Source organism: Corynebacterium drakensteinense (assembly GCF_041224285.1).
Lineage (GTDB): Bacteria > Actinomycetota > Actinomycetes > Mycobacteriales > Mycobacteriaceae > Corynebacterium.
The window spans coordinates 1-57,671 of record NZ_JAXOFP010000012.1 but is presented as its reverse complement, the minus strand read 5'-3'; the positions used below and the strand labels follow the sequence as shown (position 1 = coordinate 57,671).

Genomic DNA, 57,671 nt, shown 5'->3' with positions numbered 1-57,671 from the left:
CATCGGTTTCTTCACCGATGCGCTTGGTCAGTTCCTCGGTGACTTCCGCGAAGGCTTGCGGGCTGGCCAAGATGTGTCGAGTGATGGCCGCGGAGTTGCCGAGCAGGGAAGTATCCGTATTGATCAGGATGTTTTTGGCATCCAGGCTTTGGCGCAACGTGTAACCATCGGTGGGCACGTCGGTAAGTACCGCACCGAGCTCGACGACGAGGTCGGCGTCGGCAAGCAATTCGGTGGCCGCATCGTTGCGACCGTAGCCGAGCCAGCCGGCATTCGCGGGCGAGGAAAACGCGATGCGATCGCTAGCGCGCCAATCGTGTACCACCGGGATCTGCTGTTGCTCGGCGAATTTTTGTACGGCTGCGGAGGTATTCGGGCTCCAATGGGCGCCGCCGGCGAAGATGAGTGGCTTTTCTGCTGCGCGAAGTTCGTCGGCCAGGAAATCCAGGTCAGCGTCGCTGAATGCCCCATGGCTGGAAGGTAGCGGCGGGCAGAGATCGCCGGTGAATTCTTGGTGCAGCACGTCTTCCGGCAGGCCGATGACCACTGGGCCGGGGCGACCCTGGGTTGCCAGGTGGAAGGCTTCGGCGACCACGCGGCTGGCGCGGGAGGCGTCGTCAAGCACATAGACGCGCTTGGCTTGAGTGCCGAACCACGCTTTGATGTCGAATTCCTGGAATGATTCGCGGTCGCGGTCGCTGATGGGAACCAGGCCGACGAACAGCACCAGGGGAGTGGCGTCCTGCCAGGCGGTATGAATGCCGACGAAGGCATTGGCTGCACCTGGCCCGCGGGTGACCATGGCGACGCCAGGTTGGCCGGTGGCTTTGCCGTGGGCTTCGGCCATGTAGCAGGCCCCGCCCTCTTGCCGGCACACGATGGTGTCAATGGAGGATTCGTACAGGCCGTCGAGCACCGGCAGGAAGCTTTCGCCTGGTACTTCGAAGATCCGTGGGACGTCGTGGAGTTCAAGACTGCGGGCGATTGCTGTGCCCACGTGGCCTACGCTCATGCTGTTACCTCGTGATGTAGCTGGAATGTTGTTCAACGATCATTCTCGTGATCTGAATCATACTAACATCTGAGATGAAATACTATGGATCTGTTAAGTATTTCCTAGTTATTGTGCGCTTGCGTCGGCCTGGAGAGGCCGACATTACCTATTGGGGGCACCTAATGTGGCTCCAAATGTAACGTGCGGGCGTCGCATATCGTAATGACGGCTGTGGCGTCAGTACGCTGATGGGCGGCTAACGGTAGCTGATAGTTTCGTAAAAATTCTTTGCCAATCCTGGCAGGTTAGGAGTATTTCATGACAGATAGTGCACGTAATTTTAGTCCGCGCAGCCCGCATAATTCGCCCTCGAGCAGGCGTCGTGGTGTACAGGTCATCGCAGCACTCGGGGCAAGTGCTATTGCCCTGGCGGGATGTTCACAGGCTGATGACGCCGCTGATTCAGCACACAACGCGGCCGACGGTGCTAGCGAAGCAGTAGAAAGCGCCACCGAATCCGCCTCGGCTAAGCAGGAAGAAAAGCTGACCTTTGAAAAACAGCAGGTTACCGAGCTCGATGTGGCGGCAAACCCAGTGCCTGCGGCTGCAGCGAAACTCCCAGAAGGCTTTGACTTGCAGTCGCACCGCTTTGGTCGCGGTGAATGGATTGAATCTTCCCGCGAAGGCCTAGAAAATTCGCTAGAAATGGGCGTGTCTACCTTGGAATTCGATATCGTGCTTTCCTCTGATGGCGTCCCGGTGGTGTGGCACGATACCGAAATTGATGCGGAAAAATGCCAGGACACTGAACCTGCCACGGACGATGATCCCAAGTTCTCATACGTCGGCAAGCTGGTTCACGAGCTGACTTTTGAGCAGATTTCTACGCTGAATTGCAACAAGAACCTGGAAGATTTCCCAGATGCAGCGCCACAGGATGATAATCGCTTGTTGCAGCTCTCGGAAGTTTTTGCGGCTGCTGCGGATTACCCGGATGTGCACTTCAATATTGAGACCAAATTAGAGCCGGAAGCCCGCGAGGACACAGCTTCTCCGCAAGAATTCGTCGATGCGATCATGGATGAAGTCGATGAGGCCGGGGTCGCGGACCGAACCATGATCCAGTCCTTCGACTGGGCATCGTTGCCGCTGGTGCGTGAGCGAGACCCAGAGATGCCGCTGGTGATGTTGTGGGATGAGACCACCTGGAAGTCCGGCTCGACATGGATTGGCGATGTTGATTATGATGCCGTCGACGGTGACATCGTAGAAGCCGCACAACAGTTGGGCGTGCAGGTGCTTTCCCCAGGCCATGCGGTTCCTTATGGCCAAAGCCCGCGTGACGACGACTACAACCCGGTTGCAACGCCAGAGCTCATTTCCAAAGCGCATAAGGCTGGTATGGCGGTGGTGCCATGGACCGTCAATGATGAGGACACAATGCGTGAACAGATCGCCGCGGGCGTCGACGGCTTCATCACGGATTATCCAAGCGCAGGCCAGGCGGTGTTAAAGGAGAAATAGCGTATTAGCGCGGCGGGTCTCACATTTGAGTGGACTAATTGTGCGATCTACTAGGCGATAGAGTCTAATATTCCGTATGCCCGAAGTAGATCCACTCATTGAATCCCTCTACCGTTGGTCCGATGTCAGCGGTGTGCTGCTGATGGGAATTATTGGCGGCACTATCGCCCGGAAAAGCGGGTATGACATCATCGGGTTTTTCTTCATCGCGATGTTCTCTTCGCTGGGCGGCGGAATGGTGCGCGACGTGCTTATCAACCGTGGCACCGTCGCCGCCATGAGCGAACCGGAATACCTGTATTTGGCTTTCACTGGCGCACTCATCGCACGCTTCGTCTACTTCAAAGGAAAAACCTGGGATTATATCCAGGCGCATGGCGACGCCGTGGTCTCTGGTCTGTGGGCAGGTACCGGGGCGGTAAAAGCGATTACTTTTGGTCTGCCGCTGATCCCGTGCATCATGATGGGTGTATTTACCGCGACTGGTGGCTCCATGATCCGCGATATTTCGATGGGGCGTGAGCCTGCGGTTTTTGGTAATAACCAGCCCACGGTAATTCCTGCCATCGCTTGTGCGAGCATTGTTCTCATTGGCAATCATTTCGGGATGCTGGCTGTCGGCATGGTCGTCGGTCCAATGGTGTCAATCTTCCTCGCGTTACTGGGCATTTGGGCCGGCTGGAGGGTTCCTGCCCACCAGGATTGGGCGCCGATCAACGATACCGCGGCGCAGGTCAAGGTGCTGGCGAAAAAGGCTGAGCATAAAAGCCGCGCGGTGGGGCGCAAGCTGGAACCGCACCGCGTGCGTTCTTGGCGCCACCGGCAAATGGAAGCAGCGCTACAGCGTCGTATGGAAAAAGAAGCACGTTCCGGGAAACGCCAGAAGATGACAGCCGCAGAGGTTAGCGAGTTCATGGAATCCTTTGACTCCGACGTAGATCAACTCAGTGCGGCACCACCAGAGAGCGCCGATACAGATTTCGGGGTTGATTTCACGGGTGATTCCTATGACGATGAACAGCCTGCATCGACGGAAGAGTCGCAGCGTTTGCTCGATGCCATTTTGGCGGATGACAAGCTCACCGATGAGCTCATTGAGCGCCTAATGAACCGCTATAACGCACGGGATTAGTAGCGCACACTAACCAGGAGCGTGGGAATTTTCGCCTGCGGCTAGGGGGTAAGCACTGAGCTGAAGATCATTCTGCGCGCCCCCGCTCTTCCAACGATTATTCGGGGCTCCCGTTATATACACCTGTTAAGGTGATCTAAGGCATAATTTTGCAGATTATATAGTTAAAGATCACTGAAGGGTTCAACTGCATGGCTTCATCGCAGAATCACTCCGTGCCCACCGGCGCGGTACACGACCATCAGGTGCGCAATAAAGACGTTCGCAAAATCGCGTTGTCGGCATTCGTCGGCACGGCACTGGAGTGGTACGACTTTTTCCTGTTCGGAACCGCTTCCGCACTCGTTTTCAACCATCTTTATTTCGCTACTGAAGACCCAGTCACCGCCACCTTGGCATCCTTTGCGACGTTTGGCGTCGGTTTCCTCGCCCGTCCATTGGGGGCGATTCTTTTCGGCAAAATGGGCGATAAATATGGCCGTAAGCCGGCATTGTTGCTGAGCATCGTCGTCATTGGCGTTGCCACCGGCGTTATCGGTTTCTTGCCGGATTATCATGCCATTGGCATGGCCGCGCCGATTCTGTTGACGGTGTTGCGCTTGCTCCAAGGTATCGCTGTCGGCGGTGAATGGGGCGGTGCGACCACGATTGCCATCGAGCACGCACCGCCAGAAAAGCGCGGGCGCTATGCCGCAATGGTGCAATTGGGATCGCCAGTCGGAACGTTGCTCTCCTCGGGAGCTTTTGCTTTGGTGGTTATGCTTCCGGATGAAACCGTCGATTCTTGGGGTTGGCGTTTGCCGTTTCTCGCTGCATTCCCATTCCTCGGTGTCGCGTTGTGGATCCGTCTCAAAGTCGAAGAATCGCCGGTCTACCAGCAGCTGGCTGAAGAATCCGAAAACAAGCCAACAGGTTCACTCAAAGAACTCTTCGCTGGTTACCCCAAACAAACTCTCTATGCGACTTTCGCTGCAATCACTGGTATCGGGGGATTTTTCATCTTCACGACCTACGCGTTGTCTTATGGCACGCAGGTACTTGAGTTTGAGCGGCAAGTCGTCGTCAATGCCACTCTGTTCGCCGCAGCGGGACAGCTTGTTTTCCTGCCGTTCTACGGCCGCCTCGGTGAGCGTTTTGGTGCGGGCAAAGTTATGGGAATCGGCGGCATAGCTGCAGCGGTCCTGGCAGTTCCGTTGTGGATGCTGATCGATAGCCAAAACACTGTGCTGATGACTCTCGCCATTTGCATTGGTATCTGGACTATTTCTGCACCATACGGTGTGGTCGGTGTGCTGTTGGGGGAAATGTTCCCAGCGCATATTCGCTACACGGGCATGGCGATCACCTCGAATATCGCCGGAGCGATCTCTGGATTGCTGCCATTCCTTGCCACCTACATCAATTCTTTTTTCGAGGAGCAATCCTCGGTTTCAGCAATGCTGTTGCTGATTGTCATTTCCCTGTTAACGGCTTTGGGCGGCATCATGGGCGCACAATATAAGCACGAAGAACAATAAACACGAAAGGACCCCAACCATCATGGCTTTACTCGATACCCTTATTACTAACGCCCGCATCTGGACCGGCGATCGGGAAAACCCGTCGGCAAGCGCAGTCGGCATCGTCGGCGACCGCTTCTTCATTCTCGACGAGGCCCAGGCCCACCAGCTAGGTGCGCGGCGCCGCTTTGACGCCGGCAACGCTTTCATCGCGCCGGGCTTTAACGACGCACACTGCCACTCGGTGTGGTTTGGCCTGACGCTGGCGGAAATCAATCTGAGCGATTGCCACAGTGCACAGGATGTTTACGACACCCTTGCCCAGGCTGACAAGGACCGCCCGGACCAGGATTGGTTGATCGCCTCGAACTTCCGACCGTCGAAAATGGGCGGCGAAGAACTCGACATCGCCGAGCTCGACCGCGCGACGAACAACCGAAAGCTCGCCATCAAACACAATTCTGGCCACAGCATGACGGTCAACACCGCGGGCCTGAAAGCTGGAGGCATCAACATCGATGACCCCGAGCAGCCAGAAGGCGGCCAGGTGGTGCTTGACGACGACGGCAAGCCCACTGGATTGCTGGAAGAAAACGCGATGCGCGCGATTAATGATCAACTCAGCCCAGAATCCGTTGAAGAGCTGGCGTACGCGCTGCAACTGGCGCACCGTCGTTATGTAGAGGAAGGGCTGACCTCCGTCACCGATGCGGGTATCGCCGGTGGATGGATCGGTCACAGTCCGCGGGAGATGGCGGCGTATCAGAAAGCCGCAGCCGCCGGCGATTTGCTGGCGCGCACCCAAGCGATGATCACCAGCGACGTGTTGCATCCGCTCGACGGGCATGCGGATGATCCGGCAGGCCACGGCTTGGATGCGGGGATCCGCACGGGGCTTGGCGACGAACGCCTGCAGATCGGGCCGGTGAAGCTGTTCACCGACGGCTCCTTGTTGGGTACCACTGCGGCGATGACAGAAGCCTATTGTGGCTGTTCGCACCGCAAGGGCTACTTGCAGGGGGACCCGGAAGATATGCGTGACCAAGCCATCAAGGCTGCTGGAAACGGTTGGTCATTGGCTTTGCATGCGATTGGCGATGCCGCGATCGACTTGGCACTCGACATTATTGAGGAAGCCACCGAAAAATACGGCGCACCAGAAATGCCGCACCGCATCGAACACGGCGGGGTAGTGCGTACCGATCAGATCGAGCGCCTAGCGAAAAACAACATCGTCGTTGCCCCGCAGCCGCGCTTCATCCCAGAATTCGGCGGCATCATGGCAGGCATGCTCGGCGAAGACCGCACTAAGCTGGCCTACCCTGCCAAGCGATTGCTGGAGGCGGGAATGATTCTTCCGGGAAGTTCGGATCGTCCCGTCGCCGATGGCGAACCACTCAAAGTGATCCAGGCATTCGTGCAGCGGAAAACCGAAAACGGCGAAGAATTCGGCCCGGAAGAAATCATCACCGTCGACGACGCGCTTTACGCTTATACTGTCGGCTCGGCCGCCGCGACAGGCTGGGCTGGCCGCAAGGGGCAGATCGCGCCGGGCCAGTTAGCGGACTTGGTCGTGCTTGCCGACGATCCCCGTGAGGTCGACCCGGACGTAATCAGTGACATCGAGGTTGTGGCGACGATGGTGGGAGGCGAGTTTGTCCACGGTGGTTTGCAGGAAGTGTAGTCTGCCGGCGCTTGCTGCCTGACGAGCTTTAGCGCGGCGTCAGGCCGGTCTAAACCAGCTTGTTGAAGGCGCGCACGATTGCCTGCAAGCCTTCGCGCAGCAGGGCTTCCGGGATCACCAACGCGGGCAGGAATCGAATCACGTTGCCGTCTTGCCCGCAGCTCAGCGCCAGCACGCCCTCGGACTGAACCGCCTGCACGATGGCACCGGTCAGTTCTTTGTCCGGGTTGCCCTCGGCATCAACGAACTCGACTGCCACCATGGCCCCGCGCCCACGAATTTCGGCCACCCGCGGGTGCTCGGTGATCTCGGCGAGTTCCTCGCGAATGATCTTGCCAATTTCCGTGGCACGTTCGCCGAGTTTTTCTGCTTCCATTTCTTCCAACGTCGCCAGTGCAGCAGCGCAGGCGACTGGGTTGCCGCCGTAGGTTCCGCCGATACCGCCTGGCTGCGGCGCGTTCATGATTTCCGCGCGTCCAGTGACCGCAGAAATTGGCATACCGTTGCCAATGCCTTTGGCCATCGTGACCAGGTCCGGCACGATCCCTTCGTGTTCGCTGGCGAACCACGTGCCCGTGCGCATGATGCCGGCCTGGATTTCATCGGCGATAAACACCACGTCATTTGCGCGGCACCAGTCGACGATGCGTGGTAAGAATCCCTCGGCTGGAACAATGAAGCCACCTTCGCCCTGGAGTGGCTCGATGACCACACACGCCAAGTTCTCGGCGCCGACTTTTTCCAATTCGGCGATCGCACGCTCGGCGGCTTTGGCGCCAGCCAAGCCATCGCGCAACGGGTAGGACATCGGCACGCGGTGCACGTCACCCGCGAACGGGCCAAACCCGGCCTTGTACGGGTTTTCCTTCGCGGTCATGGCCATGGTCAAGTTGGTGCGGCCGTGGAAGGCGTAATCGAACACGGCCACGCCTGTCTTCTTGGTGTAGTGGCGTGCGATCTTTACCGCGTTTTCGACGGCTTCGGCGCCGCTGTTCATCAACACGGTGCGCTTGTCGTGATCGCCCGGGGTGAGTTTGTTGAGTTTTTCCGCCAGTTCTACATACGACTCGTACGGCGAGATCATGAATGCCGAGTGCGTGAACCGAGCCGCGGCGTCCTGGACGGCCTTGACGACGCGGGGGTTGGAGGCACCGGCGGAGGTCACCGCGATTCCGGAGGCCAGGTCGCAGAATTGGTTGCCGTCGGCGTCGACAAGAATGCCTCCGTCGCCGTCCACGACGAATCCCGGCAGCACGGCGCTCACCGAAGTTGGCAGGGCAGCATTGCGGCGTTCCAAAAGCTTTGCGCTATTCGGACCGGGGAGTTCGGTGCTAATGGAGATTTTCTGTTCGATGCGGTAGTTGAGGTCCTGCATGGTGATCACATCCTGTTCTGCGAATTGGGTGGCGTGCGGAGTGCTGTCCACTCATTATCTGTAGTTTCGGTCACAAAATCTAGGTACAATGTGGCGAATTTTTAGCTTTGATTTCGCTATTGTGTATAACCATGGCGGATTTGACGTTTCGGTGGCTGTTTCAGCAAAGCGAGCTTGGGCTGCACCCGTTGACGGGAAATAACCCGTTGGCGGGAAATAACGCTGAGCAGTGTACGTTCACTACCGTGCACGTCAGCGAACTGCGGAATCCGGCCGAATTTACGTTGCCGGGCGCGATCATCATGCTGGTGGGGCTGGATTTCGTCGACAAGCCCGGCGAATTTGCTACCTATGCCCGGGTGCTTGCCGACGCCGGGGTGGCCGGGATTGGGTTTGGCACCGGGATTGCATTTGCTGATGTGCCAGACGAGCTTGTCGACGCCGCGGCGCAGCATGGCCTGGTGCTTTTTGAAGTACCGCGGCCCGTACCGTTCCTCTCGGTAACCTCTGCTGTCAGCCGCGAACAGAGCCGGCGGGAACAGCAGCGGCAAACCACATTGCGCAAACAGCAGGAAAAACTTAGTGCTGCCGCCTGGCGTGGTGGGCTGGATGATTTGTGTCAGGTTGGTGCCCGGGAGTTGGCTGCCACGGTGGCTATCGTTAGTGAATCCGGTGCGCTGTGGGCCCAGGCCGGTGGTGAACCTGGATCTCAACGGGCGCGAATGCAGCAGAAAATTGAATTACCCGGCAGTTCTCATGCCATGTTGGTGGTGGAAGCGGCTGGGAAATTTGATGCTTATGCCCGAGCGCTGATCAAACATTTGGCTGGCCTGGCCGGGTTGTTGGTGCATCGTCGTGGGCAGGACCACGCCGGGCCCGCCGAAGCACTTGGGGCATTGGTCTTGTCGACGCTGCTGGCAGACGAGGTTGGTGGTACGCGCGAGATGGCTGGTGATCGAGTAGAAGCCGGGCCTGCTGGCCCCACTGCGGTGTCTCGCCAGCGTGGCCTTCTGGCGGATGCCATGGATGTGGTGGCTAGCCGCGGTGAGGTGGTGTTCGCCGGTATCGTCGCTGAGCAACCGGATGAGCTTGCCGCCGCGGTGACGGAGTATGTGCAGGGTGCGGGTGCAGGAGCTCGCCGAAGCGAAGCTAGTTTTGGGGGCGGAGCCCGTTATGCGCTGCGGCTTTCTGATACCCAGGCGTTGCTTGCTGTGCACCCAGATGATGTGTTGCCGTCGCCGAAAGAGTTGGCGCAGGAGGGGCCGGAAAGCGCGACCGTCCGAATGGCACTGCAGCGCAGACCGTGGCGGGGGTTCGGGCGGCTAGAGTGTGATCGGTTGCTGGTGCACGCTAGTTCGCTTGCACCGGGCAATGTTGCGGAATGGAGCGAGACCACGCCTGCGTGGATGCGTGTGCCAGGGGTGGATGCGGCGTTGCGGCGGCGTCGGCAAGAGTTGTTGGCTGGGGTGTATGCGCAGGGGCTTGCTGGTGAGCAGGCCGAGCAGTTGGTTATGACGCTGCGGGTGTATTTGCTGAATTCCTGCAATTTGGGTGCGACGGCCGATGTGTTGGGGGTGCATCGGCACACTGTGCGTTCGCGGATTGCGAGGGTCCAGCAGTTGGCTGGGGTTGATCTGGATGACCCTCTGAGCCGTGCTGAGCTGGTGTTGGTGCTGGCGGGTTAAGAGATTCTCTTGATCAGAACTTCGACCGTTATTGAATTGTTATCGATATACGACATTTAGGTCCATGAAACCAGTAATGTAGCTCATATGATTTACAGCACATATAGACATAGGGGGTGTCATGAGTAACAATGAACCCGCAGCGGCGACTTCTGCCGATGATAGGGAGGCTTACCAGCTTGCTAATGCAGGGCCGATGATTTCGATAAAGAGTGTGGAGAAATACTTCGGTGATTTTCACGCTTTGAAAAATATCAACGTGGAGGTCGCCCGCGGCGAAGTCGTCGTCGTACTGGGGCCATCAGGATCCGGAAAGTCCACCCTGTGCCGCACAATCAATCGTCTGGAAACCATCGAAGAAGGTGAGATCCACATTGATGGTACGCGGTTGGCCGAAGAAGGCTCGGAACTGGCTAAACTGCGCGCAGACGTCGGCATGGTGTTCCAGCAATTCAATCTGTTCCCACACCTATCAATCAAGGAAAACGTCACCCTAGGGCCACGCAAGGTGCGCAAGCAGTCGAAGTCTGAAGCTAACCAGACCGCAATGGAACTGCTGGAACGTGTCGGTATCGCCAACCAGGCAGATAAATACCCATCACAACTTTCCGGTGGCCAGCAGCAGCGCGTCGCCATTGCTCGCGCGCTGGCTATGAAGCCTAAGGTCATTCTTTTCGACGAACCAACCTCTGCGCTGGACCTCGAGATGGTTAGCGAAGTGTTGGAAGTCATGACTGACCTCGCCAAAGAGGGTATGACGATGGTGGTCGTTACCCACGAGATGGGGTTTGCCCGCAAGGCAGCCGACCGCGTGTTGTTTATGGCTGACGGGGAAGTACTCGAAGATGCTACCCCTGAAGAATTTTTCACCAACCCGCAAACCAGCCGGGCGCAAGATTTCCTGGGCAAAATCCTGTCACATTAACGCTTTCAACGATCCCCACGTTAACCATTCCATCCCGTATCCATCCATTTCTACTATCTCGCTCTTAAACTTCTCAGCCAGAAAGGCATACTCATGCAAATCTCACATAACTCCCGCCTAGCCGTCGCAGCCTCCACCGTCACCATCACAGGTCTGGTGCTTACAGCCTGTGGCGGCTCCGACGACGGTACCGATGCCGCTGGCGAAGGCCTACTCAGCCAGATCGAATCCGGGCACGTGACCATTGGAACTAAGTATGACCAGGTAGGGCTCGGCCTGCGCGAGGCCTCCGGTGAGGTCGTGGGCTTTGATGTGGATGTCGCCACGTTCATCGTCGAAAAGATTGCTGAAACCAACGGCTGGGAAACCCCAGAAATTGAATGGCGTGAAACCCCATCGGCGCAGCGTGAGACACTGATCGGAAACGGTGAAGTCGATATGATTGCTGCGACGTATTCCATCAACCCAAGCCGCTCTGAATCCGTGAACTTCGGTGGCCCGTACTTGCTTACGCACCAGGCATTATTGGTCTCTGACGACGATAAAGACATCAAAGGCATGGAAGACCTGGACGGCAAAATTTTGTGTTCGGTGACTGGTTCCACCCCAGCGCAAACGGTGAAAGAGGAAATTCCTGGTGTGCAGTTACAGGAATTCGACACCTATTCTTCCTGTGTTGAAGCACTACGACAGGGCACCATTGATGCCATCACCACTGATGCGACGATTCTGAATGGCTACTCTGCACAATCCCCGGGTGATTTCCGTGTTGTAGAAATGAAAAAAGACGGCAAAGATTTCACCGATGAGTACTACGGAATCGGCCTGGCCAAGGGAGATGACGAAGGCACCGCGGCGATCAACGAAGCCCTTGAAGCCCTGTATGAAGAAGGCAAGTTCCAAGAATTCTTGGATGCAAACTTAGATGGTGGTTCAGGAGTCACCGAAGCCACCCCGGGTGATCTGTCGTTCCTGGAATCCTAATCCCGCGGACATTTGACAGACCACGTTAAAAGACCTGGACATTGAAAAGAAGGGCACACCGACACATATGGAAGCGATGTGGAACCAACTCGGGCCAGGCCTTTGGCCCGCGTTTTGGTTGACAATCCAGCTGACGTTTTATTCCGCAGTTGGAGCAATGATCGTCGGCTCGATTCTCACCGCGATGCGTGTCTCGCCAGTGGCAATGCTGCGTGGCATGGCGACGGCGTACATCAGCACAGTGCGTAATACCCCGCTGACGCTGGTCATACTGTTTTGTTCCTTCGGGCTGTACCAAAACCTGGGGTTAGCCTTGGCAAGCCGGGAATCATCATCATTTTTGGTGGATAATAATTTCCGCTTAGCCATCCTCGGATTCGTCATTTATACCTCGGCGTTCGTGGCGGAGTCATTACGTTCGGGTATTAATACCGTCGATTTTGGGCAGGCAGAAGCGGCCCGTTCCTTGGGGCTGAGCTTCCGGAATATCTTCAGCATTATTGTGTTCCCGCAGGCAATCCGCGCGGCCATCGTGCCGTTAGGAAACACCCTAATTGCGCTGACGAAAAATACCACCATCGCTTCCGTTATCGGGGTCGCAGAGGCTTCATTGTTAATGAAGTCGGTTATCGAGATGCACGCGAATCAATTGTTCGTTATCTTTGGCGTCTTCGTTGTGGGGTTCATGATCTTGACCCTGCCCATGGGGTTGTGTCTCGGAAAACTTTCTGATCGTCTGGCGGTGAAGAAATAATGAGTACTCGCGCTACCGTTTTATACGACGCGCCGGGCCCGAAGGGTAGGCGCAATAACCTCATCTTGACCATAGTCACGACCCTCATATTTCTTGCCGTGGTGGCCTGGATACTCTCGGTATTGCATGCCAATGGTCAGCTGGAAGCTGCAAAATGGAAACCGTTTATTCAGCAAAACACGTGGTCGACGTATATCCTGCCCGGTTTGCAGGGCACCGTGTTTGCTGCGGTGACCTCCATTGTCCTGGCGTGCTTGATTGGTGGATTGCTTGGCTTGGGCCGCTTGGCGACGATTACGTGGGTCCGATGGATTTGCGGCGTGATTGTGGAAATTTTCCGCGCCATTCCGGTGCTGTTATTGATGATCTTCGCTTATCAGTTGTTCGCCGTCTATGACGTGGTGCCGTCGAGCCAGCTAGCATTTGCTGCCGTGGTTTTTGGTTTGACTATGTATAACGGCTCCGTGATCGCGGAAATCCTGCGCTCTGGCATTAAATCTTTGCCGAAAGGCCAGATGGAAGCAGCACGCGCACTGGGGTTGTCACACAATCAGGCCATGGTGCGGGTGCTGTTGCCGCAGGCCATCGCCGCGATGCTGCCTGCACTGGTAGCACAAATGGTGATTGCGCTGAAAGACTCTGCACTCGGCTACCAAATTGGTTACGTGGAAGTGGTTCGCTCTGGTATTCAGGCAGCGTCGTTCAACCAGAACTTCTTGGCATCGCTGGCGGTGGTTGGCATCATTATGATTCTGATCAACTACGCGTTGACTGCGCTGGCAGGGTTCGTCGAAAAGCGGCTGCGTGCTGGGCGTTCTCGCAAGAATCCGTTCAGGCAGACTTTCCAGCGCCAGACCGCAGGGCAGAAGATGGCAGGAAAAATCCCGCAAGAAAAAATCCAATAAGTGCCAATCCCCAGATGATGGCGGCTGTGGTGCCGTCGACCAGGAACGGGAAATTCCAGAGAGAGATACCCAGTACAAGTAGCAATCCAACCCCGCCTAGCGCCGTTGCAACAAGAATGCCGAGGCTAGCGCGCGATGTGGAATGTTCGCGGTACTTTTTCGCAAAGCTGAGAATCGCGGCGCTGGTCAGCGCCATCATGAAGATCACGCCCACCGCACCCGCGCCTGAGTACCAGGTATAAATCTGCAGCACCGGATCCAGTTGCGCAACTGCCGAAACAGCCACGATGAGCGTGGTGATGCCACTGACCCACAAGGATGCCCGAGATGGGGCGCGGTGTGCGTCGTGAACAACCGCCAGGCTGTGGGGCAGAACACCGCGTTGTCCTAGCGTAAAGAAGTACCTGGTCACTATGTTGTGGAATGCGAGCATGCAGGCGAACATGCTGGTGACGATGAGTACCTGGACCACATCGGCCATGATCGGGGCAACAACGTCACCAGCAAGGGAGATCACGGCGGTATCCGGGTTTTCCTGTGCAATCGCGACGGCATTATCTACACCCAGGCCTGAGATGACTAGCCATGAGGATACAAAGTAGAGCACGCCAATGATGCTGACAGCCAGGAATGTCGCCCGCGGAATGGTGCGCTCTGGATCTTTTGCCTCGTTCCGGAAAACCGCGGTGGCTTCGAAGCCGAAAAACCCGAGGAATGCGAACAACAGGCCTAACCCAGGTGCTCCGCTCATGGCTTCGGAAGGGCTGAATGGCCGGGTGGCTAGCTCATTTCCAGAAAACAGAACGCCGAGGTCGATGGCCACTACGGCGATGACTTCGAGTATTAACACCAGGCCGAGCACTTTTGCGGATAGCTCAATGTCGTGAAAGCCCAAATAACCCACGATCAGCAGCATGATAGCTGAGATAAGCCACCACGGTAGGTCGATTCCGGTCCATAAGGCCAGGAGATTTCCTGCTTGCACTCCTAAATAACACGTCATCGACACCGTGAGCAGTACGTAGCTCAGTAATGCTACCGCTGCGGTTCCTAGTCCGGTGCGTGTGCCGAGTCCATGGTGGACATAGGAATAAAACGCTCCCGCATCAGGAATTAGTGGACTCATCCACGCGAATCCAACGGAGAAGAGCAATAAAATAACCGTGGCAGCTGCGATCATCAAAGGCGCGCCGACGGAGTCAGAAACCGTAAAGATGATTGGGAAATTAGCTCCGACGACGGTAATCGGAGCTGCTGCTGCAATCACCATGAATACGATGCCGGTGACGCCTAAGCGGCGTTGCAGGGTGGTTTCCATGCGGAGTCCTTTGGGGAGTTCTCGGGATATTGACGTATGTCACTAAAAATAGCGTTCCCGAAATCGCCGACAATAGGATAACTATTGTAACGGTAATTCGATTCGATCAAGGGAAAGCTGCGAGGAGAGATCATGCCAGCACCATTATCGACTCCACGTTCAACGGAGGAGCTTCGCAGTGACCGTGACCAGGTCGAAAAAGAAATGACTCCCTACACAGTGGAGATGTTGCAGCGACTCCGAGAAGCAGGCGCTCTCGAATTCAAAGAAGAAGAACTGCTCGATCGCTATGAAGCACTTTCGTGGCTCATTGAAGACTAATTTCTGTGGACACCAACGAGTTATTATCGTTGCTTGCCCCGTCTAGGGGATTTCCGAAGAAAATATGGAATCAGGCTCTTAGTATTCGCGATCTAGGCGTCTACTCCCCGCCGTGCCACCCCCAAATCCTGCCACGCTAAATCTAGACTGGTGGAGACGATTCACCGCATGATCAGCATAGAAATGACGAGGGCACCGTGGCGAAGAATTCTGAGCGCGCAGAGCTGCATAAAACTATTTGGCGCATCGCAAATGATTTGCGGGGCAGTGTCGACGGCTGGGATTTCAAGTCTTATGTTCTCGGGATGCTTTTCTATCGCTTCATCTCGGAGAACTTGCGTGATCACATTAACCGCGAGGAACGCGCAGCGGGTGATGAGAGCTTTGACTATGCCCAGCTGGTGGACGAGGAAGCGGAGTTCGGCCGCGAGATAACCGTTAAAGAGCGCGGCTTTTTCATCCTTCCTTCGCAGCTGTTCCATAACGTGCGCGACCGGGCGCATAACGACGAGAACCTCAACGAAACCCTGGAGAAGGTGTTCAAGGGGATTGAGGGTTCTGCGATCGGCACCGACAGTGAGGAAGACATCAAGGGACTTTTCGACGACGTCGACGTCAACAGCGCGAAGCTCGGCGGCACGGTGGCTAAGCGGAATGAGAAGCTGGCGAAGTTGCTCTATGCTATCGGTGATTTGCCGCTCAACCAGGGCTTCACCGAGAACACCATCGATCTTTTCGGCGACGCCTATGAATACCTCATGCAGATGTATGCTTCCCAGGCAGGTAAATCGGGCGGCGAGTATTACACCCCGCAGGAGGTCTCGGAGTTGCTGGCCCGCATCACTGTGCAAGGCAAGCAACGCGTGAGCAGGGTGTATGACCCAGCGGTTGGCTCTGGCTCGTTGCTGTTGAAGTTCCGCAAGGTGTTGGGCGAGGGCGGTGTGACCGATGGCTACTATGGCCAAGAGATTAACTTGACGACGTTCAACCTCGCCCGCATCAACATGTTTTTGCATGGTGTTAGCTATGACAAATTCCACTTGGCGCTCGGCGATACTTTGGTGGAACCGCAGCACTGGAGCGATGAGCCTTTTGAAGCGATTGTTTCCAACCCGCCTTATTCCATTAAGTGGGAAGGCGATAATAACCCGGTTCTGATTAATGATCCGCGTTATTCTCCGGCTGGTGTGCTGGCGCCGAAGTCGAAAGCTGATCTTGCCTTCACCATGCATATTCTTAGCTGGCTTGCGGAAAACGGTACCGCAGCCATCGTAGAATTCCCTGGCGTGCTGTACCGCGGGGGAGCGGAACAGAAGATCCGGAAGTACCTAGTAGACAACAACTACGTCGATACTGTTATCCAGTTGCCGCCGGATTTGTTCTTCGGGACGACGATTGGCACATGCATCATTGTGCTGAAGAAATCGAAGACCACGAACGACGTGCTTTTCATTGATGCTTCCAAGCAGTTTGAGCGCGTAGGCAACAAGAATAAGCTCACTGAGCAAAGCCAGAACACGATTCTGGAAACGATCGCCAACCGTGAAGAATCCGAGCATTATGCCTACCGCGTAGAAAACGACAAGCTCGCAGAAAACGACTACAATCTCTCGGTCTCGTCCTATGTTGAACCGGAAGATACTCGCGAGATCATCGACATCAAAGAGTTGAATGCAGAGATTGCAAGCATTGTTATGCGCCAATCTCAGCTTCGCGACGCCATCGACGAGATCGTTAAGGACTTGGAGGCTGACCAGTGAGCCGCGTAGATGATCTGATTAAAAAGCTCTGCCCGAATGGGGTGACTTTTGTTATTTTAGAAAATCTATTTCATATTAAGGGTGGATATACTCCTCCTAAATCGAATCCAAAAAATTGGGAAACCTCAGAAATACCTTGGTTTCGAATGGAAGATATCCGAGAAAATGGCCCTGTACTGGATGCAGCTTTATCGGGTGTGTCTCCCGCTGCGGTCAAGAACGGACAGTTATTTCCAGCCGATTCGCTTATTGTTGCAACATCGGCAACTATCGGTGAACATGCACTGATACGGGTCCCGTACCTTTGCAATCAGAGGTTTGTTTCTTTACAGGTAAAAGAAGAATTCCGAAATCTAGTAGATATAAAGTTTTTGTATTATTATGCATATGTTCTTGATGAGTGGTGTTTGAGTAACACAACGCAAAGTAGTTTCGCATCTGTGCAAATGAAGGGGTTCAAGAAATTTAAATTTCCTATCCCACCTCTAGAAATCCAGCAGGAAATCGCTAGAATATTAGATAAGTTCACTCAGCTGGAGGCGGAGCTGGAGGCGGAGCTGGAGGCGGAGCTGGAGGCTCGGCGGAAGCAGTATGCCTATTACCGTGAGCAATTGTTGGGTACTGATGGTCCGTCTGCGAATGCCGTCATGCTTAAAGATATTTCGGATATGAGAGCCGGAAAGGGTATTCCAGCAGCCGAGATTTCTGACAAATATTCAGAAGGCACTCCTGTGCCATGCTTTGGCGGTGGTGGAATGCGGGGGTACGTAGCCGAATCGAACCAAACCGGAGGTAAAGTTCTCATTGGTCGTCAAGGCGCGCTTTGTGGCAACGTGGCTTGGGCTTCGGATGATTTTTATGCCACTGAGCACGCGGTGGTAGTTACTTCTCGGCCTGAATTAGACCCACGATGGGCTTTTCATAAGTTTATTGCAATGGACCTTAACCAATACGCCTCGAAGTCAGCGCAGCCAGGATTATCAGTGCAAAAATTAAAAAATCTGCAGATTGATCTGCCTCCTTTAGCTAGGCAGCGGGAGGTTGCTGCGATCCTCGACAAATTCGATGCCTTGGTCAATGACATCAGCACTGGCTTACCCGCAGAAATTGCAGCACGCCGGAAACAATACGAGTATTACCGGGATAAACTACTGAGCTTTGAGCCGGTCTAACCCACGTGGTCGCGAAGCAAATCGATGAGCCAGGGAATACCACTAGACGGGTTGCTCCCGGCAACAGTATTTCCAGGGTAGTGCTTACTGTTCTTCGCGCGAGCATACGCTTGATCGAAATTCTCGAAGGGAAACTTTTGGTGTAATTCCTTATCGTTTTTCGGAGAGACCAAATCGTGCTTTCGTACCTTTTGGCGCAAATCCCGTGCCGTAATTGCTGCGGTTTGTTCTTGAGCATGAAGCAACAACCAGAGCTCAAATTGAGGGTTGGTGACCACCGCAGCCATATTCTTGTGCTTGGAAACTTCGCGGAGCACTTCTGGAAGTGTCGGGTGGTCATCGTGGTCTAATACTAGGCAACCAAAATCGAAGTCACCACTGTCCATCCTGTTGCGACATTCATCCCACACTCTGCGAGGCTCCCCACCGGCAGCTACTACCGTGAGGCTGGGGGAAGTCGACCTTGGCATAGATTTACACCAGTGCTCCAGAGCCTTCATGGGCGCCATGCAACGCTACTTTCGATATCAACTCGGGAATTACCCTTGGGGTGGCTCCGTACCTATCCTCCAGAAACTGCTTAGCTATATTCGTGCCTCCCCGGATATCAGGGAAATCTCTCAAGCTGTAAAGCTCGCTGGCACCATCAATTTCTTTCTCGGTAAACCAGATCTGCCCAGGGTGAAGGTTAAGTTCTGCTTGCGGCATGAGTAGGGAAATATCATGCGTCGAGAAAATAAGTTGAGCGTGGTGGGGATTCAGCTCCGGTGTTTGGAAAACCCGTACTATTTCCGCGGCGAGCTTTGGATGCAGACTTGAACTCAATTCATCAACGCACAACACAGTTCCGTGCCGTAGTACCTCCACCATCGGAATTGCTAGCGCTAGCCACGCAAGCGTTCCGGAAGACTGGTCATTGATTCCGAATTTGGGCTGTGGGGCGTCGGAATGAATAGTTTTGTGGGTAAACTGTAGCGACCTTTGAATAAAATCGTGCGTTTCTTTCTCACTATGTTCGCGCTTGGGAAGCTCTGCGGATGCAACAGGCTCGGGAGCGTCGCTTTCGAGTGCACGCATGATCGTGCGCAGGCGCTTCGCAATGTCATTCGGTAGCTTTTGGATATCCACATCAATTTTTTGGATGCCGAAATCACTTACTTGTGCAAGAGCGCTGAAATCATCGAGATGGATGTTTCCTTTATCCAATTCCTCGGTGATCCGGTGCAAGCGCAAGTTACGTTCGTCATCATCGACGCCTATGATGACCAAGCCATCCTTAATCTTTTGCGCAATAACCCCGAGTTGTCCGCGGCCAGTCATGCCCGCACGAGATAAGGCTAGCTCTCGGTGCGTGACTTCGAACTTGCCACCTAAACCTGCAGCAAGCTTTAACTTCACGCCGTCTTCTGATTGTTCCCGCGAAAGCAGGGTAGTTGCGCGTGAGGATCGGTATACCTGAAGAAGTTCATGCCCAAAACCCTGAGGCGTCACATCGAACTCATAATGGAACCGTGTTTCGCCGGGCGTAGGGTTCGCCTGGCTAAAGTCTGCGTCGAGGGTGAAGTCGATGGAATATGCACTCGGTTGTTCACGAGCCTCGCCCAGTAGGAATGGTTCGTGGGGGACGCTTCCGCGATTCAGCCATTCGCCAGAAGATGCACTGAGCGCAGACCATAGATATTTCAAGGCATCGATGACAGTCGTTTTACCTGAAGCGTTAGCACCGTAGATGGCAATCACTGGAAAAACGTTTTCGGTCCAGCTTTCACGAGAGTCCGGAATATTCGAGGTGAAATGTGGGCGCGTCAGTTCCAGATGGAATTCGTCGCGAAAACACCGGTGGTTTTCCACGACGAGATTGAGCAGCTTCATGTCCATCACTGTATCCCAAAGCCGGGTATACGTAAAAAAATTCCGATAAAGACATTTCAAGAACTCTCCGGTGTGATTCTTCTGCGCCTGCTAGCATCAAAGCAGCATGCGAGACCGTACACAGCAGCTGTCTGAAGTAGGCCACGGCGTCGATAAATTCGATGCCTTGGTCAATGACATCAGCACTGGCTTACCCGCAGAAATTGCAGCACGCCGGAAACAATACGAGTATTACCGGGAGATAAACTACTGAGCTTTCAGCCAGCAACTGCAGCTCAACAATGATGCCCGAATTTTGCACGTTTAGAACTGGATGTTTTCGGACCTCAGAAATTCAAGGTTCGTGTAGCAGCTGACACCAAAAGCAGCTGCAGCATCAGGAATCTTCACACGATTAATTTTTTGCGGGCTCGCAGTTTCATTCGTTAACAGCGTGAGCCTGCGTGCTGCTGCACTCGCAACCAACCAAGAATCCGCGTGATTTAGAAAATCGAGCACAGCCTTCGTCTGGTAGGCAGGATTCCGTTCGAATCGGGCCCATTGCGTAACCTCAGCGTACAAACCTAACTCGGCAGAATCCCTTGTTAGCAGACGGTCTTTGGGCACGGTGGCCTCCAACCAACGAATCTTATCGTCGTCTTTTTTCTTTAACTCTTCATAGACCTGTTCGTGAACACAAAATTCACCGGAAGAAAGTCTGGCCTCAAAAACCTTCCAGTAAGAGGGAAACACCGAGCGCGGGTAATAGTTAAATGCATTAAGCAAGATGTTTGTGTCTACTAAATACATTTAAGCGACTCCCTGGACACGTCCCACAAGAGCGTCGAGCGTCGCTGTCTTTGCAATACCCAGTTGGCGGGAGGCTTCCACATCATCGATATCTCCATCGAGCAAAGCCCCAGTTATTGATTCAACAAACCGTGCACCGAGGCGACTATTTATCGCGCGATAATAATCTCCTCCACCGCTTGGCGCCGTGTTCACGGGGCGATCAGGGCGTGACCTAAGGAAATCAGAAGCCTCACTTCGGGAAACTAAGTGTGTATCAACCAAGCTCCAAATTGTTACTTCAGCCGAAACACCAAACCTCTTAGATGCCCTGTCGCACGCATCCTCTAGGCTCGTTGATTGCGCCCAAATCTCCGTGAGCGCTGGTCTTGGCAACAATAATTCCGCAGCAAACTGATTGCACCAGCGCTCAATTTTTTGGTGGTCGTTTCGCTCGCCACTAACCCCCGGCTTCCCTAAAAGCACATGCCCAAGTTCATGTGCCAAGCTGAAATACTGACCGGCCTTGGCATCAGCGCCATTCACGAAAACCAACGCAAACCCCCGGTCCAGCACAGTGAAACCACGAAATTCTGCGACGTCCAATTTCCTACTAGTGTTGTTATCGACAATCGCCGTGCGCATCACCAACAAGCCGAGATCTTCCATCGCGTGGCTCAAAGCCGTACGCACATCGCGCCCTTGCTGCGGGCCCGAATTCCACTCTGTGTTTTCCAAAAAGTATTCAACGGCAGCAGCAGGAGCATCTGCTAAGGAAAATCGGTGTACTAATTCCGGAGGGGCTTCCCCAAGAAAAAACTGATAATCCGTATACCAGCGCAGACGCCCCTCGCAGTTAATGATCGTCTGCTCAAGCTCTGGGCTTATTTGCCGAAGTTGGTGGCTGCCGGTCGTGCGGAAGTCTGGAAGGGCAGGAGTATCGTCGACAGGCTGGTCAAGCAACAGATAACCAAATGGCACCCCAGCAAGGCCCGCTAATTTTTCGGCTTGCTTCAAAGTTGGTTGTTTCTCGCCGCTCAGCCACTGTGGCAACGCACGGAAATCCTGTTTAGCTTCAAGCTCGTCCTGCGACATCCGGATACGTGCAAGAGCCCACTGCAAGACAGGTTGTGCTATAGCTACGCGTAGTGCCATCACGGCCTCCTCTCGCTCGTGGTGTTGCGCGTCGATGAGATAACAACAGGCTACAACACCTGCGAAACATACGCCTCGAGCAGCAATTAAGCCTGCTAGCATCAAAGCAGCAGAAGGCGTCGGCAAGTAATAATCGGAAGGCTCAGATGATCGACAACCCCGCACGCAATTACGATCCCGTTGCGGTATCCGAAGAATCGACCGTCGTCGCAGAATACATCGCGGAACCCGCTGAAGAAACCGCCTACCAATCTGAGGCGGAACTCGAACGCGAATTCATCAGCATTTTGCGCTCCCAAGCCTACGAGCATCTGCCGATCCACACCGAAGACCAGCTACTGGCCAACCTGCGCACGCAGCTCGAGCGCCTGAACAACGTGCAGTTCAGCGATGCAGAATGGACCCGGTTTTTCGATAACCACGTCGCCGGCGCCAACGATGGCATTAAAGAAAAGACCATCCGCATCCAAGAAGACCACATCCAACCCTTGGTGCGTGACGACGGCAGCACCAAAAATATCCGGCTGCTGGATAAGAAAAACATCCACAACAACCACCTGCAGGTGATCAACCAATACGAGGTCGACAAAACCGAAGGCGGCGCCGCCTATTCCAACCGGTATGACGTCACCATCCTGGTCAACGGCCTGCCACTCGTACACGTCGAGCTCAAACGCCGCGGCGTGGACATCCGTGAAGCCTTCAACCAGATCGACCGCTACCAGCGCCACAGCTTCTGGGCCGAACGCGGGCTGTTTCAATACGTGCAACTATTCGTCATCAGCAATGGCACGCTGACGAAGTACTACTCCAACACCACCCGCGCGCAGCACGTAGAAAACTCCACCCGGGGCGGGAAAACCAAAACCTCGAACAGCTACGAATTCACCTCCTGGTGGGCCGATGCCAACAACAAACCAATCGAAGAACTCCCAGCCTTCGCCCGCACGTTCTTCGCCAAACGCACCCTGCTGAACATCCTGACGAAGTTCTGCGTGCTTACTTCCGATCACCTGTTGCTGGTCATGCGCCCGTATCAGATTGTGGCCACAGAGCGCATCCTGCAAAAGATCACCATCGCCACGAACTACAAAAAGCTCGGCACCATCGACGCCGGTGGCTATGTGTGGCACACCACTGGTTCCGGCAAAACCCTGACCTCGTTCAAGACGGCACAGCTGGCATCGCGGATGGACAGCGTCGACAAGGTCCTATTCGTCGTGGACCGTAAAGACCTCGACTACCAAACCATGCGTGAATACGACCGCTTCGAAAAAGGTGCGGCCAACTCAAACACCTCGACGAAGGTGCTGAAACAACAGCTTGAAGACCCCACCGCGCGCATCATCATTACAACGATCCAGAAACTCTCGACGTTCCTGAAACGCGAGAAAAACCACGACGTCACCAACCAACACGTCGTGATCATTTTCGACGAATGCCACCGCTCCCAATTTGGGGATATGCACACGCTCATCACGCGTTCGTTCAAACGCTACAACCTCTTCGGTTTTACCGGCACTCCCATCTTCGCCGTGAATAGCACCGGCGGGGGAAACCCCAACTTGCGCACCACCGAACAAGCCTTTGGAGAAAAGCTCCACACTTACACCATCGTGGACGCCATCAGCGACAAAAACGTGCTGCCGTTTCGCGTGGACTACATCAATACCATGCGAGCTGCCGACGCCAATGACTCTAATGCCGCCAATGGTTCTGGCGGCAATGGTTCTGGCGATGTGGAAGTCAGCGCGATTGATAGGGAAGCAGCGCTGCTGGCCCCACAACGCATCACCGGGGTGGTCTCCTATATTCGGACGCATTATGACCAGAAAACACTGCGCGCCACCAGCTACGAACACTCCGTGGTTACCAACGTTGCGCAGGCTTCCCGCGGACGCAAAGCCGAAGAAACCGTGAAAGCCGCACGCCGGGTAAAAGGCTTCAACGCGCTGTTTGCAGTCTCCTCGATCACCGCCGCGAAACTCTACTACCAAGAATTCGCACGCCAGCAAGCAGGACTACCCAGTGACAAACGCTTGCGCGTGGGCATGATCTATTCCTACGGCGTCAACGAAGCCACCGCCGACGGCAGCCTGGATGAAGAAGGCTTTGATGCCGAGCGCTTGAGCGGCGATTCACGGGAATTCCTCGACGCGGTCATCGCCGATTACAACAACATGTTCGGAACCAGCTACGACACCTCGTCGGATAGCTTCCAAAACTATTACAAAGACTTGTCCATGCGGCTGAAGAACAAAGAGCTCGACCTGGTTATTGTCGTGAACATGTTCCTCACCGGCTTCGACGCCACCACGATGAACACGTTATTCGTCGACAAGAATCTACGAGCCCACGGGTTGATCCAGGCGTATTCACGCACCAACCGCATTTTGAATTCCGCCAAAGCTTACGGCAACATCGTGTGCTTCCGCGACCTGGAAGAAGAAACGAACAAGGCGCTGGAGCTATTCGGCAACAAAGATGCGCGCAGCATCGTCACGCTGAAACCATTCGCGGAGTATTACGACGAGTACGCCGAGAAAGTCACCGAACTGCTGGATACCTACCCGCTGGGCGAACGGATCGTCGGCGAGCAGGCACAAAAGGAATTCATTGCTCTGTTCGGCGCTATCCTGCGGCTGCAGAACATCTTGACGGCGTTCGATAATTTTGCCGGTAATGAAATTTTGAGTGAACGGGATGCCCAGGACTACCGCAGCCGCTACCTGGACTTATACAACGACTTCCGCAGAACCGAGCGAGCAGAAAAAGAAAATATCAACGACGATGTTGTCTTTGAGATCGAACTGGTCAAACAAGTCGGCATCACTGTCGATTATATTTTGCTGCTGGTAGAAAAATACCGGGAGTCGCACGGAGACGTCGAAAGCAGCGAAGATGCCGAAATTCGCGCACAAATTACCCGTGCGGTAGATTCCAGCCCGCAGCTGCGGAACAAGAAAGACTTGGTAGAAGAATTCGTTGATTCCGTTACCGTGACAACCTCCGTTGATGAGGCCTGGCCAGCATACGTGCGCCGCAAAATGGCGCAAGAACTGAACCGCATTATTGAAGGCGAAAAATTAAAAGCAGACGCCACCTGGGATGTGGTACCCGCTGCTTTCGGCAGTGGAGCGGCCTACCTGGGCGGTGCGAAGATCGCGAAACTGCTTCCCCCGATGTCGCGGTTTAGCCGCGGCGGCGAGGACCGGAAAGAAAAACAATCGCGGGTTGAACAGAAACTGCACGAGTTATTCGCGCGGTTCGATCCGCTGTTTGTGGAGGACGGGTCTGCTGAGCTCATGCAGATGCGTGGGGCGTAGTGATTTGCGCTTGCGAAGTTGGCCTGGGGTTGATGCCCAGGTGTTTAATCCTTAATCCTTTACTTCGACTGCTGTTTTTGCAGGGAACAACGGATAAATTCGAATGAAATAAGGCTCGTAATGATGCTGTGCGCGAATAAAGCTGGCGACTTTTTCGCATGGTGCCATCTCATCGAAGCATCCATTCCAATAGCTTTCCCACCAACGCAATTGGGCGTTGTATCGAAAAGGAAATTCACTGTCCATTGGTGGGGAATGCCGGAAATGTATTCTGGCGGCAAGAGTTTCAAAGGCAAATCCTGCTGTGCGTGCCAGAAGTTCTTGTTCGCTTCGGCAATACATGGACTGATTTGGCCACGGAAATTCATACATATACCCGTAAAAGCCGACTAGTTCTGGTTTTTGGCCTTGTGGTTTTTCTATTTCAATATCTGGATTGAAATGGACTGGGCGGCCTAGATTTAGTGCGGGGTCGACTGTGTGGGCATAACGTTTGATCCATTCGAGTAGGGAGGCATCGTCGAAAATTTCGAATTGGAGATATATGTGGTGGTGTAGAAATGGGGTAATTTGGGTGGCGATTTGGGATATTTTTGCGTCTACGATGCACCGTTGTATTGCTGCTTGGTAGAGGGGGTCAAAAAATGCGGCTTTATAAGCATCGTAGGCTTCTTTGAGAGCGGTCTTGTCTAGTTTTCCTGCAGCCTCGAAAGATAGAATCGAACCGTACAAGAATGAATGGGTTTTGAACGCAAGTTGGTCCCGCGAAGGCCATGGGCCCATGACAATGTAGCAGCTCCATGAGTTCGGGGCTAGTGTGTAAACACATATTGACCTGGCATGATTCATAGTAGGTGTCCTAAGCGTTTCCATTGGTTGACGTGATCGGGGCATCTCGACACAACGGTGCTTTGTGACCCATGGGTGCTTTGTAGCCCATTGTGTTCCTGAATACCAGATTACGGATTGCTAGTGATCCTCCCAGCGAGTATGTGTGACAGAGCCTCCGCAGCGGTGGCCGTGACAACCACGCTGGCTAGCTGTGATAAATCCGTCGGCTGTGGGCTGACCTCCACGATCGGAATACCACGCCTATACGCCGTCACAGGCAGCCCGGCGGCAGGGTAGACCACCCCAGAAGTTCCCACGATGAGCAGCGCGTCCGCCGTGGACATCCGACGTTCCGCCTCTACCCACTCATTTTGTGGTAGCGGTTCGCCAAACCAGACCACGCCTGGCCGAATGAGCCCACCGCACTCCTTGCATTCTGGCGGCGTAATCTTTTTCACTGGCGTGGTAGGCAGGGCAATCTGCTCACGATAAGGCGTTGCGCAATCCGTGCAGCGGAATTCAAACAAAGAACCATGCAAGTGGGCAACGTCGTCACTGCCAGCGCGTTCATGTAGGTTATCAATGTTTTGCGTTGTCACGGTCACTTTTCGTGCTGCTGCAAGGGCGCGGTGTCCGGCGTTGGGCTCGGCGCGTTGTGCCAAGTGTGCGCGCCATAGGTACCAGGCAAACATGGTTTCTGGATCGCGATGCCACGCATCGATTGAGGCCATCGCCTGCGGGTCAACGTTCTCCCACAAGCCGGTCTGCGCGTCCCGGTAAGTGGCGATCCCACTATCCGCACTCATGCCCGCGCCAGTGAACACTTCCACCTGGTTGGCGTCGGCAAGAATCTCGTGGGCGTCGATAAGCGATTGCTTCATGCCACAAGCCTACGGTGTGGTGCGGATAGTTTTATTCGCAGGCTACGCCGTCCTTGTCTCGGTCTAGCTGTGAGCGATAACCCGGATCGCCTGCGTGCAGGGGAGCGGCACCGGCTGCACGAGCGGCTGCGCAATTTTGGAAATACGTTTCGCCGCCGGGTGCCGCCGGTGGAGCAGCAGGAGCATCGACGTGCGCCGGCGCCACCGGGTGCTCGTTCATCTCGGGATTCGCCCCCGGAGCCTCCGGTGCTGGTGGCTGATCTGCTGGTGCTTCCTGGGCACGCGGGAAGCGTTCGTCGTAACGTTCCGGGAGCACAGTGCCATTGCCACGCCCAGAATGCTCGTGCGCGTTGACTTCGGCTGGGTTTTCCGCTGCGTCTTCAGCACGTGCTTCTTCCATGGATTCTGCCGACGCGGTTGCAGTTTCCGTAAAGGTTTCCGTTGACGTTTCGGTAACCATTGCTTGGTCGGCTGAAGAATCCACATCCGTGCACGATGCTAAGAGGATGCACGCGGTAGAAAGCGTCGCTAAGAGTATTGTGCGCAGGGAATTCACATCTCGCCATATTTCCTGATGGTTACCTCTAAAGCAACTCTTACGTTGTTCAAAAACTAATCATGCATATAATGCTTCTATGACTATTGCAAAGACCTCTCGTCGCCGTACGCTCCGTTCCGCAGCTCTGGGCATCACCGCCGCATCCGCACTGGTGCTGGCCAGCTGCTCTTCTGAAGAAGCCGCAGACACCGCAGCATCGGTTACTTCTGAGGCAGGCGAAGCCGCAGAATCCGCTACAAAGGCGGCTGGCGAAGCCGCAGAATCCGCCACCGAAAAGGCCAAAGAAGCCGGGGACAAAGCAATGCAGGCCATTGATGCTGAAATGCGCGTGACCCCGGACCCAGAAGCTGGTGTGGAAGCAGACAGCGAACTGCAGATCGAACTGTCTGGCCTGAACACAGAGCAGGGCTACTACGTCGCTATTTGTGTTGACGAAGAGGACGGTGCTGAGGGTCGTCCACCACTGTGCACCGGTGAGCATGGCGACGAAGCCACTCAGGCTTGGGTCAAGACTGAGGGTGGCACCGTGGACATGAAGGAAGACGGCACTGCTGTTGTCACCTTGCGTGCGACCCCAACCGGCGAAGGCGTCGACTGCACCACCCAGGACTGCAACGTGCAGTTGTTCGGTGACCACCAAGAAGGCTTCAAGCGTGTAGAAGAAACCGAGATCAAGTTCGTTTAGGGCTTAGCACTTTCTGGCGAGCCTTATATTTATAAAAGGCTCCCCTATTTATATTAAGCTTATGCTATTCTGAGTAAGTTAACCCAGAAGTTGGGAAGCTGAAAGGACCATAATGCTTAGCAGGAAAAACACCCGCGCACTGGCTACAGCCAGTGCGTTTGCTCTATTCGTGAGTGCTTGTAGTGGAGATGATCCCGCTGATACCTCAGCAGGTAATGAATCGTCTTCGTCGGAGAGCGGTGCAGCCATTGCTTTTGAACACCCCACAATTGAGGGACTCAGTCTAGAATTCGAGCAGACCCCTGAAAAATTGGTGATGGATTGCTATGCGTATAGCGCTTTGGACCATCTAGACATTACCCCGGACGCAATTTTCGGTTATGACTGCGATAATCCATGGGTCATGGGTGATACCGATATCAGCAACATCGAGCAGATTGGCAAAGACGGCGAGATTGATATGGAAAAGCTTGCCGAGCTTCGTCCTGATGCTGTAATCGGGCACGGTGAAGCCGACGGCTGGAGCTGGTTTGATGATGATGTCAACAAGCAATTGACAAGTGTCGCTACGTTTATCCCGCTTCCTGATGGCGACAGTATAGAAGAAAATATTGAAGGCACAGAAAAATTAGGTGAATTTCTCGGCGCCGACCTGAGCGATCAAAAACTGGTTCAGGCACGCGAAGACTATGAATCGGCTAAAGATGATTTCAGCGCTGCTGTCGAGGGCAAAGATCTTGATTTCATGCTGGCTAGCCCAACAAAAGAAACGCTTTACACCGCTGTAGGGTTCAATCATGCAAACCTGCTCGAAGAGCTTGGTGCTAACATCGTCGGAGCTGAGCCGCCGGCAGAAGGCAATCCATGGGGCAAGGTTGCATGGGAGGAAGCTAACACCTACCCAGCTGATGTCATATTGGTCGAAGGGCTGGATGATGAACAGCCGTTTTCTGCTGAGCTCTGGGAGAGTTTGCCAGCTGTTGAACAGGGACAGATTAGCGGATGGGCTTCCAAGGGTGCGATGACCTATTCCACGTTTGCACATTGGTTGCAGGGATTGGCTGAAAAAGTCAAAGACTTTGACAAGCTGAGCTAAGGCTCATTCACAGTGCTTTCTCGCTTCCGAACGGCAGGGCTGGTAGTTCTCGTCATCGTCACGTTGGCGTCTTTAATACTCAGCTTGGCGATCGGAGCCCGTTCGATCGCCCCCGATGATGTACTGCGTTACCTTTTTCACCCAGAACTCGGAGATCCGATTTCACAGGTGGTCTGGCAGTCACGTGTACCTCGAACTGTCCTGGTGGTTTTATCTGGTGCGTCGTTGGGCGTGGCCGGCGGGCTCATGCAAGCAGTAACCCGCAACCCGCTGACTGACCCAGGAATTCTCGGTGTCAATGCTGGTGCATCATTGGCTGTGGTTGCAGGATTAGCCTTTTTGGGGCTCACCGATCTACGAAACTACATGTGGTTCGCACTCGCCGGTGCTTTTATAACCTCGATTGTCGTTTTCATCGTCGGTAACACTGGAAAAAACCGGGGTAATGCCGTGCGCATGACCTTGTCAGGTGTTGCCATTGGTGCAGTACTGAGCGGACTTAGTTCCGCAATTTTGCTGACCAACTCAGATGTATTGCGCCAAATGAGGGGCTGGGCTGCAGGTACTACGGCTTCACAATCACTCGAGGATGCACTCTCAGTGGTTCCACTGATTGCGATTGGCCTCGTGATTGCATTTCTCAGCACACGAGCCTTAGATGTATTGGCCTTAGGGGAGGCAAGTGCCGTTGCGATGGGTGCACGACCGAACCGAATCCGGTTGGTGGCTTTGGTAGCCATCACGTTGCTGGCAGGCGGTGCTACAGCAGCAACCGGCCCCATTGGCTTCGTGGGCTTGCTTGCCCCACACCTCGCCCGCATGATGGTTGGGCCGCATCAGGGGTGGATCACTGCATATTCAATGTTCTTGGGAACCCTCGTTGTTGCCGTAAGCGATGTGCTGGGACGAATCCTTTCTCCAGGTGAAGTGCCTGTTGGCGTAGTAACAGCATTCATTGGTGCTCCCGTGCTCATCTGGATGGCGCGGCGATTCCGGTTGAATGAGTTATAAGACTGACGTGAGCGCCGTAAAGAGCGGAATCGGCGGCGAAGCACGAAATGAGCGGATAGGATCCCGCGATTAGCAGTCAGCACAGACAGGAGAACTCGTGCATACAGCGCAAAGACTTGATTTTGGAAGGCAATGTTACGAGTTGCCTATTCCTGGGAAAATTCACGGTGTCTGGCGTATCGACGCGCGAGCGCTGTGGGTCAGTGTTTCGGTCTGGATCACGATAATCGCATTAGGCATTTTTGCGCTTTTTACCGGATCTGCTTCAGTAACACCAACCGAGACCTGGAATGCTGTGTTGGGGCGAGGAGATAGCTTCACCACGATGATCGTCGTGGAATGGAGAGCACCGCGCATCATTATCGCGGTACTCCTCGGCGCATCACTGGCTATGAGTGGATCTATTTTCCAAACACTCACAAACAACGCGCTCGGTTCACCGGATGTTATCGGCTTCCAAACGGGCTCTTATACCGGTGCATTATTCGTCATGTTGGTGGTTGGAGGCAGCTCGATTAGCGTGATGATTGGGGCCCTGGTCGGTGGGATCATGACTGCACTGGTGGTATTTTTCCTATCGGTGCGCAATGGCAATACCCGCGGTGTGCGTTTAGTGATCGTTGGCATTGGAGTCAGTGCAATGTTGGCTTCGTTGAATACGTGGATGCTGCTGACCGCGACAGTAGAAGATGCTCTGATGGCAAGTTTATGGGGAGCCGGAAATCTATCCGGTGCTACCTGGTTTGATGTGTGGCTGATCGCCTGCGGGGCAATAATCTTCGGCATCGGCGCGGTATGCCTGTTACGTCCGATGCGCATTATACAAATCGGTATCCCCTTCGCTACCGCTCTTGGCTTGCACGTGCATTGGGTGCAGTTGCTTGCCATCGTGGTTGGCATCGGATTGATTGCAATAGCTACGTCCACTGTCGGTCCGATTGCCTTCATTGCCCTTGCAGCTCCCCATATTGCCCGTCGTGTTGTGCGCCTCGACGGACTGGTATTAGGCACGTCTGCTGCCGTCGGAGCATTGTTATTGTTATTGGCAGACGTTATTGCTCAGCGGATATATCCAGATTCACCGTTGCCGGTGGGCATTGTTACTGTCTCGATTGGTGGCATCTACTTTTTGTGGCTGCTGTTCCGGGAAGGAAAAGCGCGATGAGCAGATTGCAAGCTGCAAATGCGAGCTTGGGTTACGAATCGACCGTGATTTCACGAAATTTGTCAGTGGAAATCCCAGATGAGAAATTCACGGTGATTGTTGGTCCCAATGCTTGTGGTAAATCGACCTTGTTGAAAGCATTAGCTCGATTATTGCGTCCGACGCAAGGGCACATCATGTTAGATGGGGAAATAATTCAATCTCTACCCACGAAAAAGGTGGCCCAAGAAATTGGTTTACTGCCGCAAGGCCCTGTAGCTCCGGAAGGCGTGCGGGTCGTGGACTTGGTTAACCGAGGCCGATATCCATATCAAAAGCTTTTTAGTCCTTGGACGCACGACGACGATGCGGCTGTGTCTCGAGCTATGACGGCAACTGGAGTGCATGAATTATCTGGGAAGCTTGTCGACGAACTATCTGGTGGACAGCGGCAACGGGTATGGATGGCGGTTGCGCTAGCCCAAGAGACCGGCATTTTGCTTCTCGACGAACCCACCACGTATCTCGACCTGAATCACCAAATTGAGCTACTGGAACTTTGTCGTAGATTGAATCAAGAAACGGGAGCGACCATGGTGGCCGTGCTGCATGATCTCAACCAAGCCGCGCGCTACGGTGACCACATCATTGCAATGAAACAGGGCGCAATAGTTTCACAGGGAAGCCCCGACCATGTGTTTACAGAAGACTTGCTTAGCGAAGTTTTCGGCGTGAATGCGCGAGTTATTCGTGACCCAGAGTCGGAAACACCGTTGATTATTCCTCGTTGGGTCCACACCTAGATGACGAACGTGACGATGCGCAATGAGCAGCGTGTGTCGGTGACGAAAGGTAACCTGGGCTGCTATGAACCCAGTGTCGAGGAAACTGATCAAAGCACGTTATCTTTCAGGCCTGCCCTGGGCCGTGTTATTTATTGGTGGCTCCATCGCAGCCGCCGTGTTCTGGAGCAGTTGGCTGTGGATTGCCACCGCCGTCATAGTCGCCTTCGTCCTTTTTCGCATCTGGCTCATTCCACGGCAGGTGAAACTGCTTGGTTGGAAGGAAACCGACGACGAACTTCTGATCACCCGCGGCAAAATTTGGCACACCTTTACCGTCGTGCCGTATGGGCGGATTCAATTTGTGGATGTTTCTGCAGGCCCCATCGATAAACTCTTCGGCTTAAAAAACGTGAAGCTACATACGGCTTCGTCGTCGTCCGATTCCGATGTCCCCGGGCTAGAAGCTGCCGACGCAGATGCATTACGTCAGCGCCTATCCGAAAAGGCCCGTGAGAGGATGAGCGGCCTATGAGTTCAGCAGAAAACCCTCAGCCACACAGTGCACAGACTTCACACCCACCGGCCGAGGCACAAGCCAACCAGCAGCAGTGGCACCGCGTCCATTTCCTCACCCCGATCCTGGAATTCTGGTCGTTGTTGGTTGGTTTGGCCGTCGTCACTTTCGTCAACATCAATTCGACGATCATCAACGCGGTTTCCAGTTGGGCAGACGGCGAGCACCTGACCGACCTGCTCATTGGCACCGCGATTCTGCTCGGTATCGCGGTACTCATCGTGGGGCTGTCGTATTTCTGGTGGCGGGCCATGGGCTTCCGGCTTGACGACGAAGAAATCGCGCGCAAAAAGGGCGTGTTTTCTACCCAAGTGCGCTCTGCACGGTTCAATCGCATCCAAGCCGTCGACATCGTCGAGCCGTTCGTCGCCCGCATCTTTGGCCTCGCGAAAGTCCGCGTCGAGACTGCCGGTGGCTCGGATTCTGTGATTGAAGTCGAATATCTGCGCAAGAAACAAGCAGAACGCCTACGCGCGGAAGTTCTGCAGCGCGTGCGTGGTGAAAAATCAACCGAGCCTGATATCGCGCACTCGGGCACCGCAGAACCCGGCGCACCGGAAGCGACGCCAGCAGAAACCCCAGCCGGTGATGCCGCGCAAGCACACAAGCCTGATCTCGCCCATCCGGCTCATGCCGCTGAGCAACCGAACCGCGTAATCATCCCGCCGATTCCTACCGGGCGGGTGCTCGGCTCAATGGCGCTGCGTCCGAGCACCATGATCGCGGTTATTGTCGTGCTTTCTCAGCTGTTCACGCCGCTGTCTGGTGGGTCAATAATTGTGTTCCTCCTTGCAGTTATCGGCGCGGTCATTGGGAACCTCAACAACGCGTGGCAATTCACCGCCACGCTCAACGAGACCGGCGGGCCGAACAATTCACCGTCCCTCGACATCGCGTACGGGCTCACCAGCAGGCGTCGGCAATCAGTACCGCTCAATCGCATCCATGCCGTCGAAATCCGCCAACCCGTCTTGTGGCGGCTGACTGGCTGGTGGATGGTGCAGGTCAATGTCGCAGGATACGGCGCTATGTCCGGTAGTGATTCCGGCTCCACGATGATCTTGCCCGTCGGCAGCAATCAACAGGCCCAGCAGATTGCCGCGCTGGTCACCCCGCTTGCCGACGAGCACCTCACCGAATTTGCCCGGCCGGAAGGATTTAGTCGGCCCCGGTATACCTCGCCGAAGCAGGCGCGTTGGTGCTCGCCGATTGATTACCAACAACAGGGCGTCACGCTTGTCGACGACGCCGTGATCATCCACCACGGTCGTATCGGCCGGAGCGTTGCGGTTGTCGCCGAGCCGCACATCCAAGAGCTCTCGTTGCGCAGGGGGCCGATACAGGCGCTGCTTGGTTTGCGCAGTTTACGCCTGGACCTGGTTGGCGGGCCAGTGCACATGGTTGGTGCGGATCTTTCGCCAGACGATGCCGAAGAACTCCTGGAATACCTGCGCCAGCGCACGTTGCCGGAGTTAGAACAGGCGGGGACTTTTCACTAGATTCCGCCAGCAAAACCCAGTTGCCGCCACGCCTCAAAGACCGCGACGGCAGCAGAATTCGACAAATTCATCGACCGCCGCGCCGGCAGCATGGGAATGCGCACCTGCTCGGTGATCCGCGGGTGCGCTAGTGCCTCGGCAGGAAGCCCCGTGGGCTCGGTACCGAAGAGCAAAATATCGCCGTCCTGGTAATCCACCTCGGTGTGAAAAGTGCTGGCACCAGTGCTAAAGGCGAAGACCCGGCCGTCGCCAAGCGATTCCAAACACGCGTCCAAGTTGGGGTGGATCTGCAGATCCGCCAGATCGTGATAATCCAGCCCCGCGCGTTTCAAGTGCTTATCATCGAAGTTGAACCCCAGTGGCTCCACCAAATGCAGGTGGGCTCCGGTTACCGCAGCTAAGCGGATCGCGTTGCCGGTATTCGAGGGGATCACCGGATTATCAAAGACAACATGCAAATCGGCCATGGCAAGAGTCTAGAATGGTAGCCGTGACTGCATTGACATTGGATGGAAAACTCTACCGAGACGAAATCTTCGACGATCTGAAAAAGCGCGTCGACAAGCTGCGCGACAAGGGCATTACCCCTGGTCTGGCCACCGTGTTGGTGGGCGATGATCCAGGCTCGCACAGCTACGTCAAAATGAAGCACCGCGACTGCGAAGCCCTGGGCATCAACTCGATCCGTCGCGACCTGCCCGGCGATATCAGCCAGGAAGAATTGCTCGCCGTCATTGATGAGCTCAACGAGGACCCAGCCTGTACCGGCTATATCGTGCAGTTGCCGCTGCCGAAGCATCTCAACGAAAACGAGGTACTGGAGCGCATCGACCCCGAAAAGGACGCCGACGGCCTGCACCCAGTCAACCTGGGCAAGCTGGTGCTCAACGAGGACGCACCCCTGCCGTGCACCCCGAACGGCTGCATTTCGCTGCTGCGCCGGTTTGATGTGGAGCTCAATGGGGCGAAAGTCGTGGTTATCGGCCGTGGCGTGACCGTGGGACGCCCAATTGGTCTGATGCTGACTCGTCGTAGCGAAAACTCCACTGTCACCCTGTGCCACACCGGAACCAAAGACCTGGTGGCAGAGACCAAGGCCGCTGATGTCATCATCGCCGCTGCTGGTGTGCCACATATGCTCACCGCAGACATGGTGAAAGAAGGTGCTGCCGTATTGGACGTGGGCGTTTCGCGTGTCGACGGCAAACTCGCCGGGGACGTCGCACCCGATGTCTGGGAGAAGGCCGGTGCGGTATCACCGAACCCCGGTGGTGTGGGTCCACTGACCCGTGCGTTCTTGGTGCACAACGTGGTGGAGCGCGCAGAATTGCATGCCGGATAAACCATTCTCGCATCGGGCTGGGCGTCGCGCCGAACCGCCGATCGGTGCTGGTGCTCGTCGCCTGAGCACTCACCGAAAGAAGGTAGACCGCAGCGGTTTGGCTAACCCGCATGATCTGAACCTGGCTCCCTCTCGCGTACCCGGGTGGTTGCAGTGGGTTGGGATGGCCGCGTTTATCGTGCTGCTGGCTGCCGCCGCCTGGTTTTTGGTGGCGGATCATTGGCGTCGTTCCACGTTTGCCCTGGGCGTGGCGATGCTCTGGCTGGCTGTGTTGCGGCTGACCTGCGATTCCGCGAAGCTGGGCGTTTTTGCTGTGCGTTCGCGCCGGTTCGACGCCGCTTTCAGCGCTGTTGCAGGCGCAGCGCTGATGTTTTTGTCTGCCTCTGTGGATGCACTGGGCAGTTAGTCGTGCGCCGCAAATAGTAGAAAGTTGCACCAATGTCACCAATGGATACCTGGGAGCCCACACTGGGCACCGCACCGCTGTTAGGCATCGCCGCAGCCGCCGTCGCAACGATTTTGTTGATGGTGATTTATTTCCGCATCCACGCCTTCATCACCCTGATCACCGTCTCCGCACTGACGGCCTTGGCCACGGGTATCCCATTAGAAGGCGTCGTCCCGACCATGACCGACGGCTTCGGCTCCACCTTGGCATCGGTGGCCTTGTTGGTCGGTCTGGGCGCGATGCTCGGCCGCTTGGTGGAAAACTCCGGTGGCGCGCAGTCGCTGGCGGAATTGCTGGTGCGTAAATGTGGTGAAAAGCGTGCCCCGTTTGCCCTGGGCGTGGCATCGCTGCTGATGGGCTTTCCCATCTTTTTCGACGCCGGGCTCATCGTTATGCTGCCCGTCATCTTTGCGGTCGCTCGGCGCCTGGATGGCCCGATTCTGGCTTATGGTATTCCGGCAGCCGGCGCGTTTTCTGTCACCCACGTTTTCTTGCCACCGCACCCAGGTCCGGTAGCAGCTGCCGAATTCTACAATGCGGATATCGGGCTGATTTTGCTGTTCGGCCTGCTTATCGCCTTGCCGACGTGGTATATCTCCGGCTATCTGTGGGGGCAATTCCTGGGCCGCAAATTCCCGCTGCCGGTACCGGATCTGTTGTTAGGGGCGCGTTCTGAGCCACCGAAAAACCCGGCGGGCGCTGGTTCCGTCGCTATCATCCTGCTGCTGCCTATGTTGCTGATTTTCGGCAACACCGGTGCGAACACCGCCGCCACCGCTGGCTGGATCGACGGTGAATCCGGGGTAGTGCAGTTCCTGCGTTTCCTCGGACAAACCCCGATCGCCCTGCTCATTACCGCATTCGTAGCCATCGCTGTGTTGGGCTTGCGTAGAGGAGTAAGCCGCGAAGCCATCGAAAAATCCATGGACGGCGCGCTCGGCCCAATCTGTTCCGTCGTGCTGATTACCGGCGCTGGTGGCATGTTCGGTGGCGTATTGCGTACCTCGGGTATTGGCGACGCGCTCGCCGAATCAATGGAGGGCATGGGCATCCCCCTGGTCCTCGCCGCCTACCTGATTGCTGCCGCGCTTCGCGTTGCCCAAGGCTCGGCGACCGTCGCCTTGACGACGGCCGCAGCACTGATGGCACCGGGCGTGGCTGCCGCGGATTACTCCGAAGTCGCGCTGGCACTGATCGTCTTGGCGACGGCCGCCGGTTCCGTCATTGCCTCTCACGTCAACGACTCCGGCTTCTGGCTAGTGGGCCGACTGATGGGCATGGATACCGCGACTACTCTGAAAACCTGGACGGTAAACCAAACACTGATCTCCGTTATTGGTTTCGCCCTGGTCATGGTGATCTACGGCGCCAGCGCGCTGTAATCCAGTTTTTCATTGCCTCCGCCACCAGGGTTGGTGGTTCAGCGACATCAAAACTTGCGCCGGGTTCATCCGCACGCAGCGGCTCCAAAGTTGCCAGCTGCGAATCCAACAAATGCGCCGGCATGAAATGCTTGGTGCGCTCCAACATTCGTTGCTCCAGCAGTTCGCGTGATCCCGTGCAGTGCACAAATACGGCGCCGGGGCATTCGGCGAGCAACACTTCGCGGTAGCTGCGCTTCAACGCGCTGCAGGCAACGATGGCGCCGTGCTCTTGTTCGGCGAGCCAGTTGCCCACGCGCCGTAGCCACGGTAGGCGGTCGGCGTCGTCAAGCGGGATGCCGCTGGCCATTTTGTCGATATTGGCTTGCGGGTGAAAATCATCCCCGTCGAGGTAAACCAGGCCTAAAAGGTTTGCCAGTTCCGTTCCGACGGTGGTCTTCCCGCTCCCAGAAACTCCCATCACGACGATGTGGTGGGGTAGTGGTGCATCCGGTGCATGTTCAGGCATGTTGGTGATCCTAACACCTGCCGGGAACCTCACTAGCGGCTGTGTTGTTGTGCCTCGGCATCGTTGTGCCTCAGTGTTATTCCTCGGCATCGTTGTGTCGTGGCAAGCCCAAACTTGCTGCGTACGCCGTAATCGCACTCGCTTGCGCCGGTGCCGCGATCGAGATGACGTCGCGCAGGTACGGCCACAGACGCGGGTGGTCTTCGCCGTAGTAGCTTTCTGCCAGGAACGCGAAATTCACGCAGTAGTCTATGCCGGCGTTCCCCAGTGCTTCCTCGGCCGCGTAAACGGGTAAACTCGGCTCAATTTCTTCACTGAAAAAATATGTCCAGGTTACCCAGTGCGCAATTTCCGCCCCAGCACACGCATTCGCTGAGTTCACCACGTCCTTGGCTGCGGATAAATGCAGAGCAAGCGCATCGTTCAGCGTGTTTTTCGCCGCCTCGCTTCCTGCTAGGCTTAGTGCACGGTTGGTGGCAAGGTACCTTATGAATTCCTCGAGGTACGGCAAAACTAATTCTGCGTGCTCGTGGTCGAGGAAATGCCGAAAAATCATCATCATTTCTTCACACCGAGCAGCTTGCTCGCGCTTGCCGACGCCCACGTTCAGACCTGATTGCACACCACCCCCAGTTGGCGGGCTAATTTCTGTCCACTGCGGCGGCAGAAAACTGCCAATGGCTTTGCCAAGGCGATCTTCGAGAAACTCTGAGATGCTCACGGACGTGCCATTATGCGCCAAAATGTGCAGCTGTAGTGGGAGCTGCACCTGTGGTTCCCACTGAAAAACTTGCCGGAAGGCACTAACGATTTGATTAGGGGTGGCGGTGTCCACGAAGTTCTCTAGGACGCGATCCTTGGGCTTGGGATATAATGCGATGCTGCGTAAACCGACGGCGACGCAGTGCTTGCACCATTGATGTTGCACTGGGCAGGTGCAATAGGTGATCGGGGTTCCTTCGACCAGCTTGATGTGCACCTCATAGGGATGAATTGCCGAGCCTTGCACAAAAGCTTTAATAACTTTGTCGGTCACCGTGTGCCCTGAAATTGCCGCGGGATCGATATTGGAGCCCTTGTGGAAGCTCCCCGAATCGGTGTGGCCGGCGATGTAGCTAGGCGAAAGGAGGTTAATTAAATAAGATTTCTGTGGCAACGACATAACTTAAGAATAAGATGCCGCTGCACACAGAACCCTATGTAGTCGAATAAATATTTGATTTATTTGACCACTGTCCGTGACAGCCTCGAATTAAATCAACCAATCGATTTTAATGAATCGAACGCTCTATCGATTAATGAATTCAAGTCAGGGCCGGCGTACTCGTTAGTTTCACCCGCACTGGAGCTGCCTGCCGACGCCCGCGCAGCCGTATATTCCTCCACCGCCGAAGCAATCGCGGCGCCGATCAACCAGTCATACGTGTGGATGGTGAACTGATCGGCACCTGGCATGCGTGCGGCCAAAGCGTCGGCAAGCAAATGCGGGGGAGTGTCGCCGTAATGCTCGGCGAAGGCGTGTTTCGCTGCATTAATATTCGGCATTGTCGCTACCTGCTGCACTACCTGCATTAACGCGACCATCGAGGATTGCTCGCCGGTGCTGGTGCCCGCGGTGCCTCTCGCAGTGCCAGTGCCCGCGGCGCTAGTGCCCATGGTGCCTGGCGCAGTGTCGGCATCGGTTTCCACGACAAACACCGCGCGGGCGGCTTCCACCGCGGAATAGTCTTCCGGCACTTGTGCAAAGGCCGCGGTGATCTCCGCGCCGTGCAAATGGATAAACCACAGCAATGCTTCTTCCATCGACTGGAAGTAGTTGTGGAATGTGCGTGTAGAAACTGCTGCGGCCTCGGCGACGTGCGCGATGGTCAACGCTTCGCTTCCTTCGCGCAATAGTACGGTTGCCGCTGCGCGCGCGATGGTCTCTTTGGTTTCGGCCTTCTTCCGTTCCCGCAGACTCGGTTTGCTGGGCGTGCTGCTCTTGCTGTTAGTCATCACTGACCTGCTTTTCGGTACGTGCCAGCAGCTTGTCCTTATCTTCTTCCAGTGCCTCACCCTCGATGTCGAGGTGTGGCAGGACCTTATCCAGCCAGCGTGGGAACCACCAGGCGGCATTACCCAGCAGGTACATCGTGGCAGGTACCAGAGTCATGCGGATGATGAAGGCGTCCAACAGAATGGCAACGGCCAGCGCGAAGCCCATGGTGCGGATGAACGGTTCGTCGAGAAGCATGAACGCGGCAAACACGGAGATCATGATCAGCGCGGCTGCGGTGACCACGCGGGCGCCGTGTTTGAAGCCGTTGGCGGTGGCGTTGCCTGCGGTCTTGCCGACGCGCACGAAGTTTTCGCGCATGCGGGTAACCAAAAAGACCTGGTAATCCATGGCCAAACCGAAGGTGAGACCGATGAGCATGATCGGCAGGAAGGACAAGATCGGCTGAGGATCGCTGACGATGCCGAAGCCACCTTCTTGGAAGATGAACACGGTCAGACCGAAGGTTGCAGCCACCGACAGAGCGTAGCCGGCCGCGGCGATCAGCGGAACCAGGATGGAGCGGAAGACGAGCACCAGCACGATGAATGCCAAGCCAAGCACGATCAGGATGTACGGGATTAAGATGCTGGTTAGCAGCTGGGAGATATCGTCGAAGATCGGCGCGATGCCGGTGATACCGAATTCAGCCCCGTATTCGTCGGCAAAGTGCGCTTGTTTTTCGCGCAAGCGTTCCAGCGTATCGGTGGTTTCCTCGTCGGTCGCCCCCGTGGTTGGGGTGATCAGCATTTGAATACCGTCGGCTTGCTCCGTGGTGTTAATGACCTGCGCGTTGACCACGCCGTCAGTGCCAGCAAACGTCGTCATGGCTTCTTGCATCAGCGCGGGGCGTTGTTCGGTGGCGACCTCGGAGGCGTCGATATAGGCGATCATCGGGGCGTTGCGGCCCTCACCGAATGCCTCGGCGGTCATTTCGTAGGCTTGACGCTGCGGACTTCCCGGTGATTCTGAACCTTCCGTCGGCATTGCCAACTGCAGTTGCGCTGCTGGGACAGCCAGGATACCTAGCATGACGACGCCCACCAGCAGGTTGAGGACCGGGTGCTTGCGGATCTGTCGCGCCCACTTCAGACCCATCGTCGGCTTTTCGTTTTCTGGATCCGGCACCTTCGGGCCGGGGATGCGCAGTGCGAAAATCTTTGAACCCAGCAGGCCGACGAGTGCTGGCAGGAAGGTCAGCGCTACCAGTACAGCCAAGGCGACGGTTCCAGCGGCAGCCAACGCCATGGCGGTTAAGAACGGAATATCGATGATGCTCAGCGCTGATAGCGCGATCAGCACGGTTACGCCAGCGAAAATCACTGAACCACCGGCGGTGCCCAGCGCCATGCCCATAGCGTGTGCGCGAGTAGATTTGTCTAGCCCACGTAGGGTCTGGGCGAATTCTTTTGGCGATTGATGTTGCGCACCAGTTAGCGTAACCAGCTCATTGCGGAAACGCGAGAGAATAAACAGCGAGTAGTCGATGCCGACAGCAAGGCCGATCATGCTGGCCAGCACGGGTGTCATGTCGTTGATGGCATCGGTAACGGCCGTACCAGACATCACGATGAGCAGACCAGTGGCCACACCCACGATTGCAGACACCAGCGGGATACCAGCGGCGACGGCGGAGCCGAAAGTCACCAGCAGAACGATCGCGGCAACCGCCAGACCGATCAACTCGGCGGTCGGGTCCATGCCCATCTCACCCATGAACGCGTTGCCGGAATAGCCGGCCTTGAACCTGGCTTGGTTGTCAAAGCCGTCGACAAGCGCGGTGACCGCATCACGATCCGCGGTGGCGATCTCCATTGCGGTCTCGGCATCGAAGGTCACCGAGATGGTGCCGGTGTGCTCGTCCTCAGATAACGGCGAAATTGCAGCCAAATCGTCCTGGATTTTCTCTTCTGGCACTCCCTGGGCTTCGAGTTGTCCGCGCAGTTGCTGCTCCATGCCCGCAGCGGCCATGACGGGGTTGACCACAGATTCTGGGTTGGTCAGCGCGCCCGTGGCCTGCAGGTCTGCAACCAGGGCGTCGATTTCGGCCATGACTTCCGGGTCGGTCAGCGGCTTATCCTGCGATTGGATGACCACCGTGCCCTCGGGGGCAGAAACGAAATCTTGTTCTGCAGATTCTTCGCCACGTTCAGCTTTATCGCGCGCGAAGTGTTCTTGCATGCGCTCCTGTGTATCGGTGGAATCCATCGATGGCATGGAGAAGTTAGGCGAGGGCTGCTGCGCGACGGTGGAGACGGTAATGCCCAAGCCGGTGAGGACTATGAGCCAAAAAGCCAGAAATGGCCACGTGTGCCGGTAGGCGAAGCTACCGAGCCGATAGAGGAAACGCGACATAAAAAATCCTTTGCGAGGTGCAGGAGAAATTAAAACCTTGCACATGGTATGCAAAGTTTCATGTCGCGTGCAAGTTTTTGCTTGCGGTGAAGCGTGCCGCGGCCCCGCTAGGTGCCGTGGGCCCGCGCTTGTCGGGACGCGAGACGCTGCGGCCCGCGCTAAATGCTGTATGGTTCCGGCAGAGACAGCTTTAAGAACTTGCGCAGAACACGATCCAGCTGGCGTGATTCGGTGAGAAATGCGTCGTGGCCGACAGGCGAGACGATCTTCGCCATGCCCAAAAAGTTGCCGATATTACGCGATAGGTGTTCTTGCTGGTGATACGGGTACAAGATGTCCGTATCGACGCCGACGATCATCGTCGGAACAGTGGAGTTGCCAAGCGCACGGTTCAGTCCGCCGCGTCCACGGCCGATGTCGTGCCGGTTAAGGGCTTCGGTGAGCGCGACGTACGAGCCTGCGTCGAACCGCTGCGCCAACTTATAGCCCTGATGCTCCAGGTAGCTATTGACAGCAAAGCGTTGGTGTGGATCTCGGAATTCGCCGAATGGATCCTCGCCCTCGTTGGCATCAGAGCCGAAACGCTCGTCGATTTCTTGCTCGCCACGGTAGGTCAGGTGCGCGATCCGGCGTGCAGCGCACAGGCCTTCCAATGGGTAATCGTCGGTGTCGTAATAATCGCCGCCATGCCAGTTGACATCACGCTCGATTGCAGAAATCTGCGCGCATTGAATGCCAATTTGCCACCCTGAAGCCCGGGCAGAGACCGCCAAGATGCAGACAGCCTCCATCATCTCCGGGTAGAGCAGCGACCACTCGAGTGCGCGTGCGCCGCCCATCGAGCCGCCGATGACCGCATGGATTTTTCGCAGGCCAAGGGCGTCGACAAGCTGGCGTTCAGCGGCCACGATGTCGCGGATGGATACCGCCGGAAACCGTGAACCCCAAGCCCGCCCATCGCTGGCGATGCTGGAAGGCCCTGTCGAACCGTGGCAGCCGCCCAGCGCATTAATGCAGATGAAACACCAACGCGAAGTATCGAGGGCCCGGCCGGGACCAAGGATGTCGCCCCACCAATCGGAGACATCGGAGGAACCTGTGAGTGCATGCTCAATCAGGATGACGTTGTTTGGTCCGTCCATTTCGCCGCGAAATTTACCGAAGACGTGGTAGCCCAGGGTTACCTCATCCATCATGGCGCCGGCCTCTGTGCGGAATTCGCCGATGCTGGCGTGGTTCAGCGTGGAGGTGGGGCCAAAAGGCGTGGTGTGAGGCATAATAAGACGCTTTCCGACGTGGACGGTAACTTGCTTCACACAGTGTAGATGAACAGAGCTGTCTAGTTATAGAATTATATTCTGCTTGTGTGTTGATGTGAATTTTCGTTTTTTGTGATGCAGCTGACATACTAGTGGCAAGTGCTCAACAATCTGTAATTGCGTTCAAACATTCTTGACGACGGAAAGGCTCCAGCTCGTGAGCGAAAAACACACCTCAGCCTCCCCGCAGGCAGAAAACTCGAACGACGCCGGGGTCGACCAGGCAGTACGTGGAGAGAAACCCAACAACACGAAATGGGCGCTGGCGCTTTTTGGTACCGCCGTCGGTGCCGGTATCCTATTTCTCCCGATCAACGCCGGTAGCTTTGGCTTCTGGCCATTGCTGGTGGCCACGCTGCTGATCGGGCCGATGGCGTTTTTGTCCCACCGCGCTTATGCCCGCATGCTCAGCGGCTCCTCGCAGCAAGGCCAAGACGTCTTGGAAGTCATCACTGGCTTCTTCGGCAAAAATATCGGTATTTTTGTTGCGCTGATCTACTGGTTCACGGTGTTCCCGATCGTGATGATCTACGGTATCTCGATCACCAACACCGTCGACAGCTTCATTCAAAACCAACTCAACGGCCCGGAAATTTCCCGCCCAATCTTGGCGACGCTCTGCGTAGGCTTGATGACGCTCGGCTTCGCCCTCGGGCGCAACACCGCGCTGGTAGTCGCGCAGTTCGTGATCTACCCGCTGATCATCGCGCTGGCAGCCGTTTCGCTATACCTGATCCCGCAATGGGACTTCAGCTCCTTCTACCACTACAGCGCGGACGGCTTCGTCGCCAACCTCGGCGACATTATCTTGATCATGCCGGTGCTGGTGTTCTCGTTTAGCTTCCTGGCGGCAATCTCGCAGTTCGTGCTGGATACCGAGCGTTTCTACGGCAAAGATGCTGAAAAGCAGTCCTCGAAGATCATCCTGATCGCCACCGCTTTGCTGACGATTTTCACCATGTTCTTCGTCTGGTCTTCTGCGCTCGCTCTGGGTGCTGACGGCATGGAAGAGGCGTACCAGCAAAACATCCCAGTGTTGTCGTATCTGGCAAACGAAACCGGCACGCAGTTCTTGGCTTATATCGCACCCATCGTCGTGATCTGCGCGATTGTCTCCTCGTACTTCGGCCACCTGCTTGCCACGGTGGAAGGCACCCGCTATTTCGGCAACCTGGTTGCTCCGACCCGGATGCAAAAAGCCAACCCGCGCAGTGTCGCCACCGCTATCTATCTGTTCGTTTTCGTTGTGGTCACCGCAGTGGCGATCATCAACCCATCGATTCTGGACCTGATCACCCTGATTGGTGGCATTTTTATGGGCTTCATGACCTACCTGCTGCCTGTTTGGGCGATCTACCGGATCGATGCGCTCAAGCGTTTCCGCCCGGTCGCCAGCAACTGGTTTGTGCTGATCATCGGTGTGGTCGTTATGGCCGGTACTTTCTGGGACGTGCTGCGTAACCTGGCTGGTTAAGCCAGGCTGCAGGGCGTGAAGCCCATTCGGCTTCCTGAGCAGACTCCGGTCCGGGCTCCCGTCCGGTCGGCGTTAACCCGGGCTGCAGGGCGTCGGTTCGGTGAAAGCCTAGGTGAAAACTTTTGTAGGCCGAAGCTAGTGGCGCCGTTTTGCAAATAGGCGCCGAAAACTGGGCGTTTTTACCCCACTATTTGCAAAAGAGCGCCAGATTGCAGCGAAAAGCACCCGGAGCAGAAACTCTGCCCCGGGTGCTTCAGCGCTAATGGCGTACCTTCCGCTTATTAAGCGCTCAGGTACGCGCGAAGAACACTTACTTCTTCAGCTCTTCCATCAACTGGTTGTAGGTAGCAGATGGGCGCATAACCTCAGAAGCCTTTTCCTCAGATGGCTGGTAGTAGCCGCCCAAGTCTGCGCCTTCGCCCTGTACGTCGAGAAGCTCGGCGTCGATCTTGTCGGCCACCGCAGCGAACTTCTCCGCGATTGGTGCGAAGTGCTCAGCCAGCTCGGAGTCTTCCGACTGTGCCGCGAGTTCCTGTGCCCAGTACATCGCTAGGTAGAAGTGGGAGCCACGGTTGTCGATCTCGCCGACTTTGCGCGAAGGGGACTTGCCTTCGTCGAGAAGCTTCTCGGTGGCCTTGTCCAGGGTAGAAGCCAAAACGTTGGCTTTTTCGTTGTCGTTCTTGGCACCTTCGTGGCGGAAAGATTCCGCCAGCGCCAGGAACTCACCCAGCGAGTCCCAGCGCAGGTGGTTTTCTTCCAGAAGCTGCTGTACGTGCTTCGGAGCCGAGCCGCCGGCACCGGTCTCGAACAGGCCGCCACCGGCCATCAGTGGCACGACGGACAGCATCTTCGCGGAAGTGCCCAACTCCAGGATCGGGAACAAGTCTGTGTTGTAGTCACGCAGAACGTTACCGGTTACTGAAATGGTGTCCTCACCGTTACGCATGCGCTCGACGGACTTCTTGGTGGCCGAAACCGGATCCATGATGGTGATGTCCAAGCCCTCGGTGTCGTGATCTTCGAGGTACTTGTTCACCAGCTTGATCAGGGTGGCGTCGTGGCCACGGTTTTCGTCCAACCAGAAGATGGCTGGCATGCCGGAGGTGCGTGCGCGGGACACAGCCAACTTGACCCAGTCCTGGATTGGCTCATCCTTCGTTTGGGTGGCGCGCCAGATGTCGTTTTCTTCCACGTCGTGGGAGATCAGAACCTCACCGGCGCTGTTGCGGACCTCGACGGTACCTGCCGATGGGATTTTGAAGGTCTTGTCGTGGGAGCCGTATTCTTCGGCCTTCTTTGCCATCAAGCCGACGTTTGGCACGGTACCCAGGGTGGTTGGGTCGTACTGGCCGTTTTTCTGCGAATCTTCGATAACGGCCTGGTAGACACCGGCGTACGAGGAATCTGGGATGATGGCCAGGGCATCCTGGGTCTCGTCGACCTTGTTCCACATCTGGCCGCCGGTCTTCATCATCGCTGGCATGGAGGCATCGACGATGACATCCGATGGAACGTGCAGAGCGGTAATGCCCTTGTGAGAGTTGACGTAAGCCAGCGGGCCGCCGTTTTCTTGCGCCTGCTCGAAGGCCTGCTTGATCTCGTCGCCGTTGTCGAGCTTGTCCAAGTTATCCAGGATGTGACCCAGGCCGTTTTCGCCGTTGAGGCCGGCTTCGATCAGTTCGTCACCGTACTTGTCGAATACTTCGTGGAAGTACGCGCGCACGACATGGCCGAACAAGATTGGGTCGGAGACCTTCATCATGGTCGCCTTCAGGTGCGCCGAGAACAGCAGGTTATTGTCCTTGGCAAATGCCACCTGCTCGCGTAGGAAGTTATCGAGAGCCTTGGCGGACATGAAGGTAGCGTCGACGACCTCGCGGTCTTCGACCTTCAGGCCTTCCTTGAGCACCTTTTCCGAGCCGTCAGTGCCTTTCAGCACAAACTTGAGCTCGTCGGCACCGTCGATGATCACGGATTTCTCATTGTGGGCGAAGTCGTTGTCATCCATGGTGGCGACCGCAGACTTGGAATCTGCTGGCCAGTCCTGCATGGAGTGTGGGTGCTTCTTAGTGAAGTTCTTCACGGCCTGTGGTGCACGGCGGTCGGAGTTACCCTCACGCAGCACTGGGTTCACGGCCGAACCCTTGACCGCGTCGTAGCGCTCACGGATGTCTTCTTCTTCCGCGTTGGCAGGCTTGTCTGGGTAATCAGGAAGGTCGTAGCCGTCTTCCTGGAGCTCCTTGATGGCATTTTTGAGCTGCACCAGGGAAGCCGAAATGTTTGGCAGCTTGATGATGTTGGCCTCTGGCTTCTGTGCCAGCTCACCGAGCTGTGCCAGGGCGTCGTCCATCTTCTGGTCTTCGCTCAGGCGTTCTGGGAACTGCGCGATGATGCGGCCCGCCAGTGAGATATCGGCGGTTTCGACATCAATGTTCGCGGTGGAAGCAAAAGCCTCCACGACTGGCTTGAAAGAATAGGTTGCCAGCAATGGGGCTTCGTCGGTACGGGTCCAAATAATTTTCGCCATCTGAGACTCCTTGGAATGTTTCGTCACTAAACTGTCGCGCTACCAGGTTACCTATAAACCGATTTGTCTGCCGTTTCGTGGCGCGTACCACACAACCGCTGTATGACTAGGCGCCTATGAATTTTCGGCGTAGGGTCTCATGCGTGCCACACCTGAGTCATTTGCGAAAAATAGCTGCTAACCCCCGTCGTCGAACCTTGCCCCGCCAAACGGAGATCAGCGAAAAGCGTCGCTATCTCGTCATGATTGCGCTGGGCTTGGGCGGATTTGGTATTGGTGTTACCGAATTCGTGTCTATGGGTCTGCTGTCGTTGATTGCGCAAGATTACGGCATCACTGAAGACACCGCAGGTCGCATTATTTCTCTGTATGCGCTCGGCGTGGTCATTGGTGCGCCTGCAATCACTGCGGTCACAGGCAAAATTCCCCGACGACGTTTGTTGCTGTTGCTGGTCGGAGCCTTCATCGCCGGCAACTTCTTATCGGTTATCGCGCCGAGCTACGAACTCTTGCTCGCCGCACGTTTCTTAGCCGGTCTACCGCATGGCGCGTACTTTTCGGTTGCTGGTTTGTCGGCTGCTTCGATGGCGCCAGAAGGCGAGCGCGGGCGTGCGATTTCGTTTGTATCCATGGGTCTGTCGTTCGCTACCGTCGGTGGTGTTCCTGCGGCACAAGCGTTGGGACAGGCGTTCGGCTGGCATGCCTCATATGTCTTCGTCACCGTCGTCGGCCTGATCACCTTGATTTCGCTGTGGTATCTGATGCCACACATGGTGCGCATGGGAGCAACGTCTGTGCGTACTGAGCTGGGTGCACTGAAACGCAGCCAAGTGTGGCTCACCCTAGCGATGGGCACGGTCGGCTTTGGTGGCATGTTCGCTGTCTATACCTACATTTCCTGGACGATGACCGAAAACGCCGGGCTCGATCCGTCACTGATGTGGATCGTGCTCATGGCTTACGGCATTGGCATGGTCGCTGGTACGTGGTTCGGTGGTCGCGTCGCCGACTGGAACCTAGAAAAGGGCATCTTGTTCGCGCTGGCGATGATCTGCCTGGTGCTTGTTGCTTTCTACTTCACCTCGTCCAGCCCATGGCTGGGAACCATTAACTTCGGATTGGTTGGTTTCTTCGGTTCCACGCTGGTGCCGTCGTTGCAGATTCGTTTGATGGATACCGCCGGCGATGCCCAAACGCTGGCCGCTGCGTTGAATCACTCGGCACTGAACATGGCGAATGCTGCCGGTGCTGCGCTGGGTGGTGCCGTGATTTCTGCGGGCTATGCTTACAATGCACCTTCGCTCGCCGGTGCAGCACTGGCCGTTGCCGCCATCGTTATTTGGTTCCCAACTATCTGGCTTCGCCACAAATCATTCACCAAGACTGGTTAAAATCACCTCGGCTACCTGGCCGTAGCTTCACGCCCGACCGGCTAGTTTCTGTGGTGTGACGCGCACCCTATACAGTGGGTGCCATGTCTGAACCTCAGCTAACGGTAGCCACAGTTAATGTCAACGGCATTCGTGCCGCCTGCAAGAAGCGTAACGACGACAACCTAGGCATGAATCACTGGTTGGATAACACCAGTGCCGATGTTGTTCTTCTGCAAGAAGTCCGTGCGACTCCGGAACAAACCGAAAAGGCATTAGCGCCCGCTTTGGAATCCGGCTGGCATCTGGTGGTTGCCGATTCTGAGGCGAAAGGCCGCGCCGGGGTGGGGATCTTGTCACGGAGCCCGCTTGTCGACGTCCAGGTGGGCTTCGGTGGCGAGAGTGCGTTTAATGCTGCGGGGCGCTGGATCGAGGGCACTCTGAACTCTAGCTTCGGCGATGTACGTGTCGCCTCACTCTATCTGCCTTCAGGTGCGCAAGGAACCGCCAAGCAAGATGAAAAATACGCGTTCTTGGATGAGTTTGATGGCATCTTGGCACAGCGCGCTGCTGCCCACGAAAATATGGTGATCGGTGGCGACTGGAATATCTGCCACCGCAGTCAAGATCTGAAAAACAACAAGCCGAATGAGAAGGTTTCTGGCCACTTGCCGGAAGAGCGCGCCTTTTTTGATTCCGTCTTCGGTATCTTCCCGGACGAGACCGCGCAGGAGAAGAAGTTCCTTGGCGATTACCAAGGCGTGGTCGACTATTCAGCGAATACGCAGCGCGAACCAGCCACGGACCCGCAGTGGTTTGATCTTGCGCGCCGTCTGAACCCGGATCCGGAACAAGACGGCCCGTATACCTGGTGGACCTATCGTGGGCAGGCATTTAACAACGATGCCGGGTGGCGCATCGATTACCAGGCCGCGACGCGCGCCATGCTGGAGCGGGCAGCAAAAACTTGGGTTGAAAAGGCTCCGGCCGTCGAACAGCGCTGGTCGGATCATTCGCCATTGCTGGTGGAATTTCATTAGAGATGGCCGTCGTGAACGTTGGTGGATGGCACCAACGCCGAATTTCGCACTAAAGACCTAAGGACGTGCATTCATGAGCGTGACGACGTTATTGACCGCGACTTATGTCGTCGGCATTTCTGCAGAAGCGATGACAGCGGCGTTATCCGCCGGCCGCCAGCGCCTCGATTTTTTTGCGGTCTCCTTGCTCGCCGCGATTACGGCTTTTGGTGGGGGAACCGTGCGCGACGTGTTGCTTGGGCATTACCCGCTGGTGTGGGTGGATAATCCGGTATACCTGATCATCGTGCTGGTCGCAGCAGCGATAACGGTTTCGTTGTCGTTTTTCATGCACTATTTCCGTTCACTGTTTTTGGCGCTTGATGCCGTGGGCTTGGCAGCGTTTACGGTGTTGGGTACCCAGGTGGCGTTGTCGGAAGGCCATGGGCCATTGATCGCTATCGTGGCCGCGATTTGTACCGGTGTCTTCGGCGGAATTTTGCGCGATATCTTAAGCGACCGTGTGCCGCTGGTATTTATGGGCGATTTGTATGCAGCCTGCGCACTGATCGGCTCGGTGACTTATATGGTCTTGGAACAATTAGGTGCCCCACCGGCAGTGGTGATTCCCGCAGGGCTGATCGTGACATTCGCTGTACGCATGTGGGCAGTGAAGTACAACAAGTCCATGCCAATTTTCGCGTATAACGACGAAAATCAGCCGGTGGATCCGCGCCTGCGCCTATCTGCGCAGTTTGTGCGCGAAACCGCGCGAAAAGCGAAATCGAAGGTTGCTAGGGGCATCAAGCCGGATTTGTCGAAAAATGACGATGGGGATAAGACCGATGGGGATAAGGCGGATGCGGAAAGGGCCAAAGCGCACGAGCCCGATGCGCACGGGGTTGATGAAAACGAGCGGCCAAAATCGTCGGAAAGCTAGCGAGCTGCTAATATTGAAGAGACTTAATTTCTGATACTGACTGGAAAGAGAATTCAGTATGATTCGCGTTTTATCCTGGCTGATCATCGGCATTGCCATCCTGGCCGGCTCGATTGTCTGGTACCTGAACGTGCAGTTCTCCATGGCAGGGCTGGTTTCGGGTATCACCATGGGCATCGGTGGCGCGTGCATCGTTGCTGCTTTCGCCACGGCGTTGGATATATATTCTCCGACTTCCCGCAAGGTTTAACCGAAGCCGACTAGCACATCGCTAGATTCGCGCCCTGCTGGCTGCACTGTCACCAGCAGGGTTTTTGTGTGCCAGAAACCACTTAAAGACCACTGAAATACCACTTAAAGACCGCATTAAGTGTCACGTTCAATACTGAGTAAAGGATAAAAAGATGACCGCATCGGTGCCTATTACCGACAAACCGCGTGTGCTGTCTGGCATTCAGCCAACCGCTGATTCGTACCACCTTGGAAACTACCTCGGAGCCCTGAAGCAGTGGATCGAACTGCAGAATGATTTCGATGCGTTTTATTTCATCCCGGACATGCATGCGTTGACGGTGGAGCAAGACCCGAAGCAGTTGCGCGAGCGCACCTACGCCGGTGTTGCGCAGTTGATTGCGTTGGGCATTAATCCGGAGCGTTCCACGCTGTTCATCCAGTCGCATGTGCCAGAACACGCTGAGTTGAACTGGGTATTGCAGTGCCTGACCGGCTATGGCGAGGCCGCACGCATGACACAGTTTAAGGACAAATCCGCTAAGCACGGTGAGGAGCGCACGTCGGTGGGCCTGTTTACCTACCCGATGCTCATGGCTGCCGATATTTTGCTCTATCACCCGCAGTATGTGCCCGTGGGGGAGGATCAGCGCCAGCATTTGGAGCTTACCCGTAACCTAGCAGAGCGGTTCAACACGCGATCCGGCACAACTTTCGAGGTGCCAGAACCATTCATTCCCGAAGGTTCGGCCAAGATTTACGATCTGCAGGATCCGACGATCAAGATGTCGAAATCCACCCCACACCCCAAGGGATTAATCAACCTGCTGGATCCACCAAAGACCTCCGCAAAGCGCCTGAAGTCCGCCGTGACTGATGACCGAGGCGTGATCGCCTTTGATCGTGAGCAGCAGCCGGGAGTTTCCAACTTGCTTACCATCCAGTCCGCCTTAACCGATACTCCTGTCGATGATCTGGTCGCTTCCTATGAAGGCAAGGGTTACGGCCACCTCAAGGTTGATACTGCTGATGCGTTGGAAGAATTCACGAACCCGTTGCGGGCTCGTTACGACGAACTCATGGACGATCGTGCGCAGCTGGGCCAGATTCTTGCCGACGGTGCGGCGCGTGCACGCGAGGTCGCTTCGGGCGTGCTTGCCGACGTCTACGACAAGGTTGGTTTCTTACCAGCGCAGCCGCGTTAGCTACGGATGCGTTAGAGTGAGGAAGCAAAGCTCACAGAGAAAATCCAGGGCCGTGCAATCCAGCGCAAACTAATGCAAGCCAGCGCAAGACCATTACCAACTTAAAGGACACTGAAGTGGCAGCCACCACCACAAAGTCAGCTGAGAAAAACCAGGACAACTACGGCATCGAACGCGTGCGGGACGATGATCCTGGCTTCGTCGAGAAAATGCGGCACAAGTCTGATTTTTTCGACCACGTCATGCGCACTGTCGAGCGTTATGGTGCGCAGGGTGGAAATCAGTTTGCCGCTGGTATTACGTATTTCTCGGTGTTGGCGGTTTTTCCGATTGCGATGTTGATCGTTGCGGCTGCGGCGCAGGTCTTGGCGGGCCGTCCAGAGCTTTTCGCTAGTTTCCAGGATCAAATTACTGAATCGCTGGAAGGGCAGATGGGCGAGATCGCCAACGAAATCCTGGAAGGCGCGGTGGAGCGCCGTGGTGCGGTGGCCGGAATTGGTGGCTTGACTGCGCTGTGGACCGGCCTGAACTGGATGCATAACCTGCGTGCCGGTATTTCCTCGATGTGGAACATGGATCCGAACGACGGGGCCAACTTCGTCGTCAAGAAGTTCAATGATTTGCTGGGCCTGATTGGCTTGATCCTGGCATTCGTCATTGCTTTCGGCATTACCGCTGTGGGTTCGTCTGGCATTGTTTTTACCGTTTTAGAGTGGCTGAATGTTGACGATGTCATGCCAGGGTTGAACTATATTCTGTTCTTCTCCGCGCTGTTCGTTGGTATTCTGGCGAACTTCCTGGTCATGTGGTGGCTGGTGGTTATCCTGCCGCGTAAGAAAGTGCCCAAGAAAGCCGGCTTCATTGGTGCATTGCTAGGCGCACTTGTTTTTGAAGTGATCAAGCAGCTGTTTACCGTGATCCTGTCTTCGGCCACAGGTAGCCCTACCGGCGCGATCTTCGGACCAATCATCGCTTTGATGATCGTGTTGTATTTGATCTGGCGCGTGGTGCTCTACGTTTCGGCGTTTACTGCAACCACCAAGCAGGCACGTGCAACTGAGGAAGTTCCGGTGCCAGAACCTGCGGTCATCCGCGTGCGCAACGAGGTGAAAAAACGTCCATCGTCGCGCCTGCTGCTCGGAGCAGGTGCAGGACTGGGTGCTGCCGGTGGTTGGGCAGTGCGCCGACTGTTTACTTCCGGCGGCGGAGAAAAAACCCGCCGATAGCGGCGGTGCCTGCTCCGGCAACAATCACCGTGAGCACGCCCACGAGCGCTGCCCACGCCGGCACGTCAGAATCACTGGCGCCGCCGACGTTTTCTGTGTCACCGTCGGCCGACGCATCCACGGAATCTTGCGGTGCCGGGGTTGCGCCTTCGGTCAAGCCCGGTTCGGTGTCGGAATCCGCAATCGGGGTGAGCTCGCCAATCTCGGTTCCTGGTGGCACTGCAAAACCAGCGTGCAGAAGCTTCTGCGCTTGTTCCCAGGCGCGTGCCTTGTCGACGGTGGTATCCAAAATGATGGCCATCAACCGGCGCCCGTCGCGGTTGAGTGCGCCGACAAAAGTGTGGTTGGCATCGTCGGTATAGCCAGTTTTCCCGCCCATGCCGTCTGGGTCATACAAAAACAGATGGTTGTCGTTCCACACCTCGAAGCCTTCGTGCTCGCCGAAGCCTGGAAACTCGATGAACTCGGTGTTCACGATCCGGTCGAAAGTGGGATCTTGATAGGCCGCACGATAAATCAGCCCCAGATCATAGGCAGAAGCCGAGTTACCGGGGGCATCCAGACCGGAATAGCTCGCAGCGTACGTGTCGGTGGTACCCAGCTCGTCGGCAAGCTCGTTGATCTTGCGCAGCGTCGCTTCGTCGCCGCCGAGTTCCTGTGCCAGAGCGTGCGCAGCATCGTTGCCTGAGGCCAACAACAAACCATGCAGCAGCTGTTCGACGGTGTATTCGCCATTCGCGCCAATCCCGACCCGGGAACCAACCTGGTCGGCCGATTCCTGCGTAACGGTCACGGTTTTGTCCAGATCCAGCTCTTTGATCGCGACCAGCGCCAGCAACGCCTTGATGATCGAAGCCGGACGATACCGCCCGTGCGGATCTTTGTGCGCGATGATCTCGCCGGAATCAATATCGGCGACCAGCCACGCCGAGGCGAGTACGGACTCATCAACCTGAAAACCTGGAGCAGTGCTCACCCCACAGTTTTGTTTCTCTAGCGGCGGCAGCGGGGTAGGGGAGGGATCGCCCGGCGCGACTGCCTCAGAGGTGGTTCGTGCTTTGGGCGGGTGAACGCGGTTTGGGCATGAGCTGGTATCCGGGGCTTCTTCGCGGCTGAGTGGTTCCGGGGCTTGCTCGCCTGGCGACGCGCCGTTGGCATCGTCAGCGGGGCCTTCCAGCGGGGTGGGTTCTTCCTGCTGAGCGTGGGCGTACGGTGTGCCCAGCGGGGTCTCTAGGGCGCCGAACATCGTGGTGCCAGTAACTATGCTGGTGGCCACAAAGGCTGCGCAACACGTAGCGACAGCGCGGCGGCCGGGTGTGCAGTCATTCATAACAGGCGATAAGTTTACTCGCAGTTATCCCCGCATTGCCTGTTGACTAGGGTGGGGCGGGCAAACTGGCAGGTGAATTTGGTGCGGTGCCATCGGCGGTACCATCGTGTGCATGATTGAGACTCCTGCTATTAGCCCCGAGCACAAAAATTTCGCCGCGCAGCTGATCAACGAGCTGCCGAAGGTCACTATTCATGAACAGCTGCCCACGCTTGCCGACGATGGTTCCACGGTGACCACTCGTGAGCAGCTGGCTGCGCACATCCAGTCGGTGGTGAAAAGCTACCGCGACGACAATGTGGTTTACCTAGAGCTACGCGTGGTAGTGGAGGATTTTTGCCACGCGGATTTCTCGCTTGCCGACGCCTTCGCCACCGCGGTGGATGCCGTGGCCGTGGAAGGTATCCAGGCTCGGGTGGTGGCTACTACTCGTCTTGGTGGTGCTGCTGGTGGTAGCGAAGCAGCGGGCAATATCACCGAGCTTGTCGATCTGGCGCTCGCTGCCCAGGGCGATCCGAACTTGGCGGGGGTAGGTTTTATTCTTGCCGACGGTGCTGCTAGTTCCGGCGAGGCAGAACTAGCCACTGCTTGCGAGAAATTGCGCGCACATTATCTGCCCTTCGTCATCGATGGTCTCGGGGATATCGCATCCATCGCTACCGCTGTGCAGTTGGGAGCTGTGCGACTCGGCCGCCCGCTCGGACTGGTGGATGATTTTTCCGCGGATATGACGGGCATCGTGCCAGGTGCGGTTTCTAGCTGGGTGCGCGACCGCGGCATCACTGCCGAAATGACACCGGTGCACGACCTTGTCGACGATTCACTTGGCGAGGCCGCCGTCGACGAGCTGCCGGACCACCCGCTGCCGTTGCTGCAGCAATTGGGGTTCAGCTGCACGATTTCTGCCGGAGATCTGCGCAACGGTAGCTGCAGTGCCGTGATGAATGCATTGACCGAGACCTTCGGTTACGGCCTGGAAGAGTTTTTCGATCTCACCGCGAAGGCGGTGCAGGCCAGCTTTTTGTCGGAACCTGCCCGCCAGCAGCTGTTGGAAACCCAGATCTTGCCGCGATATGAAAAACTGGCCGACGCAGAATTGCGTCAGCCAGATGAGGATGCTGATGATTCAGATGCGCCGGAGGATTAGAACTTCGCGAAGCGCTTGACCAGCATTTCTTCCAGGCCTCGCCACCCTGTGGAGTGGTCGGTGTACGGCTTGGAAGGAACGTAGCCGCTAGTTTGCTGCGAACCCAGCATGTAGCCCAGGTAGTCCTGGAAACGTGGATTAGCCAGCATGTATGAGTTGATGGAATCATCCCCGGCCCAGTCGGCAGCATCGGCAAGCAGCTCGTAGCAGGCCGACATCTGCGGTATATCGACCGCCTCAGGGCCTTTTTCCATGTCTTCGGACAGACCTTGGAAGCTATAGGCGTTATCGCGGTGGACGGTGACCTCTAATTCGCCGGCGTTGGCGGCGGTGACGATGTCTTCCCAGGTTGCGACTTTTGCCAAGTCATGTTCGTCGTTTTCGATGATCCAGCGCAGTAATTGCCGACCGGTCGGGAAAGTGTTGATGGTGCCGAAGCGGCCCAAAAATACCGGTGCGCCATCGAGGTAGCAGCGCAGCGTGTACACGGATTTGCCATCGACGGTGATTTTCACTGGATCGATACCGGCGGCTGCCCAGGCAGAAGAATCGTAAGGATCAGCGGCTTCTGCCTGACGCTTGCGTTCTTCTTCCCGCTCGGCGCGTTCCTGATCTGCTTTTTCTTGCGAGGCCTGCAGACGTTTTTCGGCATCCGCAATGGCATCTTTATCGACGGTTGAGAATTCTGCAGTGACATCGACGATGCGCACGCTATCCGCCAAGTTGGATTCGATTTTTTCCCAGTTCGTCAGCACCGCGCGGCCGACCGATGACCATTCGGAAAGTCCATGTTCACCGGAGTAGTGTTCGGCGCCGCGTTGTACGTTGTTGAGCACTGAGTGGGTCGAGAAAAAGATCATCGTGTCATCATCAGCGCAGACGTTGCCGAGCGCTTTGGTGAGCGACAAGATTTTTGCCGCGGTCGCTACCGCGTCGTAGGAAGGCCGCTCGGCCAGATAATGCGGCAGACCGATGAGATCGTAGTGGTCGCGATCTTCTGGGGTGGCACGGTATTCTGGGAGCTTGGCGAAATCGTCCCATTTCGGGTGATCACGTAGGTCATGCTTGGTGGCGTTTTCCAAATAAAGCAGCATTTCGGCAACCGTGGGGAAAACCACTACGTTGTCGTCGTCACCAAGAAATGCTTCCCATTGTGAGCCGTTTTCTTTCCATGTCGGAGCCCATAGCGTGTAGAAATCACCGTTATTCAGTGAGAGGGAAACCGGGATGATTGCGCGCTTAGTCATGGGCACTAAGTTTAGCGAACCCAACTATGCTGTGTGCTGTTAAGTTGCGTGCAGTGGCTGCGTTATGCGGTGGGGCGGTAAAAGCCGTGGAAGTTCATGTCCAAGTTGTTGGTGCGCAATGGTGATGTGGAAACCGGACTACCCGCTTCGATAAGTTCGCCGTTGCCCGCATACATCGCTACGTGCCCATCCCATACTGCGAGATCTCCTTCGCGTAATTCGCTGGCAGAAATCTGTTGTCCAACGGCTTGTTCGTGTGCCATGCGCGGTAGGTCGACACCTGCTTGTCCCCATGCCCATTGCGTAAAGCCGGAACAATCAAAGCCCACCCCTGGGGTTGTCCCACCC

The 57,671-nt window shown here is 55.9% G+C and carries 52 protein-coding genes (1 of these 52 running past the window's edge); 32 read left to right on the top strand and 20 right to left on the bottom strand.

Going from position 1 to position 57,671, the window contains the following annotated elements; genetic code table 11:
• A protein-coding gene (locus tag U1140_RS08050) for a thiamine pyrophosphate-dependent enzyme (protein WP_369847078.1) crosses the window boundary here: on the bottom strand, positions 1 to 1,012 show its 5' portion. Its footprint begins 668 nt before the window's first position; only the first 1,012 of its 1,680 coding nucleotides appear in the window; the start codon lies at positions 1,010 to 1,012; its stop codon lies beyond the left edge, outside the window.
• A gap of 300 nt (positions 1,013 to 1,312) precedes the next feature.
• On the opposite strand from U1140_RS08050, the gene U1140_RS08045 reads away from it, so the two are divergent.
• From U1140_RS08045 to U1140_RS08030, 4 genes are all read left to right on the top strand, one after another.
• A complete protein-coding gene (locus U1140_RS08045) occupies positions 1,313 to 2,518 on the top strand; it encodes a glycerophosphodiester phosphodiesterase family protein (protein WP_369847077.1) in 1,206 nt (401 codons plus the stop codon).
• Positions 2,519 to 2,594: 76 nt separating this feature from the next.
• On the top strand, positions 2,595 to 3,650 hold the full coding sequence (locus U1140_RS08040) for a trimeric intracellular cation channel family protein (RefSeq protein ID WP_369847076.1): 1,056 nt from the start codon (positions 2,595 to 2,597) through the stop codon (positions 3,648 to 3,650).
• 191 nt (positions 3,651 to 3,841) lie between these two features.
• The gene (locus U1140_RS08035; protein ID WP_369847075.1) at positions 3,842 to 5,167 is read left to right on the top strand and encodes an MFS transporter; all 1,326 of its coding nucleotides are present in this window, start codon (positions 3,842 to 3,844) and stop codon (positions 5,165 to 5,167) included.
• Between the two features lie 22 nt (positions 5,168 to 5,189).
• Positions 5,190 to 6,833, top strand: a complete 1,644-nt coding sequence (locus tag U1140_RS08030) for an amidohydrolase (protein WP_369847074.1) — start codon at positions 5,190 to 5,192, stop codon at positions 6,831 to 6,833.
• A 49-nt stretch (positions 6,834 to 6,882) separates the two neighbouring features.
• Here the strand turns inward: U1140_RS08030 and gabT are convergent, their stop codons facing one another.
• Positions 6,883 to 8,208, bottom strand: a complete 1,326-nt coding sequence (gabT, locus tag U1140_RS08025) for a 4-aminobutyrate--2-oxoglutarate transaminase (RefSeq protein WP_369847107.1) — start codon at positions 8,206 to 8,208, stop codon at positions 6,883 to 6,885.
• A 131-nt stretch (positions 8,209 to 8,339) separates the two neighbouring features.
• On the opposite strand from gabT, the gene U1140_RS08020 reads away from it, so the two are divergent.
• The 5 genes from U1140_RS08020 to U1140_RS08000 all read left to right on the top strand — a co-directional run bounded on the left by U1140_RS08020 (position 8,340) and on the right by U1140_RS08000 (position 13,461).
• Positions 8,340 to 9,893, top strand: coding sequence for a PucR family transcriptional regulator (locus U1140_RS08020; protein WP_369847073.1), 1,554 nt, complete (start codon positions 8,340 to 8,342; stop codon positions 9,891 to 9,893).
• A 196-nt stretch (positions 9,894 to 10,089) separates the two neighbouring features.
• A complete protein-coding gene (locus U1140_RS08015; RefSeq protein ID WP_369847106.1) occupies positions 10,090 to 10,818 on the top strand; it encodes an amino acid ABC transporter ATP-binding protein in 729 nt (242 codons plus the stop codon).
• A gap of 93 nt (positions 10,819 to 10,911) precedes the next feature.
• Positions 10,912 to 11,802, top strand: coding sequence for a glutamate ABC transporter substrate-binding protein (locus U1140_RS08010; RefSeq protein ID WP_369847072.1), 891 nt, complete (start codon positions 10,912 to 10,914; stop codon positions 11,800 to 11,802).
• Between the two features lie 67 nt (positions 11,803 to 11,869).
• Positions 11,870 to 12,556 (top strand): amino acid ABC transporter permease, encoded by a 687-nt coding sequence (locus tag U1140_RS08005; RefSeq protein ID WP_369847071.1) that lies wholly within the window; start codon positions 11,870 to 11,872, stop codon positions 12,554 to 12,556.
• A complete protein-coding gene (locus U1140_RS08000; RefSeq protein WP_369847070.1) occupies positions 12,556 to 13,461 on the top strand; it encodes an amino acid ABC transporter permease in 906 nt (301 codons plus the stop codon). Before U1140_RS08005 ends, U1140_RS08000 begins: the two co-directional genes overlap by 1 nt.
• On the opposite strand, the gene U1140_RS07995 is transcribed toward U1140_RS08000, so the two are convergent.
• Positions 13,388 to 14,779, bottom strand: coding sequence for an APC family permease (locus tag U1140_RS07995; RefSeq protein WP_369847068.1), 1,392 nt, complete (start codon positions 14,777 to 14,779; stop codon positions 13,388 to 13,390). The genes U1140_RS08000 and U1140_RS07995 overlap by 74 nt on opposite strands.
• 132 nt (positions 14,780 to 14,911) lie before the next feature.
• Between U1140_RS07995 and U1140_RS07990 the strand changes: the two genes are divergently transcribed.
• The 3 genes from U1140_RS07990 to U1140_RS07980 all read left to right on the top strand — a co-directional run bounded on the left by U1140_RS07990 (position 14,912) and on the right by U1140_RS07980 (position 18,032).
• Positions 14,912 to 15,100, top strand: a complete 189-nt coding sequence (locus tag U1140_RS07990) for a hypothetical protein (RefSeq protein ID WP_369847067.1) — start codon at positions 14,912 to 14,914, stop codon at positions 15,098 to 15,100.
• A 197-nt stretch (positions 15,101 to 15,297) separates the two neighbouring features.
• A complete protein-coding gene (locus U1140_RS07985) occupies positions 15,298 to 16,860 on the top strand; it encodes a type I restriction-modification system subunit M (protein WP_369847066.1) in 1,563 nt (520 codons plus the stop codon).
• Positions 16,857 to 18,032 (top strand): restriction endonuclease subunit S, encoded by a 1,176-nt coding sequence (locus U1140_RS07980; RefSeq protein WP_369847065.1) that lies wholly within the window; start codon positions 16,857 to 16,859, stop codon positions 18,030 to 18,032. Before U1140_RS07985 ends, U1140_RS07980 begins: the two co-directional genes overlap by 4 nt.
• On the opposite strand, the gene U1140_RS07975 is transcribed toward U1140_RS07980, so the two are convergent.
• Together U1140_RS07975 and U1140_RS07970 are read right to left on the bottom strand one after the other, a co-directional pair.
• Complete coding sequence (locus tag U1140_RS07975; RefSeq protein WP_369847104.1) at positions 18,029 to 18,502, bottom strand: RloB domain-containing protein; 474 nt, start codon at positions 18,500 to 18,502, stop codon at positions 18,029 to 18,031. The genes U1140_RS07980 and U1140_RS07975 overlap by 4 nt on opposite strands.
• 4 nt (positions 18,503 to 18,506) lie before the next feature.
• Positions 18,507 to 19,904, bottom strand: a complete 1,398-nt coding sequence (locus U1140_RS07970) for an AAA family ATPase (RefSeq protein WP_369847064.1) — start codon at positions 19,902 to 19,904, stop codon at positions 18,507 to 18,509.
• Positions 19,905 to 20,010: 106 nt separating this feature from the next.
• On the opposite strand from U1140_RS07970, the gene U1140_RS07965 reads away from it, so the two are divergent.
• Positions 20,011 to 20,157 (top strand): hypothetical protein, encoded by a 147-nt coding sequence (locus U1140_RS07965; protein ID WP_369847062.1) that lies wholly within the window; start codon positions 20,011 to 20,013, stop codon positions 20,155 to 20,157.
• Between the two features lie 50 nt (positions 20,158 to 20,207).
• Here the strand turns inward: U1140_RS07965 and U1140_RS07960 are convergent, their stop codons facing one another.
• Together U1140_RS07960 and U1140_RS07955 are read right to left on the bottom strand one after the other, a co-directional pair.
• Positions 20,208 to 20,693 (bottom strand): DUF4411 family protein, encoded by a 486-nt coding sequence (locus U1140_RS07960; RefSeq protein ID WP_369847061.1) that lies wholly within the window; start codon positions 20,691 to 20,693, stop codon positions 20,208 to 20,210.
• The gene (locus U1140_RS07955; RefSeq protein WP_369847060.1) at positions 20,694 to 21,953 is read right to left on the bottom strand and encodes an ImmA/IrrE family metallo-endopeptidase; all 1,260 of its coding nucleotides are present in this window, start codon (positions 21,951 to 21,953) and stop codon (positions 20,694 to 20,696) included. It lies immediately after the preceding gene.
• Between the two features lie 20 nt (positions 21,954 to 21,973).
• Here U1140_RS07955 and U1140_RS07950 point away from each other — a divergent pair, with 20 nt between their 5' ends.
• Entirely contained in the window at positions 21,974 to 25,153 is a 3,180-nt protein-coding gene (locus tag U1140_RS07950; RefSeq protein ID WP_369847059.1) for a type I restriction endonuclease subunit R, read from the top strand.
• Positions 25,154 to 25,204: 51 nt separating this feature from the next.
• Here the strand turns inward: U1140_RS07950 and U1140_RS07945 are convergent, their stop codons facing one another.
• The 3 genes from U1140_RS07945 to U1140_RS07935 form a co-directional block, all read right to left on the bottom strand.
• Positions 25,205 to 25,885, bottom strand: a complete 681-nt coding sequence (locus U1140_RS07945; RefSeq protein WP_369847058.1) for a hypothetical protein — start codon at positions 25,883 to 25,885, stop codon at positions 25,205 to 25,207.
• 227 nt (positions 25,886 to 26,112) lie between these two features.
• A complete protein-coding gene (locus U1140_RS07940) occupies positions 26,113 to 26,865 on the bottom strand; it encodes an NAD-dependent deacylase (RefSeq protein ID WP_369847057.1) in 753 nt (250 codons plus the stop codon).
• 31 nt (positions 26,866 to 26,896) lie between these two features.
• Positions 26,897 to 27,349 carry an excalibur calcium-binding domain-containing protein gene (locus U1140_RS07935; protein WP_231892410.1) on the bottom strand — a complete coding sequence of 151 codons (453 nt, stop codon included), beginning with the start codon at positions 27,347 to 27,349 and terminating at the stop codon, positions 26,897 to 26,899.
• 151 nt (positions 27,350 to 27,500) lie between these two features.
• Here U1140_RS07935 and U1140_RS07930 point away from each other — a divergent pair, with 151 nt between their 5' ends.
• From U1140_RS07930 to U1140_RS07900, 7 genes are all read left to right on the top strand, one after another.
• Entirely contained in the window at positions 27,501 to 28,109 is a 609-nt protein-coding gene (locus tag U1140_RS07930) for a hypothetical protein (protein WP_369847056.1), read from the top strand.
• Between the two features lie 112 nt (positions 28,110 to 28,221).
• Positions 28,222 to 29,205, top strand: a complete 984-nt coding sequence (locus U1140_RS07925) for an ABC transporter substrate-binding protein (protein WP_369847054.1) — start codon at positions 28,222 to 28,224, stop codon at positions 29,203 to 29,205.
• Positions 29,206 to 29,217: 12 nt separating this feature from the next.
• Positions 29,218 to 30,216 (top strand): FecCD family ABC transporter permease, encoded by a 999-nt coding sequence (locus U1140_RS07920; protein WP_369847053.1) that lies wholly within the window; start codon positions 29,218 to 29,220, stop codon positions 30,214 to 30,216.
• Positions 30,217 to 30,313: 97 nt separating this feature from the next.
• A complete protein-coding gene (locus U1140_RS07915; protein WP_369847051.1) occupies positions 30,314 to 31,381 on the top strand; it encodes a FecCD family ABC transporter permease in 1,068 nt (355 codons plus the stop codon).
• Complete coding sequence (locus tag U1140_RS07910) at positions 31,378 to 32,163, top strand: ABC transporter ATP-binding protein (protein WP_306515861.1); 786 nt, start codon at positions 31,378 to 31,380, stop codon at positions 32,161 to 32,163. Before U1140_RS07915 ends, U1140_RS07910 begins: the two co-directional genes overlap by 4 nt.
• Before the next feature lie 64 nt (positions 32,164 to 32,227).
• Positions 32,228 to 32,677 (top strand): PH domain-containing protein, encoded by a 450-nt coding sequence (locus tag U1140_RS07905; RefSeq protein WP_249624498.1) that lies wholly within the window; start codon positions 32,228 to 32,230, stop codon positions 32,675 to 32,677.
• Positions 32,674 to 34,218, top strand: coding sequence for a PH domain-containing protein (locus U1140_RS07900; protein WP_369847049.1), 1,545 nt, complete (start codon positions 32,674 to 32,676; stop codon positions 34,216 to 34,218). Before U1140_RS07905 ends, U1140_RS07900 begins: the two co-directional genes overlap by 4 nt.
• On the opposite strand, the gene U1140_RS07895 is transcribed toward U1140_RS07900, so the two are convergent.
• Positions 34,215 to 34,685 carry a tRNA (cytidine(34)-2'-O)-methyltransferase gene (locus U1140_RS07895; protein WP_369847048.1) on the bottom strand — a complete coding sequence of 157 codons (471 nt, stop codon included), beginning with the start codon at positions 34,683 to 34,685 and terminating at the stop codon, positions 34,215 to 34,217. The two genes, U1140_RS07900 and U1140_RS07895, sit on opposite strands and share 4 nt — an antisense overlap.
• 23 nt (positions 34,686 to 34,708) lie before the next feature.
• Here U1140_RS07895 and U1140_RS07890 point away from each other — a divergent pair, with 23 nt between their 5' ends.
• From U1140_RS07890 to U1140_RS07880, 3 genes are read left to right on the top strand one after another with little or no spacing between them, the layout of a single operon-like run.
• Positions 34,709 to 35,560 (top strand): bifunctional methylenetetrahydrofolate dehydrogenase/methenyltetrahydrofolate cyclohydrolase, encoded by an 852-nt coding sequence (locus tag U1140_RS07890; RefSeq protein ID WP_369847047.1) that lies wholly within the window; start codon positions 34,709 to 34,711, stop codon positions 35,558 to 35,560.
• Positions 35,550 to 35,966: a DUF3017 domain-containing protein gene (locus U1140_RS07885; protein WP_369847046.1), complete on the top strand. Its 417-nt coding sequence runs from the start codon at positions 35,550 to 35,552 to the stop codon at positions 35,964 to 35,966. The genes U1140_RS07890 and U1140_RS07885 overlap by 11 nt, the downstream gene beginning before the upstream one ends.
• Before the next feature lie 41 nt (positions 35,967 to 36,007).
• Entirely contained in the window at positions 36,008 to 37,390 is a 1,383-nt protein-coding gene (locus tag U1140_RS07880; RefSeq protein WP_369847103.1) for a GntP family permease, read from the top strand.
• On the opposite strand, the gene U1140_RS07875 is transcribed toward U1140_RS07880, so the two are convergent.
• The 5 genes from U1140_RS07875 to metX all read right to left on the bottom strand — a co-directional run bounded on the left by U1140_RS07875 (position 37,359) and on the right by metX (position 43,565).
• Entirely contained in the window at positions 37,359 to 37,898 is a 540-nt protein-coding gene (locus U1140_RS07875; protein WP_369847044.1) for a gluconokinase, read from the bottom strand. The two genes, U1140_RS07880 and U1140_RS07875, sit on opposite strands and share 32 nt — an antisense overlap.
• Before the next feature lie 76 nt (positions 37,899 to 37,974).
• Positions 37,975 to 39,060: an SWIM zinc finger family protein gene (locus U1140_RS07870; protein WP_369847043.1), complete on the bottom strand. Its 1,086-nt coding sequence runs from the start codon at positions 39,058 to 39,060 to the stop codon at positions 37,975 to 37,977.
• Positions 39,061 to 39,155: 95 nt separating this feature from the next.
• Positions 39,156 to 39,893, bottom strand: coding sequence for a TetR/AcrR family transcriptional regulator (locus tag U1140_RS07865; protein ID WP_369847041.1), 738 nt, complete (start codon positions 39,891 to 39,893; stop codon positions 39,156 to 39,158).
• Positions 39,886 to 42,288 (bottom strand): MMPL family transporter, encoded by a 2,403-nt coding sequence (locus U1140_RS07860; RefSeq protein ID WP_369847039.1) that lies wholly within the window; start codon positions 42,286 to 42,288, stop codon positions 39,886 to 39,888. Before U1140_RS07860 ends, U1140_RS07865 begins: the two co-directional genes overlap by 8 nt.
• 158 nt (positions 42,289 to 42,446) lie before the next feature.
• Entirely contained in the window at positions 42,447 to 43,565 is a 1,119-nt protein-coding gene (gene metX, locus U1140_RS07855) for a homoserine O-acetyltransferase MetX (protein ID WP_369847037.1), read from the bottom strand.
• Between the two features lie 199 nt (positions 43,566 to 43,764).
• Here metX and U1140_RS07850 point away from each other — a divergent pair, with 199 nt between their 5' ends.
• Positions 43,765 to 45,081 (top strand): SLC5/6 family protein, encoded by a 1,317-nt coding sequence (locus tag U1140_RS07850; RefSeq protein ID WP_369847035.1) that lies wholly within the window; start codon positions 43,765 to 43,767, stop codon positions 45,079 to 45,081.
• A 310-nt stretch (positions 45,082 to 45,391) separates the two neighbouring features.
• Here U1140_RS07850 and U1140_RS07845 read toward each other — a convergent pair whose 3' ends face one another.
• Positions 45,392 to 47,608 carry an NADP-dependent isocitrate dehydrogenase gene (locus tag U1140_RS07845; protein ID WP_369847033.1) on the bottom strand — a complete coding sequence of 739 codons (2,217 nt, stop codon included), beginning with the start codon at positions 47,606 to 47,608 and terminating at the stop codon, positions 45,392 to 45,394.
• Positions 47,609 to 47,751: 143 nt separating this feature from the next.
• On the opposite strand from U1140_RS07845, the gene U1140_RS07840 reads away from it, so the two are divergent.
• The 6 genes from U1140_RS07840 (at position 47,752) to U1140_RS07815 (ending at position 53,599) form a co-directional block, all read left to right on the top strand.
• The gene (locus U1140_RS07840) at positions 47,752 to 48,999 is read left to right on the top strand and encodes an MFS transporter (RefSeq protein WP_369847032.1); all 1,248 of its coding nucleotides are present in this window, start codon (positions 47,752 to 47,754) and stop codon (positions 48,997 to 48,999) included.
• 83 nt (positions 49,000 to 49,082) lie between these two features.
• Positions 49,083 to 50,018 carry an exodeoxyribonuclease III gene (locus U1140_RS07835; RefSeq protein WP_369847030.1) on the top strand — a complete coding sequence of 312 codons (936 nt, stop codon included), beginning with the start codon at positions 49,083 to 49,085 and terminating at the stop codon, positions 50,016 to 50,018.
• Positions 50,019 to 50,091: 73 nt separating this feature from the next.
• Positions 50,092 to 50,937, top strand: a complete 846-nt coding sequence (locus U1140_RS07830; RefSeq protein ID WP_369847029.1) for a trimeric intracellular cation channel family protein — start codon at positions 50,092 to 50,094, stop codon at positions 50,935 to 50,937.
• A gap of 58 nt (positions 50,938 to 50,995) precedes the next feature.
• Positions 50,996 to 51,187 carry a hypothetical protein gene (locus U1140_RS07825; protein WP_369847027.1) on the top strand — a complete coding sequence of 64 codons (192 nt, stop codon included), beginning with the start codon at positions 50,996 to 50,998 and terminating at the stop codon, positions 51,185 to 51,187.
• A 154-nt stretch (positions 51,188 to 51,341) separates the two neighbouring features.
• On the top strand, positions 51,342 to 52,373 hold the full coding sequence (gene trpS, locus U1140_RS07820) for a tryptophan--tRNA ligase (RefSeq protein WP_369847025.1): 1,032 nt from the start codon (positions 51,342 to 51,344) through the stop codon (positions 52,371 to 52,373).
• Between the two features lie 116 nt (positions 52,374 to 52,489).
• Positions 52,490 to 53,599, top strand: coding sequence for a YhjD/YihY/BrkB family envelope integrity protein (locus U1140_RS07815; RefSeq protein WP_369847024.1), 1,110 nt, complete (start codon positions 52,490 to 52,492; stop codon positions 53,597 to 53,599).
• Here U1140_RS07815 and U1140_RS07810 read toward each other — a convergent pair.
• On the bottom strand, positions 53,565 to 54,929 hold the full coding sequence (locus tag U1140_RS07810) for a D-alanyl-D-alanine carboxypeptidase family protein (RefSeq protein WP_369847023.1): 1,365 nt from the start codon (positions 54,927 to 54,929) through the stop codon (positions 53,565 to 53,567). The genes U1140_RS07815 and U1140_RS07810 overlap by 35 nt on opposite strands.
• Before the next feature lie 112 nt (positions 54,930 to 55,041).
• On the opposite strand from U1140_RS07810, the gene U1140_RS07805 reads away from it, so the two are divergent.
• Positions 55,042 to 56,076 (top strand): amidohydrolase family protein, encoded by a 1,035-nt coding sequence (locus U1140_RS07805; RefSeq protein WP_369847021.1) that lies wholly within the window; start codon positions 55,042 to 55,044, stop codon positions 56,074 to 56,076.
• Here the strand turns inward: U1140_RS07805 and U1140_RS07800 are convergent.
• Positions 56,073 to 57,323: a hypothetical protein gene (locus tag U1140_RS07800; protein ID WP_369847019.1), complete on the bottom strand. Its 1,251-nt coding sequence runs from the start codon at positions 57,321 to 57,323 to the stop codon at positions 56,073 to 56,075. The genes U1140_RS07805 and U1140_RS07800 overlap by 4 nt on opposite strands.
• 62 nt (positions 57,324 to 57,385) lie before the next feature.
• On the bottom strand, positions 57,386 to 57,671 hold a 286-nt coding region (locus U1140_RS07795; protein WP_369847018.1), incomplete at its 5' end, for a C40 family peptidase.

What these genes read in the sequence shown, in the direction of transcription:
- gabT (WP_369847107.1), bottom strand. Translation starts at nt 8,208, where the DNA reads ATGCAGGACCTCAACTACCGCATCGAACAGAAAATCTCCATTAGCACC.
- U1140_RS07925 (WP_369847054.1), top strand. Translation starts at nt 28,222, where the DNA reads ATGCTTAGCAGGAAAAACACCCGCGCACTGGCTACAGCCAGTGCGTTT.
- U1140_RS07885 (WP_369847046.1), top strand. Translation starts at nt 35,550, where the DNA reads ATGCCGGATAAACCATTCTCGCATCGGGCTGGGCGTCGCGCCGAACCG.
- U1140_RS07825 (WP_369847027.1), top strand. Translation starts at nt 50,996, where the DNA reads ATGATTCGCGTTTTATCCTGGCTGATCATCGGCATTGCCATCCTGGCC.
- U1140_RS08000 (WP_369847070.1), top strand. Translation starts at nt 12,556, where the DNA reads ATGAGTACTCGCGCTACCGTTTTATACGACGCGCCGGGCCCGAAGGGT.
- U1140_RS08035 (WP_369847075.1), top strand. Translation starts at nt 3,842, where the DNA reads ATGGCTTCATCGCAGAATCACTCCGTGCCCACCGGCGCGGTACACGAC.
- U1140_RS08005 (WP_369847071.1), top strand. Translation starts at nt 11,870, where the DNA reads ATGGAAGCGATGTGGAACCAACTCGGGCCAGGCCTTTGGCCCGCGTTT.
- U1140_RS08040 (WP_369847076.1), top strand. Translation starts at nt 2,595, where the DNA reads ATGCCCGAAGTAGATCCACTCATTGAATCCCTCTACCGTTGGTCCGAT.
- U1140_RS08015 (WP_369847106.1), top strand. Translation starts at nt 10,090, where the DNA reads ATGATTTCGATAAAGAGTGTGGAGAAATACTTCGGTGATTTTCACGCT.
- U1140_RS07810 (WP_369847023.1), bottom strand. Translation starts at nt 54,929, where the DNA reads ATGAATGACTGCACACCCGGCCGCCGCGCTGTCGCTACGTGTTGCGCA.
- U1140_RS07880 (WP_369847103.1), top strand. Translation starts at nt 36,008, where the DNA reads ATGGATACCTGGGAGCCCACACTGGGCACCGCACCGCTGTTAGGCATC.
- U1140_RS07975 (WP_369847104.1), bottom strand. Translation starts at nt 18,502, where the DNA reads ATGCCAAGGTCGACTTCCCCCAGCCTCACGGTAGTAGCTGCCGGTGGG.
- U1140_RS07895 (WP_369847048.1), bottom strand. Translation starts at nt 34,685, where the DNA reads ATGGCCGATTTGCATGTTGTCTTTGATAATCCGGTGATCCCCTCGAAT.
- U1140_RS07910 (WP_306515861.1), top strand. Translation starts at nt 31,378, where the DNA reads ATGAGCAGATTGCAAGCTGCAAATGCGAGCTTGGGTTACGAATCGACC.
- U1140_RS07845 (WP_369847033.1), bottom strand. Translation starts at nt 47,608, where the DNA reads ATGGCGAAAATTATTTGGACCCGTACCGACGAAGCCCCATTGCTGGCA.
- U1140_RS07960 (WP_369847061.1), bottom strand. Translation starts at nt 20,693, where the DNA reads ATGTATTTAGTAGACACAAACATCTTGCTTAATGCATTTAACTATTAC.
- U1140_RS07905 (WP_249624498.1), top strand. Translation starts at nt 32,228, where the DNA reads ATGAACCCAGTGTCGAGGAAACTGATCAAAGCACGTTATCTTTCAGGC.
- metX (WP_369847037.1), bottom strand. Translation starts at nt 43,565, where the DNA reads ATGCCTCACACCACGCCTTTTGGCCCCACCTCCACGCTGAACCACGCC.
- U1140_RS07875 (WP_369847044.1), bottom strand. Translation starts at nt 37,898, where the DNA reads ATGCCTGAACATGCACCGGATGCACCACTACCCCACCACATCGTCGTG.
- U1140_RS07930 (WP_369847056.1), top strand. Translation starts at nt 27,501, where the DNA reads ATGACTATTGCAAAGACCTCTCGTCGCCGTACGCTCCGTTCCGCAGCT.
- U1140_RS08010 (WP_369847072.1), top strand. Translation starts at nt 10,912, where the DNA reads ATGCAAATCTCACATAACTCCCGCCTAGCCGTCGCAGCCTCCACCGTC.
- U1140_RS07950 (WP_369847059.1), top strand. Translation starts at nt 21,974, where the DNA reads ATGATCGACAACCCCGCACGCAATTACGATCCCGTTGCGGTATCCGAA.
- U1140_RS07900 (WP_369847049.1), top strand. Translation starts at nt 32,674, where the DNA reads ATGAGTTCAGCAGAAAACCCTCAGCCACACAGTGCACAGACTTCACAC.
- U1140_RS07990 (WP_369847067.1), top strand. Translation starts at nt 14,912, where the DNA reads ATGCCAGCACCATTATCGACTCCACGTTCAACGGAGGAGCTTCGCAGT.
- U1140_RS07970 (WP_369847064.1), bottom strand. Translation starts at nt 19,904, where the DNA reads ATGAAGCTGCTCAATCTCGTCGTGGAAAACCACCGGTGTTTTCGCGAC.
- U1140_RS07860 (WP_369847039.1), bottom strand. Translation starts at nt 42,288, where the DNA reads ATGTCGCGTTTCCTCTATCGGCTCGGTAGCTTCGCCTACCGGCACACG.
- U1140_RS07805 (WP_369847021.1), top strand. Translation starts at nt 55,042, where the DNA reads ATGATTGAGACTCCTGCTATTAGCCCCGAGCACAAAAATTTCGCCGCG.
- U1140_RS08045 (WP_369847077.1), top strand. Translation starts at nt 1,313, where the DNA reads ATGACAGATAGTGCACGTAATTTTAGTCCGCGCAGCCCGCATAATTCG.
- trpS (WP_369847025.1), top strand. Translation starts at nt 51,342, where the DNA reads ATGACCGCATCGGTGCCTATTACCGACAAACCGCGTGTGCTGTCTGGC.
- U1140_RS07995 (WP_369847068.1), bottom strand. Translation starts at nt 14,779, where the DNA reads ATGGAAACCACCCTGCAACGCCGCTTAGGCGTCACCGGCATCGTATTC.
- U1140_RS07835 (WP_369847030.1), top strand. Translation starts at nt 49,083, where the DNA reads ATGTCTGAACCTCAGCTAACGGTAGCCACAGTTAATGTCAACGGCATT.
- U1140_RS07965 (WP_369847062.1), top strand. Translation starts at nt 20,011, where the DNA reads ATGCGAGACCGTACACAGCAGCTGTCTGAAGTAGGCCACGGCGTCGAT.
- U1140_RS07800 (WP_369847019.1), bottom strand. Translation starts at nt 57,323, where the DNA reads ATGACTAAGCGCGCAATCATCCCGGTTTCCCTCTCACTGAATAACGGT.
- U1140_RS07940 (WP_369847057.1), bottom strand. Translation starts at nt 26,865, where the DNA reads ATGAAGCAATCGCTTATCGACGCCCACGAGATTCTTGCCGACGCCAAC.
- U1140_RS07865 (WP_369847041.1), bottom strand. Translation starts at nt 39,893, where the DNA reads ATGACTAACAGCAAGAGCAGCACGCCCAGCAAACCGAGTCTGCGGGAA.
- U1140_RS07830 (WP_369847029.1), top strand. Translation starts at nt 50,092, where the DNA reads ATGAGCGTGACGACGTTATTGACCGCGACTTATGTCGTCGGCATTTCT.
- U1140_RS07870 (WP_369847043.1), bottom strand. Translation starts at nt 39,060, where the DNA reads ATGTCGTTGCCACAGAAATCTTATTTAATTAACCTCCTTTCGCCTAGC.
- U1140_RS08020 (WP_369847073.1), top strand. Translation starts at nt 8,340, where the DNA reads ATGGCGGATTTGACGTTTCGGTGGCTGTTTCAGCAAAGCGAGCTTGGG.
- U1140_RS08030 (WP_369847074.1), top strand. Translation starts at nt 5,190, where the DNA reads ATGGCTTTACTCGATACCCTTATTACTAACGCCCGCATCTGGACCGGC.